45 protein-coding genes and 6 pseudogenes (2 of these 51 only partly in view) are annotated in these 57671 nt (G+C 59.2%); 34 read left to right on the top strand and 17 right to left on the bottom strand.

Going from position 1 to position 57671, the window contains the following annotated elements; genetic code table 11:
- The 7 genes and pseudogenes from OMP40_RS31745 to OMP40_RS31715 form a co-directional block, all read left to right on the top strand.
- A protein-coding gene (locus OMP40_RS31745) for a DUF6923 family protein (protein ID WP_277537242.1) crosses the window boundary here: on the top strand, positions 1–118 show its 3' end. The gene continues 740 nt to the left of window position 1, outside the view; the window shows 118 of its 858 coding nt (coding positions 741–858); the start codon falls outside the window, past its left edge; its stop codon occupies positions 116–118.
- Positions 119–141: 23 nt separating this feature from the next.
- A complete protein-coding gene (locus tag OMP40_RS31740) occupies positions 142–1548 on the top strand; it encodes an ABC transporter substrate-binding protein (protein ID WP_277537240.1) in 1407 nt (468 codons plus the stop codon).
- Positions 1549–1650: 102 nt separating this feature from the next.
- Positions 1651–2501: pseudogene (locus OMP40_RS31735) on the top strand (carbohydrate ABC transporter permease).
- Positions 2502–2655: 154 nt separating this feature from the next.
- Positions 2656–3435: a carbohydrate ABC transporter permease gene (locus tag OMP40_RS31730; RefSeq protein ID WP_277538156.1), complete on the top strand. Its 780-nt coding sequence runs from the start codon at positions 2656–2658 to the stop codon at positions 3433–3435.
- Positions 3436–3450: 15 nt separating this feature from the next.
- Entirely contained in the window at positions 3451–4314 is an 864-nt protein-coding gene (locus tag OMP40_RS31725; protein WP_277537238.1) for a metallophosphoesterase family protein, read from the top strand.
- Positions 4304–5512: a Gfo/Idh/MocA family oxidoreductase gene (locus OMP40_RS31720; protein ID WP_277537236.1), complete on the top strand. Its 1209-nt coding sequence runs from the start codon at positions 4304–4306 to the stop codon at positions 5510–5512. The genes OMP40_RS31725 and OMP40_RS31720 overlap by 11 nt, the downstream gene beginning before the upstream one ends.
- Positions 5509–6033, top strand: coding sequence for a GNAT family N-acetyltransferase (locus OMP40_RS31715; RefSeq protein WP_277537234.1), 525 nt, complete (start codon positions 5509–5511; stop codon positions 6031–6033). Before OMP40_RS31720 ends, OMP40_RS31715 begins: the two co-directional genes overlap by 4 nt.
- Positions 6034–6270: 237 nt before the next feature.
- On the opposite strand, the gene OMP40_RS31710 is transcribed toward OMP40_RS31715, so the two are convergent.
- The 10 genes and pseudogenes from OMP40_RS31710 to OMP40_RS31675 form a co-directional block, all read right to left on the bottom strand.
- Positions 6271–7701 carry an L-fucose/L-arabinose isomerase family protein gene (locus OMP40_RS31710; RefSeq protein ID WP_277537232.1) on the bottom strand — a complete coding sequence of 477 codons (1431 nt, stop codon included), beginning with the start codon at positions 7699–7701 and terminating at the stop codon, positions 6271–6273.
- Between the two features lie 19 nt (positions 7702–7720).
- Entirely contained in the window at positions 7721–8143 is a 423-nt protein-coding gene (locus OMP40_RS42580) for a PfkB family carbohydrate kinase (protein ID WP_420872099.1), read from the bottom strand.
- 196 nt (positions 8144–8339) lie between these two features.
- Positions 8340–8885: pseudogene (locus OMP40_RS42575) on the bottom strand (carbohydrate kinase family protein); the annotation flags it as partial.
- Between the two features lie 108 nt (positions 8886–8993).
- Positions 8994–9569 carry a sugar phosphate isomerase/epimerase family protein gene (locus OMP40_RS31700; RefSeq protein ID WP_277537229.1) on the bottom strand — a complete coding sequence of 192 codons (576 nt, stop codon included), beginning with the start codon at positions 9567–9569 and terminating at the stop codon, positions 8994–8996.
- The gene (locus OMP40_RS31695) at positions 9454–9897 is read right to left on the bottom strand and encodes an apurinic/apyrimidinic endonuclease family protein (RefSeq protein ID WP_277537228.1); all 444 of its coding nucleotides are present in this window, start codon (positions 9895–9897) and stop codon (positions 9454–9456) included. Before OMP40_RS31695 ends, OMP40_RS31700 begins: the two co-directional genes overlap by 116 nt.
- 160 nt (positions 9898–10057) lie before the next feature.
- A complete protein-coding gene (locus tag OMP40_RS31690; protein WP_277537227.1) occupies positions 10058–10924 on the bottom strand; it encodes a LacI family DNA-binding transcriptional regulator in 867 nt (288 codons plus the stop codon).
- Positions 10925–11009: 85 nt separating this feature from the next.
- Positions 11010–11105: pseudogene (locus OMP40_RS42570) on the bottom strand (hypothetical protein); the annotation flags it as partial.
- A gap of 54 nt (positions 11106–11159) precedes the next feature.
- Positions 11160–11933, bottom strand: coding sequence for an ATP-binding protein (locus OMP40_RS31685; protein WP_277537226.1), 774 nt, complete (start codon positions 11931–11933; stop codon positions 11160–11162).
- Between the two features lie 64 nt (positions 11934–11997).
- A complete protein-coding gene (gene sda / locus OMP40_RS31680) occupies positions 11998–12363 on the bottom strand; it encodes a sporulation histidine kinase inhibitor Sda (protein WP_277537225.1) in 366 nt (121 codons plus the stop codon).
- Between the two features lie 219 nt (positions 12364–12582).
- Entirely contained in the window at positions 12583–13647 is a 1065-nt protein-coding gene (locus OMP40_RS31675) for an LLM class flavin-dependent oxidoreductase (protein WP_277537223.1), read from the bottom strand.
- 146 nt (positions 13648–13793) lie between these two features.
- Between OMP40_RS31675 and OMP40_RS40750 the strand changes: the two are divergent.
- The 8 genes and pseudogenes from OMP40_RS40750 to OMP40_RS31630 all read left to right on the top strand — a co-directional run.
- Positions 13794–14909 (top strand): annotated as a pseudogene (locus OMP40_RS40750) (sensor histidine kinase); the annotation flags it as partial.
- 40 nt (positions 14910–14949) lie between these two features.
- Positions 14950–15498, top strand: coding sequence for a sensor histidine kinase (locus OMP40_RS40745; protein WP_338131295.1), 549 nt, complete (start codon positions 14950–14952; stop codon positions 15496–15498).
- Positions 15495–17168 carry a response regulator gene (locus OMP40_RS31655; RefSeq protein ID WP_277537221.1) on the top strand — a complete coding sequence of 558 codons (1674 nt, stop codon included), beginning with the start codon at positions 15495–15497 and terminating at the stop codon, positions 17166–17168. The genes OMP40_RS40745 and OMP40_RS31655 overlap by 4 nt, the downstream gene beginning before the upstream one ends.
- 178 nt (positions 17169–17346) lie before the next feature.
- Complete coding sequence (locus tag OMP40_RS31650) at positions 17347–18717, top strand: ABC transporter substrate-binding protein (RefSeq protein WP_277537219.1); 1371 nt, start codon at positions 17347–17349, stop codon at positions 18715–18717.
- 80 nt (positions 18718–18797) lie between these two features.
- On the top strand, positions 18798–19670 hold the full coding sequence (locus OMP40_RS31645) for a carbohydrate ABC transporter permease (protein WP_277537217.1): 873 nt from the start codon (positions 18798–18800) through the stop codon (positions 19668–19670).
- Positions 19671–19679: 9 nt separating this feature from the next.
- Positions 19680–20507: a carbohydrate ABC transporter permease gene (locus OMP40_RS31640; RefSeq protein ID WP_277537215.1), complete on the top strand. Its 828-nt coding sequence runs from the start codon at positions 19680–19682 to the stop codon at positions 20505–20507.
- On the top strand, positions 20507–21466 hold the full coding sequence (locus OMP40_RS31635) for a phosphoglycerate dehydrogenase (RefSeq protein WP_277537213.1): 960 nt from the start codon (positions 20507–20509) through the stop codon (positions 21464–21466). Before OMP40_RS31640 ends, OMP40_RS31635 begins: the two co-directional genes overlap by 1 nt.
- A 79-nt stretch (positions 21467–21545) precedes the next feature.
- A complete protein-coding gene (locus tag OMP40_RS31630; protein ID WP_277537211.1) occupies positions 21546–22439 on the top strand; it encodes a dihydrodipicolinate synthase family protein in 894 nt (297 codons plus the stop codon).
- Between the two features lie 96 nt (positions 22440–22535).
- Here OMP40_RS31630 and OMP40_RS31625 read toward each other — a convergent pair whose 3' ends face one another.
- Positions 22536–23765 (bottom strand): MFS transporter, encoded by a 1230-nt coding sequence (locus OMP40_RS31625; protein ID WP_277537209.1) that lies wholly within the window; start codon positions 23763–23765, stop codon positions 22536–22538.
- 292 nt (positions 23766–24057) lie between these two features.
- On the opposite strand from OMP40_RS31625, the gene OMP40_RS31620 reads away from it, so the two are divergent.
- Together OMP40_RS31620 and OMP40_RS31615 are read left to right on the top strand one after the other, a co-directional pair.
- Complete coding sequence (locus OMP40_RS31620) at positions 24058–25482, top strand: hypothetical protein (RefSeq protein ID WP_277537207.1); 1425 nt, start codon at positions 24058–24060, stop codon at positions 25480–25482.
- Positions 25424–25624, top strand: a complete 201-nt coding sequence (locus OMP40_RS31615) for a helix-turn-helix transcriptional regulator (protein ID WP_277537205.1) — start codon at positions 25424–25426, stop codon at positions 25622–25624. Before OMP40_RS31620 ends, OMP40_RS31615 begins: the two co-directional genes overlap by 59 nt.
- Here the strand turns inward: OMP40_RS31615 and OMP40_RS31610 are convergent.
- On the bottom strand, positions 25621–27018 hold the full coding sequence (locus tag OMP40_RS31610) for an MFS transporter (protein ID WP_277537203.1): 1398 nt from the start codon (positions 27016–27018) through the stop codon (positions 25621–25623). The genes OMP40_RS31615 and OMP40_RS31610 overlap by 4 nt on opposite strands.
- Positions 27019–27162: 144 nt before the next feature.
- On the opposite strand from OMP40_RS31610, the gene OMP40_RS31605 reads away from it, so the two are divergent.
- On the top strand, positions 27163–28137 hold the full coding sequence (locus OMP40_RS31605) for an AraC family transcriptional regulator (RefSeq protein ID WP_277537201.1): 975 nt from the start codon (positions 27163–27165) through the stop codon (positions 28135–28137).
- Between the two features lie 33 nt (positions 28138–28170).
- Here the strand turns inward: OMP40_RS31605 and OMP40_RS31600 are convergent, their stop codons facing one another.
- Positions 28171–28959 carry a substrate-binding domain-containing protein gene (locus OMP40_RS31600; protein WP_277538154.1) on the bottom strand — a complete coding sequence of 263 codons (789 nt, stop codon included), beginning with the start codon at positions 28957–28959 and terminating at the stop codon, positions 28171–28173.
- Between the two features lie 202 nt (positions 28960–29161).
- Positions 29162–29233 (bottom strand): annotated as a pseudogene (locus tag OMP40_RS31595) (hypothetical protein); the annotation flags it as partial.
- A gap of 262 nt (positions 29234–29495) precedes the next feature.
- Here OMP40_RS31595 and OMP40_RS31590 point away from each other — a divergent pair.
- From OMP40_RS31590 to OMP40_RS31540, 11 genes are all read left to right on the top strand, one after another.
- Positions 29496–32141, top strand: coding sequence for an alpha-L-rhamnosidase (locus OMP40_RS31590; protein WP_277537199.1), 2646 nt, complete (start codon positions 29496–29498; stop codon positions 32139–32141).
- A gap of 121 nt (positions 32142–32262) precedes the next feature.
- Complete coding sequence (locus OMP40_RS31585; protein WP_277537198.1) at positions 32263–34122, top strand: cache domain-containing sensor histidine kinase; 1860 nt, start codon at positions 32263–32265, stop codon at positions 34120–34122.
- Between the two features lie 84 nt (positions 34123–34206).
- Positions 34207–35553 (top strand): ABC transporter substrate-binding protein, encoded by a 1347-nt coding sequence (locus OMP40_RS31580; RefSeq protein ID WP_277537197.1) that lies wholly within the window; start codon positions 34207–34209, stop codon positions 35551–35553.
- A 123-nt stretch (positions 35554–35676) separates the two neighbouring features.
- Positions 35677–36546, top strand: a complete 870-nt coding sequence (locus OMP40_RS31575) for a carbohydrate ABC transporter permease (protein WP_277537195.1) — start codon at positions 35677–35679, stop codon at positions 36544–36546.
- A complete protein-coding gene (locus OMP40_RS31570) occupies positions 36546–37568 on the top strand; it encodes a carbohydrate ABC transporter permease (protein ID WP_277537192.1) in 1023 nt (340 codons plus the stop codon). The genes OMP40_RS31575 and OMP40_RS31570 overlap by 1 nt, the downstream gene beginning before the upstream one ends.
- Entirely contained in the window at positions 37468–39036 is a 1569-nt protein-coding gene (locus OMP40_RS31565; RefSeq protein ID WP_277538152.1) for a response regulator transcription factor, read from the top strand. Before OMP40_RS31570 ends, OMP40_RS31565 begins: the two co-directional genes overlap by 101 nt.
- A gap of 119 nt (positions 39037–39155) precedes the next feature.
- Positions 39156–40817 (top strand): glycoside hydrolase family protein, encoded by a 1662-nt coding sequence (locus tag OMP40_RS31560; RefSeq protein WP_277537190.1) that lies wholly within the window; start codon positions 39156–39158, stop codon positions 40815–40817.
- A gap of 16 nt (positions 40818–40833) precedes the next feature.
- Positions 40834–42807, top strand: a complete 1974-nt coding sequence (locus tag OMP40_RS31555; RefSeq protein WP_277537189.1) for a RuBisCO large subunit C-terminal-like domain-containing protein — start codon at positions 40834–40836, stop codon at positions 42805–42807.
- Between the two features lie 28 nt (positions 42808–42835).
- Entirely contained in the window at positions 42836–44326 is a 1491-nt protein-coding gene (locus OMP40_RS31550; RefSeq protein ID WP_277537187.1) for a four-carbon acid sugar kinase family protein, read from the top strand.
- Positions 44307–46736 carry a glycoside hydrolase family 2 TIM barrel-domain containing protein gene (locus tag OMP40_RS31545; RefSeq protein WP_277537185.1) on the top strand — a complete coding sequence of 810 codons (2430 nt, stop codon included), beginning with the start codon at positions 44307–44309 and terminating at the stop codon, positions 46734–46736. Before OMP40_RS31550 ends, OMP40_RS31545 begins: the two co-directional genes overlap by 20 nt.
- A gap of 46 nt (positions 46737–46782) precedes the next feature.
- Positions 46783–47523, top strand: a complete 741-nt coding sequence (locus OMP40_RS31540) for a beta-galactosidase small subunit (RefSeq protein WP_277537184.1) — start codon at positions 46783–46785, stop codon at positions 47521–47523.
- Positions 47524–47964: 441 nt separating this feature from the next.
- Here OMP40_RS31540 and OMP40_RS31535 read toward each other — a convergent pair whose 3' ends face one another.
- Complete coding sequence (locus OMP40_RS31535) at positions 47965–48834, bottom strand: AraC family transcriptional regulator (protein ID WP_277537182.1); 870 nt, start codon at positions 48832–48834, stop codon at positions 47965–47967.
- A gap of 144 nt (positions 48835–48978) precedes the next feature.
- Here OMP40_RS31535 and OMP40_RS31530 point away from each other — a divergent pair, with 144 nt between their 5' ends.
- The 3 genes and pseudogenes from OMP40_RS31530 (at position 48979) to OMP40_RS31520 (ending at position 51813) form a co-directional block, all read left to right on the top strand.
- The gene (locus OMP40_RS31530) at positions 48979–49809 is read left to right on the top strand and encodes an amidohydrolase family protein (protein WP_277537180.1); all 831 of its coding nucleotides are present in this window, start codon (positions 48979–48981) and stop codon (positions 49807–49809) included.
- A gap of 36 nt (positions 49810–49845) precedes the next feature.
- The gene (locus OMP40_RS31525; RefSeq protein WP_277537178.1) at positions 49846–50799 is read left to right on the top strand and encodes an aldo/keto reductase; all 954 of its coding nucleotides are present in this window, start codon (positions 49846–49848) and stop codon (positions 50797–50799) included.
- Positions 50796–51813 (top strand): annotated as a pseudogene (locus OMP40_RS31520) (zinc-binding alcohol dehydrogenase family protein). The gene OMP40_RS31525 and the pseudogene OMP40_RS31520 overlap by 4 nt, the downstream one beginning before the upstream one ends.
- Positions 51814–52152: 339 nt before the next feature.
- Here OMP40_RS31520 and OMP40_RS31515 read toward each other — a convergent pair.
- Positions 52153–53181: an IS4 family transposase gene (locus OMP40_RS31515; RefSeq protein ID WP_277537176.1), complete on the bottom strand. Its 1029-nt coding sequence runs from the start codon at positions 53179–53181 to the stop codon at positions 52153–52155.
- A gap of 476 nt (positions 53182–53657) precedes the next feature.
- Here OMP40_RS31515 and OMP40_RS31510 point away from each other — a divergent pair, with 476 nt between their 5' ends.
- Positions 53658–54116 carry a DUF2691 family protein gene (locus OMP40_RS31510; RefSeq protein ID WP_277537174.1) on the top strand — a complete coding sequence of 153 codons (459 nt, stop codon included), beginning with the start codon at positions 53658–53660 and terminating at the stop codon, positions 54114–54116.
- A 712-nt stretch (positions 54117–54828) separates the two neighbouring features.
- Here the strand turns inward: OMP40_RS31510 and OMP40_RS31505 are convergent.
- On the bottom strand, positions 54829–55626 hold the full coding sequence (locus OMP40_RS31505; RefSeq protein ID WP_277537172.1) for a helix-turn-helix domain-containing protein: 798 nt from the start codon (positions 55624–55626) through the stop codon (positions 54829–54831).
- A gap of 127 nt (positions 55627–55753) precedes the next feature.
- On the opposite strand from OMP40_RS31505, the gene OMP40_RS31500 reads away from it, so the two are divergent.
- A protein-coding gene (locus tag OMP40_RS31500; RefSeq protein ID WP_277537170.1) for an FAD-dependent oxidoreductase crosses the window boundary here: on the top strand, positions 55754–57671 show its 5' portion. Its footprint extends 332 nt past the window's final position; the window shows 1918 of its 2250 coding nt (coding positions 1–1918); it begins with the start codon at positions 55754–55756; its stop codon lies off the right edge, out of view.

The raw sequence follows: 57671 nt of genomic DNA, 5'->3' as shown, positions 1-57671 counted from the left end.
GGGCGGCATCGAAGCGCAAGGCATTGCCGTCCAGCCGACTTCGAGCGGAGCGATCCTGCATATTCTCGAGGTCGCGTCTAACCGGATCAGCGTGATTTTCAGACATTACGCGCCTTGACAGGAAGGGAGAAAATCGAACGTATGGCTACTCGCAAGAGTCAACTGCTTCTCGGGCTGGGGCTTGTCCTCGCGCTAACCGGGTGCGGCAGCGCAAGCAACAATCAAACCGGCAGTACGCAGGAGAACGGCGGCCAGAGCGGCAGCTCGGCACCGGCCTCTTCCGCACCGGCCTCCGTTTCCCAAGTCGCCTCTACGGCGGCGGATGCGTCCGCTCAAGATCCGGTAGAGCTCACGTTTTATTATCCGGTGAACGTCGGCGGACCGCTGACCAAAGTCGTCGACGGGATGGCCGCCTCGTTCATGAAGGGGCATCCGGAGATCAAGGTCAATGCGGTGTACACGGGCAACTACGGCGACAACACGGTGAAGATTCAGGCGGGCGTCATGTCCAAGCAACCGCCGGACGTCGCGGTCATGATGTCCACGGAGCTGTACAGCATGCTCGATCTGGATGCCATCGTTCCGCTCGACGACTTTATCGCAAAGGACGAGGCCGAGTTTAACAAAGACGATCTCTATCCGGCCTTCGTGGAAGACACCGCGGCGAACGGGCACACCTACAGCGTTCCGTTCCAGCGCAGTACGATTATTTTGTACTACAACAAGGATATGTTCAAGGCAGCCGGCCTTGATCCGGAGAAGCCGCCGACGAATTGGGGCGAGCTGGTCGACTATGCCAAGAAGTTGAACCGGGACGGCCATGCAGGTCTTGAGATTCCGGGGAACGACGACTCCTACTGGATGTTCCAGATGCTGGCGCGCCAGCATGCTTCCGATCCGAAGCAGAGCATCATGGGCGACGACGGCAAGAAGGCGATCTTCAACACGCCGGAGAACGTGGAGGCTCTGCAATTCTGGATCGATCTGTCCAAGAAGGACAAGGCGATGCCGGAAGGCATTATCGACTGGGCCGCGACGCCGACGGACTTTATCGAAGGCAAGACGGCCATGATGATGCATACGAGCGGCAACCTGACCAACGTGAAGAACAACGCGAAGTTCGATTTCGGCGTCGCCTTCTCGCCGGCCGACAAGCAGTACGGCTCTCCGACCGGAGGCGGCAATCTGTACATCTTCAAGGATACGAGCGCCGAGAAGCAAGCGGCCGCTTGGGAATTCGTCAAGTACATGACGGCGCCGGAGCAAGCGGCCTTGTTCAGCTCTTCCTCCGGATATATCGGCGTACGCAAGTCCGCCTATGACACGGACGTGATGAAGGCTTATACCGCGAGCTTCCCGCAGGCGCTGGTTGCGCGCGACCAACTGCCTTACGCGTTCCGCGAGCTGTCCACGCACAATCACGGCAAGGTTTCGTCGGCGCTGACCAATCAGATTCAGGCCGCGCTCTCCGGCAAGACGGATGCGGCATCCGCCTTAAAAACTGCGCAGGAAGAAGCCGACAAGCAGCTCGCCGCTTTCAACAAATAACGCGGCATGCCGGCGGGGGCGTTCAATCGCCTTTCCCGCCGGCTTTGCCATGAAGGAGAGTGCGGTATTATCCGCTTAAGTAAAAGGCTAAAGCTTAATGGTATGGGCTGGGGCTTTGTCCTGCCTTCACTGCTGCTGCTGGGTCTGTTCACGTATTATCCAATGTTAAAGTCGGTCTGGCTCAGCCTGTTCGAGAAAAATCTGGCGGTTCGCGATCAGGCGTTCGTCGGATGGGGCAATTACAAGTTGCTGCTCACCGATCCCGTATTCGGCCGGTCGCTTCGCAACAATCTTTGGTTTGCGCTGGGCACGGTCCCGGCTTCGATGACGCTGGCATTCGTCATGGCTTTGCTCGCGAATAAGGCGATTCGCGGGAAAGGCTTGATCCGGATGGCCTTCTTCTATCCGAATATGATCCCGATGATCGCCGCCGCGAGCATCTGGTTGTATCTTTACATGCCTCAATTCGGCTTGTTCTCCCGCTTCATCGCATGGATCGGTGGCGGCGAAGTCAATCTTCTGGGCAATCCGGACACGGTACTGCTTTCTCTTATCGTAATGACCGTCTGGAAGGAAGCGGGTTACTTCATGATCTTCTATCTGGCCGGCATGCAGCAAATTTCCAAGGAACTGTACGAATCCGCCGCCGTGGACGGGATCGGTGCCTGGGGAGAGCGCTTCGCATCACCGTTCCGCTGACGATGCCCACCACGCTGTTCGTCGCCGTCGTGGCGATCACGAACGCCTTCAAGTGGGTCGACCACTTGTGGATGATGACCAAGGGCGGTCCGAATCATGCGAGCAGCCTGCTGCTGTACTACATTTACGAGACCACCTTCAATTTCTTCGACGAAGGGCTGGCTTCGGCGATGACCGTCGTCATGATCGTGCTGCTGCTGGTCGTATCCTGGATTCAATTTGCCGGATGGGAACGCAAGATACACTATCAATAAAAGGCCGAGGGGGGCTAAACGAATGATGGGAAAAGAACCCGGGCCGACGTTGTCTATCAATCCGGGGTTGAGGAGGATAAGCAGGGAACGTGCGCATGGCCGTACGATCGCCGCTCTCTTCACCGCGCTAGGCAAAGCGTCAGGCTATACGCTGATGCTGGCGTTTGTCGGCGCGTGGCTGATTCCGCTGGTGTGGGTGATCGGCAACGCATTCTTGTCCAAGGCCATGTTCTCGGGCTCCGGCGGCTCCTGGACATTTACCTTAAGCAACTTCGAGCGCGTCTGGAAGGCGGCTCCGTTCGGCATCTATTACGGCAATACGCTGCTGGTAACGGCGGCGATCTTCGCGGTTCAGCTGGTTACGCTGACGCTGGCCGCTTATGCGTTTGCCCGCATTCCGTTCGTCGGTCGCCAAGCGGTGTTCATGCTCTTTCTCGTACAGATCATGGTACCGCCCGACGTGCTGATCTTTTCCAACTATCGGACGATTAACGCGCTCGGATTGCTGGACACGAAGCTGGGCATCATGCTTCCTTACTTCGCCACTTCCTTCGGCATATTTCTGTTGCGGCAAGCGTTCAAGCAATTCCCTTATGAGCTGGAAGAGGCCGCGCGGATGGAGGGTAGCTCTACGCCGGGCATTTTGCTTCGAATTTACGTTCCGCTGACCCGGCCGATCTATCTCTCGTTTGCTATCGTCTCCATCAGCTATCACTGGAACGACTTTTTGTGGCCGCTTATCGTGACCGATTCGCCGGACAATCGCATGCTGACCGTAGGCCTTGCCATGTTCGCGAAGTCTTCCGAGGCCGGCGTTCAGTGGACGGACGTCAGTACGGCCGTCTTAATCGTGGCGGCGCCGCTGCTCATCGGATTTTTGTTGTTTCAGCGACAGTTCATCGGCAGCTTTATCCATTCTGGCTTGAAGGGCTAAGGAGCGATATTCTAAATGAAAATACTGATTATGGGCGATTTGCATTATACCGCGGAATTGGTGAATTCGGACGAGGGGCTCGAAGCGGCCAGAGACGCCTTCTACGAGGGTTACCTTCAGCAATATCTGTCTGTTGAGGCGGACTATTATGTTTCGATAGGGGATTTGACGCATGCCGGGTTGCCTGCCGAATTCGAATTTATCTTGAGTCGCGTCCGCAGCGCGCTGCCGGAAGGCCGGTTTATGTTCGTCCTGGGCAACCATGACACGTACAATCTCTCCAAGTCCGATATCGAGATTCTGACCGGCCAGCCGCGGTACCAGGCGCTCGATCTCGAGGAAGCGACGCTGGTGCTGCTGGATACGGCCCGGATCGTCCAGGACAATTGGGGCGGCACGCTGGATGACGAGCAGTTGGACTGGCTCAGCGGGCTGACGTCCCGAGGCGGCTCCAAGCCCATGATCGTTTTTGCCCATCACCCTGTGTACGGCACGACCGCCCGGTCGACGGAGCCGATGTTCAGCGTGGAGCCTCCCATCGATCTCCTGTCTATTTTGGCCGCTCATCAAGGACCCGGATTTTACGTGAACGGCCATAACCATGTCAGGTCGACGGTCCAAAACGGCCATTGGCATTTTATTCAGACAGCGTCGGTGACGGACGTTCCGTCGGCGATATTGCTTGAACTGCACGGGGACAGCGTCACGATCGAGAATATCCCGCTGAGTACGGCATTCGATCGGGAACGGCTGGCGCGGTTCGTCCCGGCGATGCACGATTACGATCCTCGGCTTGATGCGGAGGGCGATGGAGAGGATGGCCGCCGCACGCTGCCTTTGACGGAGCGGGAGAAGGAGGCAGGGCGCCATGACCGTTAAGCGGGTCAAGCTGGCTATCGTCGGCGGGAACCGGGGCGCGAGCTTCATGAATGCGCTGCATGCCCTTGCGGACCGAATCGACCTGACGGCAGCCTGCGATTTGAACGAGCTCGTATTGAATCGCTGGAAGGAGATTTTCCCGGGCATTCGCACGTATCACGATTATTCTCGCATGCTGGAGGATCCTTCGATCGACGCGGTGTTCGTCATCAGTCCCATGCACTTGCACGCGCGCCATGCGATCGAGGCGTTAAACGCAGGCAAGCACGCGCTGAGCGAAGTCATCGCGGTGCAGTCCGACGAAGAGGCAAGGGAGCTGATCGAGACGGTGGAGCGAACCGGGCTCAAATACATGATGTCCGAAAATTATTGCTTCTCCCGGTCTAACCTGATGGTCGAGCAGATGGCCATGCAAGGTTCGTTCGGCGAGATCACGCATGTGGAGGGCGGATACATCCACGACCTGCGTCATCTGATTCATCATCCGGACGGCTCCCTGACCTGGCGCGGCCAGCTCCACAAAAACTACAACGGAGTCAACTATCCGACGCATTCCATCGGTCCGGTCGCAAGATGGATCGGGCTCAACCGACCGGGGGGAGACAAGCTTCGGTCAATCTCCGCCCAGGTGTCCGAGTCCAGGGCGCTCCGGGAATACTTTGCCGAGCATTACGGCAAAGATCACCCCGCCGCCGGCGAAGGCTACTGGAGCCAGGGAGATTCGGCCGTCGCGACGCTCAAGACGGAGAAGGGCGTCTTGATCACGCTTCGCGTGGACTGGACTTCGGTTCGGCCGCATAACAAGACCCATTACATGCTGCAGGGAACGAAGGGCGCTTATTTATCGGGCCGTCATCCGCAGGAAGAAGATCTCGTGTGGCTGAAGGACCGATCGCCGGCCAATCCGGACGACGGATCGGAGCGATGGGAAGCCTTAACCCGATACGCAGGCGAGTATGAACATCCCAAATGGCGGAAATGGGGGCATCTGGCTGCCGGCACCAAGCACGGAGGCGGCGACTTTCTCGTATTGGAGGAATTTATTTCCGCCATCCAGGAAGACCGCGCTCCGCACGTTGACGTCTACGACGCGGTCGCGTGGAGTTCGGTCTTCTACCTCTCCATGGCATCCGTCAAGGCAGGCGGGATGCCGATTCGCATCCCCGACTATCGAACGGAAAGCGTGCCCGCCGAATGAATCCAAAACCGTCGAAGCTCGTCATGACCTTGGATACGCTTGCCGATCTGCCGCCGCTCGCGCTGCCGGAGGGGTACAGCCTCAAGTCGTTTGAGTCGATGGACGTCACGGCGTGGGAGTCGATTATTCGGATTTCCTTCGCCAGGGAGATCGCCTTCGGCGACAAGATTGGTTTTGAAGCCCCTTTTCATCCCGACAAAATCCTTTTCATTCGACATCAAGGCCTGGCCGTTGCGACTGCGGTTGCGTGGGAGAAGGAGGGCTGCGGGGACGATTGCGGGTACCTTCACATGGTCGGCGCGCTGCCGGGCCATTCAGGGAAGAGGATCGGATATATGATTACGCTGGCCGCCCTTCACCGCATGAGGGAAGAAGGGAAGAAGAAGGCCATGCTGGAGACGGATGATTTCCGTCTGGCCGCCATTCGGATTTACACGAAGCTAGGATTCAGGCCGACGCTGCTGGAACCGGAGCACGAGCGGCGATGGAACGCGGTGCTCGCACGAATCAATGATCGGTAGAAGAAGAGGGATGCATAGAAGCGCGATAAACAGGCTTCCCAAAGTTTTCAAGGCAAAGGATCGGGAATCCTTGATCCACAGTCCGATACGCTGCGCGTCGAAGCGGCTCAAGCCATATGCAATTTGTTCGTCAAATAAAAAAAAAGAAGCCCGAGGTAAGTGCCCGAGCTCCCGGCCTGCGGATATCGTTCTTAACGGAACGTTATCCTCAGGCTTTCTTTCATTAAAACAGGAATCTTAAATCTCCGCCTCGTGCCGATACGTTTTCCAGCCCATATACTTGCCCAGCGCTTCCTCCAGGGAGTCCGCGACCGACGACATGCTGGACGAGACGTGATGCTCGAAGCCGTTCTCGCAAATGTAGCGAAGCAGCTTCTGGAACTTCGGCACCTGAACGACGCCGTATCCCCCGAACGTCAGCAGCGGGTCGCGGGTGAACAGCCCTTCGCCCGTATAGGCCGCGATGCCGCCGTTCAGATCGTCCGTCGTAATGCCGCAGTACGTGAACGGACTTGCTTTGATGCGACCCTGGATCGTGCCGAGCGTATTTTCCCTCCCCACGGTGCCGGACAGAATTTCGTGATAATCCATATGAATCTCTTCGAACACTTCCTTCGGCAGGTTGCTGCAGTGGAAGACGACGCCTTTGTCCGGGTCCGCCCCGTAGTTGTTGTTCCAATCGAGCAGCGCGCTCGGTCTTCCCGACGCCTGCTGGAGCGCGTACATGCCGACCAGCCCGGTGATGTCGACCTCGCAGGCGCTCGGGATGAGGCTGCTGCTGAGCATGCTCATGATCGTGCAGGGCACGATGCCGAAGTACTCCTCCATCGACGTCCAGCATTGCAGCGCCGTGCCCGCGAGGTCGTTTTCGTTCATCCATTCTTCGACGACGACGCCTAGGGATGCCATGCGGAAGAGATTTTCCTGCGGAAAACCTTTCACGTCGACATACGCCGCGATTTCCTCCAGCTTCCGTTTGACGGCCGGATCGCTTTCTTTGCGTTTGTTCGCGCGGCCGAATACTTCGGACAGATCCAGCGTCTCGATCGTGATGCCCGAGCGCTCAAGCAGCTTCTCGCTGTAGCGGACCGTATTGAACGAGGCCGGCCGGGCGCCGATCGAACCCAGACGCGCATGGCGGAGCGACTTGACGACGCGGCAAGTTCCGGCGAAGCTGCGCAGGTCGCGGCGGAAGCTGTCGCTCGACGGATCCACGGTATGCAAGGCGGTCAGCGTAAAGGGAATGCCGTATTGCTTGAGATTGTTGCAGACGGACATTTTCCCGCAGAAGCTGTCGCGACGGTCCTGGATGCCCATCTTGGTCATGTCGTCATTGAAGGCATGGACGAGCACGGGGACGTCCAGACCCGAGTAGCGAATCGTATTCGCGATCGCCTTCTCGTCGCCGAAGTTCGGCAGGGTGACGAGGATGCCGTCGATCTGGTCGCGATTGACTTTAAATAAATTCCCGCAGGCTTTGGCGTCGTCCAGCGTCATGACCGCGCCGTATTTCGTATCCGCGACATCCAAAATGACCGCATCGATGCCTTCCTCCTCCAGAACGCGCAGAATCTCCGTTCGTCCGGATTCGCACAGATGGCCGGGGAAGAAGCCCCGATTGCCCACGATTACGCCAAGCTTCGTCCGTTTAATTTGTTTCCGCGTCATCGCTTGTTCCTCCCTTGGTTCAATCCTCAGCATGTTCGTATCTTTGCGCCTCGACGTCATGGAGACGATCTGCCGGTCCGATCCAGACCCCGGCCGGTTCGTTCCAGCGCCAGCCGTCCATCGGTCTCCCGACGGGAAGCCGGTCCCAGCCCGAACGGATCCTTTCCTGCACGCGATCCCAGGGGACGATGCCGTCCGTCGCGCCCAGCCGCTCCACGCTGCAGGCGCCGACCGCAACCGCGCCCGTCATCGCAGCTTCGGGTCTCAGCTGCAAAAGGAGACCTTGGATGAAGCCTGCGATCGTACAGTCGCCGGCGCCTGTCGTTCCCGCTACGTCCGTCCGGAAGCAGGGCGCCCACAGCTCCCGACCGCTCCATGCGTCGCCGGCTACCGGCGCCAGCCGCTCGGCAAGGCCGTTCGGCAATTGCGCGGCGCTTCGCATATATAGGCCGCAAGCGCCAAGCTTGAGCGCGACGATGCCGCAGCCCATCGCCAGCAAGCTCCCGGCAAGCGTCCGGACCGTCTCCACGGATATCGATTCGCAGAGCTCGTCCCCCCGACAGCCCCGATTGCTCGTAGAGCTCGCGATTCACCATCATGAGCATCTCTTCGAGGCTTGGCAGGAACACGTCGACGATGGGGAGCGCTCTCGATAATATGCCGGTCCAATCGGCCCGGTAAGCCGCCGTTCCTTTGCCGGGCATCGCCATGTCCAGCGAGACCGTCATCCCTTTCTCCCGCGCCTTCTTCAAGATGCCGGTCAGCCGATCGCCGTCGTCGTCGTACATCCGCTTCATAAGCGGCGGATAGCCGAAGTGAAAGTGACGGGCGGCAGGGGCCTGGTCCCAGCCGATATCGCGCTCCGTAAACGTATCGTTGGTGCCCGGGCAATGCAGGAAGGTCCGATCGATGCCCGGCGGGTTGACGACGAACGTATAGGAGCTGGTTTCCCCGGAGACGCTGGCGATCCCCTCCGCAAGCGCAGGATGAACTTCGCGAAGGAGATCAAGCGTGAGGCTTCCGAAAATATCGTCGCTTACCTTTCCGATCAAACGGACGGGCGTTCCCAGCCGATGAAGCGCGATCCCCGTATTGGAGACGGCGCCGCCGGTGCAAAACGCCGCTTCGCCGACCTCGATCAGCGCGCCTGGCGCCAGGCGGCCGCTGTCGGAGTCTCCCGGCATAAACTTCGGGATCACGTCGATCGATATATGTCCGCATACCCACACCTCCGCCGTTGCCGGCGCCGGACCGTTGTTTTCCGCCATGTCTGATCTCCTTCGGTTACGACGTCATTGCTTGACGTACTGCCGCCAGTAGGCGACCGATTCCTGATGGTCGGGGATAATGCTGAACTCCGACGACCACGCCTCGCGATGGTAAATTTCAAAAATGAGTTCCGCTTCCGTGGCCCCGGACGCTTCGAGCGCTTCGATGACCTTGTCCGCATGGATGATGCCGATATCGTTGTAAGTCTTCGTGAACGGCCAATGCCGGCTGTGTCCGGCTTCGGTCTGCTGCAGATGGACGATGGGGGACAGGCTTCCCAGCTCGCGAATCCACCGATACGGATCCCTGTCGTTCGGATGCGGCGCATGGCCCGGGTCGAGACATAGCTTGAAGGGAAGACCCGCGCCGTCGTTCAGCCGGGCAAGCAGCTCCCGCGTCTCCTCGACGGTATTGGCGAACTCCCTGGGCACGGACATCGGTTCGAAGATCATGCAGGTCATGCCCAGATCCTTGCAGAACCAGCTAAGTTCCTGCCAATACTTGATGCCTTCCGCCGTTCGTTCTTCGCGGATCGCCGGGCTGTCGTAGTCCGAAAAAGTAAGAATGCCGGGATGGCCGCCCGTCATCTTGGCGCCCATCTTCGCGGAGATCGCCGCGAACTTTTTTGAACCAGGCGAGCCAGGCCTGCCGCTGCTTGGCATCGGGGTGCATGAAGTGATTCACCCGCGTGAAGGAGCTGAGGAAGCTGCTCGTGATCGACAAGCCGTATTTGTCCGCGTTTTCGATAATCTGTTCGGTCTGCTCCTGAACGATGTCGTCCGGCAAGTAGACGTTTAGCAGATCGGCGACGAACTGCACGTATTTGAGTCCCATTTCTTCGGCGACGATGCGGGTCCAAACGTGCGGCTCGGGGTATTTGTTGTTCGCGAAGCCCATATTGATGCCAAGCTTCAAATCAAGCGTCATGCAAGGTCGCTCCTCTCATTGAGTAAGTAGGTAAAGTCGAACATGAACGTTAACATTAACGATAATGTAAACAATAAAGCAGAGTGGAATCGCTGTCAATCAAAAAAAAGCGCCGCTTCCCGGGAAGGACCCCGGGGAGCCGACGCATTAAGATTGGCTATCAATCATGCTGGCGCAACGATCTTGTGCTTTCCCGGACGACGAGCCGCGTATCGACGACTTCGTGATAGCGTTTGCCGGAGCTTTGCTTGTGCATTTTTTTCAGCAAGATTTCAAACGCTTTTCGGGAGGTTTTTCCTTTGGCGTTGCTGACGCTCGTGAGCGGGAAGGGAACGAACAGCCTGGATTGAATGTTGTCGAAGCCGACGACGCTGATCTGATCCGGCACGCGGATATGATGCTTGTTCAGCACGTAGATGGACTCCCAGGCCATCATATCGTTAAAAGCGAAAAGCGCGGTATAGGCGAGCCTGGATTTGATGACTTCGCTTAGCTCGTTTTTGACGCCGCCGGTCAAATGGGAGACTTCGCGGATCAGCTCCGGCTTTACGGCGAAGCCCGATTCCGCCATCGCCCTTTTGTAGCCGGCCAGCCGCTCGCGCGAGCTCGATATCGAATGATGCGCATTCAGGAACAGGATGTCGCGATGTCCGAGCTCGAGCAGGTGCCTGGTCGCGAGGTAGCCGCCTTTCTCGTCGTCGCTTACGACATAATCCATCGTATCGTCTTCCAGATGGCGCCCCAACAGAACGAACGGGGTACCCGTGCGTTCCAGAAACGCCATATTGTTTTCGCTCCCCTGGGAAGGGCAGATGATGATGCCGTCCACGTTTTTGGACAACGCGGTCTGGATCGCCTTGCGTTCGACCTCCTGGTCCTCGTACGCGTTCAAAATAAAAGTGGTATAATCCTGCATTCTCGCGGCTCGTTCGATCTCCTTGACGGCGATGGAAAAATGCGGATTCGATACGTCCGCGACGATCACGGCGATCGTCTTCGTGGTGCCGGAACGAAGCGAGCTGGCCATGACGTTGCCGATATAACCGAGCTCCTCGGCTTTTTTGACGGATCAGCTTGATGGTGGCGGCGGAGATATCCCCTTTATTTTTAAGCGCGCGGGACACCGTATTGATCGTAAACCCGGTTTGTTCGGCTATGTCCTTTAAAGTTGTGGCTTTGACCGGAGGGCGTCCTTGTTCGTCGTTCATTTCATCATTCCTTATCGCGCTTGTCGGCATTCGGTATCAAGCCTAATGTACCATTCATTTTGCGGAACATAAATGGTTGGCCGGGAGTTGAAGATGAAAGGTCGTACCTTGGCCTAATTTACTTGTGACGTTAATCGATCCTCCGTGCTGATGGATCGTTGTAAATACTTGCGTTAACCCCATGCCCGTTCCGTCGTTTTTCGTTGAAAAAAAGGGCGTCCCCAGCATTTTCATTTGTTCTTCCGGAATTCCCACGCCCGAATCTTTAAATTTGAGATGAATAACTCCGTCTTTGTAAAAATGCTCAATCGTAAGTTCTCCTTTTCCTTCAATCGATTCCAGCGCATTTTTGATCAAATTGAAAAACGCTTTAAACAACAAATTTTTCTTGCCGCTAATTTGCTTATCCTGATCGAGGAAAACTTTGGTTACCTTAATGTTGTACAATTTTTCTTGGAACAAAAATATTAAAGAATCCAGCTCCGGACATAAATGGATGGAAACGCTTGGTTCATCGTCCAAATCCGGTTTTGCGACTTGCAATAAATTGTTGAGCGTTTTAATGGCATTGTCCAGCTCTTCGACGATAATATCGAAATAGGAGTGGCTGACCTGCTTCTGCAAAAGTTGAACGAACCCCTTCACCGTCGTCAAGGGGTTTCGAACCTCGTGCGCAATCCCGGCCGCCATTTGCCCGATGGCGGATAATTTCTCGGCAGCGGACAAGCGTTTTTCCGCGGCTTTTCGCGTCGTGCTGTCCAGCACCCTGAGTTGAATAAGCGTCTCATGGCCCATAACGTACGGCGCAGCCGCGATAACGACATCCATGAACTCGCCGTCGTTCCGAATCATTTTTTGTTCGAAAAGCTCAACGGGCGCGCTGTTTATGTTACTAATATTGGAAAACTGCTCGATAAAAACGCCATGATGGTCCGGATGCAAAAAAATGCCGAATATCGACGCCAATAATTTCATCCGGGTAGGACAAACCCAGGAAATTGAATCCGGTCTGATTCACGTAGATCACTTTCCAATGTTGAAGCACAAATATCGCTTCGAGTGAATACTTCACCAATTGATCGTAATCCAATTCTGCTTTCCCAAGCATTTTAGTCAAGATACTGCCCTCCCGTCTTTCGATCAAAATATTGCGGCGCAGCAACTCTTTTCTGATTTGCTTTACGAATTCAATGTCAAGACTTGATTCCAATGCGGTGGAATAAGCTGTGAGCAATTCTTGATCGGCAATGCTGTGCATGGTGGGCCTCCGCCATTTTCAAAATGATGATTGGGAATAAGAATAAGAAAAAGAAGGGAAATCCGCGCTATGTATGAATCTGTACTATTATTATCCTTTTCTTCTCTAACAACTGTCAAACTATTTGGTTCGACATGCGAATGAACGCATAACGAAGAAGACCGGGCATTTATCGCCCGATCTCCGTTTGTGTTCAAGCATCGTTTTAGCGCTAGCCGATCATTTTTGCGCCGCTTGGCGGGCCAGCTCCTTGTGAACGATCGGCGCCACCTTCGTGCCGAGCAGCTCGATGGTACGAAGCAGCTCGCGGTGGGGCAGGGTGCTCACGTCCGCATGCAGCAGGAAGCGCGTCAGCCCAAGATTCCGGTGAAGCAGCACGATCTTCTCGGCGACGTACTCGGGATCGCCGACGTAGAGGGCGCCGCGCTGGCTGCGGGCTGCGTCGAACGAGTCGCGGGTGTACGGCGGCCAGCCGCGTTCGCGCCCGATCGTGTTCATCTGGGCTGCCGTCGACGGGTAGAACAGATCAGCCGCCTTCTCGGTCGTATCCGAGATGAAGCCGTGCGAATGCGTCGCGATCTGCAGCTTGCTCACGTCGTGTCCGGCCTTGGCGGCCGCTTCCTTGTAGAGGGCGACGAGCGGCGCGAACCGCTCCGGCATGCCGCCGATGATGGCGAACACGACCGGCAGTCCGAGCGTGCCGGCGCGTACTGCGGACTCGGGGTTGCCGCCGGTGCCGATCCATACGGGCAGCGGCTCCTGGACGGCGCGCGGGTAGACGCCGAGATTTTTGATGGCGGGACGATGGCCGCCGCGCCAGTTAACTTTTTCCGATTCTCGAATTGCGAGCAGCAGCTCCAGCTTCTCGTCGAACAGGCTGTCGTAGTGATTCAAGTCGTACCCGAACAGCGGGAACGATTCGATAAACGAGCCGCGGCCCGCCATAATCTCAGCCCGGCCGTTCGACAGGCCGTCGAGCGTCGAGAACGCCTGATACACGCGAACCGGGTCGTCGGACGACAATACGGTCACGGCGCTCGAGAGCCGGATCCGCTTGGTCGTAGCCGCTGCCGCGGCCAGGATGACGGCAGGCGCCGAGCTCGCATAATCCGCGCGGTGATGCTCGCCGATCGCATAGACGTCAAGGCCGACTTGCTCGGCCAGATTAATCTCTTCGACCGCCTGCCGCAGCCGTTCGGCGTGCGTGACGCCGCCGTCTCTTGGAGCGGCCTCGAGAAAAGTGCTGATTCCTATTTCCATTTTAGAAGTCGTAAGATCGGACATGGTGGATCGCTCCCTTCCAGATAAGTTCATTATACTATAAATATTACTGTAACTCAACATTCGTAAGTAATGGGCGCGTATTGCTAGCGATCTCCCGATTTGTTTTAATTAAGTTCATCTTTAAACCACGCTGGAGGCCGGAAGCGATGAAAATTACGACGTTCGGAAAGGTCGTCGGTCTGATCTTATGTTTACTGATCCCGATCATTGTGCTGTACGGCTATTCCTATCGGGTCAGCATCGATACGGTCCGGGGGACGATCGAGGACCAGAACAGCAGCCGGCTGGGCTTTTTCGTCAATCAAATGGACATGATGGTCGATCAACTGGTGAAGCACGCCGTGACGACAAGCCGGGATTACAGCATCAGAGAGTACTTGGAAGGCCGGTCGAGGGACGACTTGCGCGTGCAGCTGCAGCGGCAATCGAGAATCGTCGACATGCTGAACATGCAGACAAGCACGAGCGCATGGAGCAACCAGATCATTTTTTATTTAAAGGACTCCAAGGAAACGATCTCCACCGATTATTCGGCCAAATACAACCAAGCGCTCATCGATGGGCGGAAGCTCGGCGAATGGTCGCACGAGAATATGCTGACCTTCGGCATCAAGGAAAATCTGTTCACGCGCCTCCAGGAGACCGATCACCCGAATGTGCTGGTCGAGGTCCAGTTCAATGATGTGAACTTGAAAAACATGCTGGTCTCGCTCAAGCAGCAGGCGGCGCGCGAGCCGTTTCTGTATTTTCCCGGCGAGGATCCGATCATGGGCTTCAACGCCGACTTCGCCGCCGTGAAGCAGACGGCCGCCGAGCTGGATAGGCAGACGCTTGCGGGCAGCGGGAGTTTCAACGTCAAGCTGAACGGCGGCAAATATATCGTACACTATGTCCGATCGGCATCGCTCGGCTGGTACTTGGTGGATATGGTGCCGCTTGAGACGTATTTTGCCCCGATCAACATGAGCCGCAATCTGGTATACGCTTCCATCGCGCTGCTCATGACGTTAAGCGTGCTGGCCGCGCTGCTGCTCTATCGCAACGTGCAGCGGCCGATCAGCCTGCTGCTGCGCGGCGTTCGGCATGTGAGGGACGGCGACTTCTCGTTCCGGCTGTCCAAGCGGCCAGGCAACGAGTTCGATTTTCTGTTCCACAGCTTCAACGAGATGGCCAAGCAGATCCAGGAGTTGATCGACAAGGTTTACAAGGAGACGCTTCGTTCCAAGGAGGCGACGCTCAAGCAGCTTCAGTCGCAGATCAACCCGCATTTTTTGTATAATTGCCTTTTTTTACATCAAGAACATGGCCAACCTGGGAGAAAAGCAGGCCGTCGTCGACATGGCGCTCAATCTCGGCGAATATTACCGCTACACGACCCGGCAGGAGCAGGAGACGACGACGCTTGGGGAGGAGCTCAAGCTGATTCGCAACTATTTGAACATCCAGTCGATGCGGCTTCAACGGTTCCGCTTCGAGATCGAGATCCCGGAGACGATGCTCGCCTTGCCTATTCCGAGGCTGCTGCTGCAGCCCTTGGTGGAAAACGCGGTCATTCACGGCGTGGAGAACAGCGTCCAGTTCGGGTTGATCGTCGTTCGCGGCGAGCAGGGAGGCGGCGTGAACCGAATCGCGGTAGACGACAACGGACCTGGCGTCGCAGGTGAGAAGCTGGCCGCGCTGCAAGGGAGGCTCGCGGTGCCGATGGACGAGCATACGGGCACAGGCTTGTGGAACATCCATCAACGTCTGATCTATATGTACGGGGGACGCTCGGGTCTGACGTTCGCGAAGTCCCCGCTCGGCGGATTCAGGGCGGAATTGGTATGGGAAGAGAAGGAGGGCTCGGCATGAGCGACCGGGAAGAGCTTCAATTGCTGCTGGTGGACGACGAGGCAAGCGTCGTTGACAGCCTGGCGGAGACGTTGCCGTGGCCGGACATCGGCATTGCGAACGTCTTTAAAGCGTATTCCGGTCAGGAAGCGTTGGAGATTTTAAATACGAATTCGGTGGATGTCATCATTTCCGATATCCGGATGCCGGGCATGGACGGCATGGAGCTGCTCGCGCAGGTGAAGCGAAGGTGGAAGAGAATCAAGTTTATCCTGCTGTCCGGCCATGCGGAGTTCGCTTATGCCCAGCAGGCGCTGGCGCACGAGACGTTCGACTATTTGCTTAAGCCAGCCAGCGACGAAGAAATACTAACCAAGGTGGAGCTGGCGGTGGAGGCGCTTCGTCGGGAGCGCGACGAGTACCGGATGCACGAGCGCGTGGCGAAGGCGTTTCAGGAGAGTCTGCCCAAGCTGCGGGGCGAGCTGCTCAGCGAGCTGCTGCAGGGCTTCAAATATTCTCCCGAGCGGCTCGAGAAGCGGATGGACTCGTTAAAGATCGATTTGCGGCCGGGCGCCCCGTACTCGTTGATGCTGGTGCGCGTGGAGGGGCAGCTTTTGGAAATGGATTTTTACAGCTTGTCCCTGATGGAATATGCGATCGTCAATATGGCCGAGGAATGGTTCGAGGACCGGTTCGCGCTCTGGTCGTGCAAAAGCGTACACGGATACCTCGCGTTCGTCGTCACCGCGACGCCCGAGGCAGCCTTGGAGCTGACGGCGGACGGGTTGGAGCAGGAGCTCCGGCACAAGGCCTCCCAGCTGCAGCTGAGCGTCGACCATTATTTGCGCGGGACGGTATCCGTATTGATCAGCAAGCGGGGCGAGTTTCCGCTTGACGTCAAGCGCCTGTACGACGACCTGCTTCTGGCGCTTCGCAGACAAATCGGCAGCCAGACGGGCCTGTTCGTGCAAGCGGCTGACGAGATCGAACAGCAGCCGGTCCGTTCGCTGCAGCGATTGTACGAACCGCCCCTGCTGCTGCATCTGCTGGAATCGGGCAATTGGGAGCTGACCGAGGAAAAGCTGACAGGCATCTGGAGCGAATTGAATCAGCGATGGGCCCACTCGCCGGAGCATCTGACGGAAGTTTTTTTCAGCGTGTACGCCTCGTACGCCTCGTTCGCCCACAAGAACGGCCGGGCGCTCGCCGACATGATCGGGCCTGCGCTGTCCGATGTCGCGGGGCTGCTGCCGAGCCGGTCGGCGGCGTCTCTGCAGGGCTGGATGCTCGATTCGTTCCGAATGATCCGCCAGAGCATGGAGAACGAGGAGCGGGACGATCGCGAGGTCGCCGTGGGCAAGATCAAGAGCTTCGTCCAGAAGCATCTGGTGGAGGACGTGTCGCTGCAGACGCTGGCCGATTTTATGTACATGCACCCGGTCCACGTATCGCGATTGTTCAAGCTGCAGACGGGCGAGAACCTGAGCGACTATGTGCTCCGTTTGAAGATGGAGCTGGCGGCTTCGCTGCTCGCGAACCCCGCGATGAAAAGCTATGAAGTCTCGCTGCGGCTCGGCTATCAGAACCCGAATTATTTTAACAAGGTGTTTAAGAAATACTACTCGTTGACGCCGCAGGAATACAGGCAGAAGCTTGCCTCGACGTTCGACGACCCAAGGACGCGTCCATGAGAGGCGCGTTTTTTGTTGGCGCGGCGACCGCACGTCGTTCCGGGCATCCTGTTAATTTTGTATCATCGGCGTTAAATAGTTGCCATTTTAACCGCTGCGCGATCGTTTTATGATGATGATGTAGCCGGCAAGGACAGCCGGTTACGCGCAGAACTCTACTCAACTTGGAGGTTCGTCAATGAAAAAGACTTGGTGGAATAAAGTAGCGGCCGTCACGCTGCTCTCCGCGCTTCTCGCCGGTTGCGGCAACAACGGCGGCGATAACGCCGGGAATAGCGGCGGCAATAGCGGCGCAAGCAATGCTGCGGGCTCGTCCGGCGCAGCGGCGCCTGCCGGCGAGAAGGGCAAGCTTACCTTCTGGATGAAAAAGCAGCTGTTCGAGGATCAAAACAATCTGATCGTCGAACGCGCCAAGCAATTCGGCAAAGAAAACAACGTCGACGTCAACGTCGAGGTCATCGCATACGAGGATTTCTATCCGAAATGGACCGCGGCGATCGAGTCGAAAAGCGTGCCGGACGTCTCCTTCTTCGGCTATCAGGAGGTCGGCCAATTTTACGGACAAGGCGTGCTTGAGGATGTAAGCGATCTCGTGGGCGAGCTCGAAAGCAAAAACGGCGAAATTCGCCCGAACGTCAAGAAGGCGGTCACCTTCGGCGGCAAGCAGTACGGCGTGCCGTTCTGGACGGAATCCCAGGTGCTCTACTACCGCAAGGACATGCTTCAAGCGGCCGGATATACGGCGCCGCCGGCCACCTGGGACGAATTCAGGGAAATGTCCAAGAAGTTGACCGATCCGGGAAAAGGCTTGTACGGCGCGGGCGTCGGCTACGGCAAAGGCAATTCCGACGCCGAGTTCCTGACTCGCGGCATCATCTGGTCCTTCGGCGGCTCCGTCGATACGCAGGACGGTAAAACCGTCATCGCCGATTCGCCCGAGACGGTTCAGGCGGCATCGTTCATCCGCGATCTGTTCCTCACCGACAAGAGCACGCCGCCGAGCGCGATCGGCTGGGACGACAGCGGCAACAACAAAGCGTACTTGAGCGGACAGGCCGCCATGATCTTCAACACCGGCAGCGTGCTGGCGACGATCAAGAAGGACAACCCGGACCTGTACGAAAAGACGGGCATCGCGCCTTATCCGGCCGGACCGAAGGGCACGTTTATTCCGGGCATCAGCAACAACCTCGGCATTTTCAAGGACTCGAAAAACAAGGATCTGGCCAAGAAATTCATCGCCTACATCCTCGCGCCGGACTGGTACAAGACATGGGTGGAAGCAGGCGCGCCGCTGACGGGCCCGATCTACACGGCGCTCACGAAGGAAGCGGTATGGCAGGAGGAGAAAAACAAGGCGTTCGTCGATTCGGTCGACGGCTTCAACTTCCTCGGCTATCCGGGCGAATACAATCCGAAGGCCGGCGAAGTGTTCAATATGCGGGTCGTCAACGATACGTTCCAGAAGCTGCTCCTTGAATCCAGCTATACGCCGGAGGCCGCTATCAAGGATCTGCAGGCGAAGGTGCAGGAGATTTACAACAAGTAAGCTATACAACTTAGCGTAAAGGGAGGGGATGACGGTCCGTCCGTTCATCCCTTCATTACGAATGTAAGGCGGGATTCCACTTGAAAATACGATTGGACAACAAGCTTGCGTACCTGCTGATGAGTCCCGTGCTCGTGTATCTGCTGGCGATTATGCTGCTGCCGTTCGGTTGGGCGCTGTACCTGAGCTTCACCGACAAGACGGTCGGCGTGCCCGCCCACTTTATCGGCTTCGGCAATTATATCGACCTGCTCAAGGATTCGATGTTCTGGAAGGCCGTCAAAAACACGATTATTTTCACCGCGGTCGCGGTCGTGCTGAAGTCGGTCTTCGGCATGGTCATGGCGCTCGTGCTGAACGAGAAGATCATTTTCCGCAACTTGTTTCGGGTGCTGCTGTTCCTGCCCTGGACGATCCCGACCATCGTCTCCGTATTCACCTGGCAGTGGATCTACTCCGACGTCGGCGGGGTGCTGAACTACCTGCTGCTGAAAATCAATGCGATCGGCCGCCCGATCGGCTGGCTGGCCAAGCCCGACCTCGCCATGATGTCCGTCATCGTCGTCAACGTCTGGCGCGGCATTCCGTTCATGGGCATCGCGATCCTGGCCGGCCTGCAGTCAGTCTCCAAGGAAATGTACGAGGCGGCCATGCTGGACGGGGCCGGCGCGGTCAAGCGCTTCTTTTATATGACGCTTCCATCGGTCAAGGAGGTCACGATCCTGGCGGCCGTCATGACGACGATCTGGACGCTGAACGACTTCGAGATTATATGGCTGCTCACGCGGGGCGGTCCGGACAACGGAACGCAGGTGCTGTCCACGCTCAGCTACACGATCGGATTTTTGAATATGAGTCTGGGCAAAGCGATCGCCATCGCCATCATGACGATGCCGCCGTTGATCATGCTGATCAACTATGTGACCAAGCGCTCGCTCGCCTCGGCGGATTAGGTGATTCTTATGGAAAACAGATCGGTAACCAAACAAGTCGTCGTCTATGTCACGCTGGCCTTCATGCTATTATGCGCTTTATTCCCGCTCTACTGGATGATCAACACCTCCTTCAAATCGCAAGGCGAGATCTACAATCTGACGCCAAACTTCTGGCCGAAGGACTTCACCTGGGCGGGTTACGACAAGTTGTTCGAAAAAGGCTTTCTGAAAAACGTCAAAAACAGCCTCGTCGTCTCCCTGGTCGTATCCGTGTTCTCGATCGCCGTCAGCATGCTGGCCGCCTATGCGATCTCGAAGCTGAAGTTCAGCGGACGCGGCGTCATCTCCAAAGGCATTCTGTACGCGTACCTGATGCCCCGCTCGGTGCTGTTCATTCCGCTGTACATGCTCGTATCCGCGCTTGGCGCGGGCAACTCGATCTGGGGTCTGATGCTGATCTATCCCACGATCACGATTCCTTATGCGACCTGGATGCTCATCTCGTACTTCAAGTCGATACCGGTCGAGATCGAGGAGGCGGCGATGATCGACGGATGCAGCCGTTCGCGGACGCTGCGAAGCATCGTGCTGCCGCTGGCGGCGCCGGGTCTTGCGGCTACGTTCATCTTCTCCTTCACGCTGTGCTGGAGCGAGTATTTGTACGCGCTTGTCGTCGTGACCAAGAGCGCGGACAAGACGATCACGCTCGGCTTGGCCGATATGATCGTCGGCGACGTTTTCGCCTGGGGCCCCCTCATGGGCGGCTCGATTATCGCCTCGATTCCGGTCGTCATCATGTACCTGTTCACATCCAAATATATGGTTAGCGGCATGACCGTAGGAGGCGTCAAGTAATGGCGGCTAAAAAAGTGCTCGTCACGGCGACGAACTATTCCGCGCTCTGCGCGGAGGCCAAGCAACTGCTCGAGGATGCGGGCTGCGAGATTGTCGAGAATCAGCTCGGACGTCCGCATACGTACGAAGAGCTGATCCCGCTCGTCGGCGACATCGACGCCGTCGTGGCGGGCGTGGATACGTGGGACGAAGCCGTATTCAAGCATGCGCCGAAGCTGAAGGCGATCGCGCGCTTCGGCGTCGGCGTGGACAATATCGATCTGGCGCAGGCCAAGGCGTACGGTATCCAGGTGACCAACGTGCCCGGCGGCAACGCCAACGCCGTCGCGGAGCTGACGGTCGGCCTGATCCTGTCGATGATGCGGAATATTCCCGCGCTCCAGGAATCCGCCAAGCGTGCTTATTGGGACCGCCGCGTTGGCGTCGAGCTGGCGGGCAGAACCGTCGGTCTGCTGGGCTTCGGCAACATCGCGCAGATGGTCGCGAGGAAGCTGCAGGGGTTCGACGTCAAGCTGATTGCCTACGATAAATTCCCGAGCGCGGCTAAAGCGGAGGCGCTTGGGGTGGAGCTGGTCGACTCGGACGAGGTGCTGAAGCAGAGCGACGTCGTCAGTATGCACCTCCCCAGTCTTAAGGAGACGCATCATATGATGAGCGACGCGCAGTTCGGCCTGATGAAGGAGAGCGCCTATTTCGTTAATACGGCGCGCGGCGCCCTTGTCGACGAGCAAGCGCTGTACCGGGCGTTGCAGGGCGGCCGCATCGCCGGCGCCGCCATCGACGTCTACGAGCGCGAGCCGGTCGCCGCGGACAACCCGCTGCTGAAGCTGGACAATCTGCTCGCGACGCCGCATACGGCCGCCGAGACGGAAGAGACTTATCGCCGCGTCGGGCTGGCGACGGCACAGGCGCTGCTGGACGTGTTCGAAGGCCGCAAGCCGGCGAACCTGCTCGGCTGAAGGGCGCAAAGCTCGCTTTACTCCCTTGAAGATATTATCGCTTTCCCGAATCTAATATGAAACGCGCTGGAGGTTCCCCATGAAACGTTTATATGGCGTTACGACCGCGATGGTCACCCCTTTCGACCAGGATGGACAAGTGAATCTGGAGAAAGTCGCGAAGCTGACGGAATTTCTGATCTCGAAAGACGTACATTGTCTCTTCCCGCTCGGAACGACCGGCGAGATGATCCGGCTGAGCGTGCCGGAGCGCAAGGCGATCGCGGAGACGGTCGTCAAGACGGCGGCGGGCCGCGTCACCGTGTTCATTCACGCGGGTACGGCGACGTTGGGCGATACGATCGCGCTCGCCCGGCATGCGCAAGAGATCGGCGCCGACGGCATCGGCGTCGTCACGCCGCTGTTCCTCGGCGCAAACGACAGAGAGATGGAAGAATACTACGTGGCGGTCTCCGCCAGCATTCCGGACGACTTTCCAATGTACCTATACAACATCCCGCAATGCGCATCGAACGATCTGAAGACCGATGTCGCGCAGCGCGTGGCGGACCGCTGCAAAAACGTCGTCGGCGTGAAATACAGCTACCCCGACATGCTGCGGACGAACGAATACCTGGCGATTAACGGCGGTAGCTTCTCCGTTATGCAGGGAGCGGACCGACTGCTGCTGCCTGCGCTCGCGATGGGCTGCGACGGCGTCATCTCCGGCGTGTCCTGCGTCTATCCAGAACCGTTCGTAGCGGTATACAACGCGTATCAGGAAAAGGATCTGGATAAAGCGCGTGCGCTGCAGCGGATCGCGATCCGGTACTGCGAAGTGCTGAAAAGCGGCAGCAACATGTCTTACTTCAAAGAGGCGCTGAAGCTGAGAGGCATAGACGTCGGGTTCATGCGCGCGCCGCAGCTGGATCTGCCTGCCGAGGAAGTACAGGAGCTGCAGCGGAAGCTGAGCGAGCTGCCGCAATTCGGTTAAGGCGGGAGATACTTGACGGGAAAATAAGTTTTCAAACGCATCTCGCAACGTCAAAAACCGGGCTCAACGGCCCGGTTTCTTTTGCATCCAATGACGTCAGGCGGCGCTCTGCGCGTCAGTTAGCGCTCCGGTACTGGACCGCCGCTTCCGCATGCTAATCAGCGCCAAGGCCAGACCGACGAAGGTGACGGCGGCCGATGCTAGCGGCAGATGCCGCAGTCCCGCTCCGGCGATGATCAGTCCGCCCAGCGCGGCGCCTGCCGCGTTGCCGATGTTGAACGCCGAATGGATAACCGTAGCGGCCATGCCCTCGGCGTCCCTGGCGGCTTCGAGCACGCGGACCTGCATGGCGGGGACGAGGCTGTAGCTCATGAAGCCCCACAGGAAGATGCCGATGACCGCCGGCGTGCGATAAGGGAGAGCGGCATCAAGCGCGAGCAACAGCGGAACCAGCAGCGCGAGGCAGAGGGCAAGGGAGCGTGCCGGATGCCGGTCGGCCAGCTTGCCGCCGAATATATTGCCAAGCGTGACGCCGATGCCGAACACGATCAGGATCAAGATGACGTTCTGTTCCCGGAAGCCGGACAGGTCAGTGAGGATCGGCGCGATATAGGTGAAGGTCGCGAACAAGCCGCCGAAGCCGAACAGGATGACGCCAAGCGCCAGCAGGACTTGAGGTTTGGCCATGGCCAGCAGCTCGCTTCGAACGCTGGCGCTCTTGCTCGTCCTGGCGTCCGGTACGAGGAACGCGATGCCCGCGAACGTCAGCAAACCGAGCGCCGCAATGACCGCGAAGGTCATCTCCCAGCCATAGTGCTGGCCGATGAAGGTGCCGAAGGGGACGCCGGCGATGTTCGCGACGGTCATCCCCGTCATGATCATCGCAATCGCACTGGCCCGCTTGTCGGGTGCCGCGAGGCTGGCCGCGATCAAGGCGGCGGCGCCGAGAAACGTGCCATGGGCGAGCGAGGAGACAATCCGCGCGACCATCAGGATCGTAAAGGTAGGCGAGACGATGGCAAGCACGTTGCCTGCGACGAAAACCAGCATGAGAACGCAAAGCAGCAATTTTCGGGGAAAGCGGGACGTAAAGGCGGCAATGACGGGGCCGCCGACTGCGACGCCGATCGCGTAGCCCGAGATCAGCATGCCCGCCCTGGAGACGGTGACCTCGTAGGTCCTCGCAATATCGGGCAGCAAGCCCATGATGACGAATTCCGCCATGCCGATCGCAAACGCGCCGATCGTCAGCGTGATCAGGGCGGCCATCGACGACATTCCGCCCGTCTTCGTGACGACGGAAGGGACTTGAACGTTTAAATTCATGATTCGGAGCACTCCTCTGGGGGCATGCGAAGCTGCATGATGGGGTTGGTTGGGATCGGCAAAACGATCCCGCCGACCGCCCCATTATAAGCCGTCCGAAAATCAATTGGAGTGAGGTAATGCGATGCAAAAAGGTTGGTAATAAGGAGGAATTGTGAGCTGGTGTCATATTTGCGTCAATTAATGTGCTTGATTTTCAACTTGCATAATTCGTTTTTCGATAACTTCTATCAAAATCAGCCTTGTTATGTTAGATTTAATGCATTTAATCGACATCGATGAGGTGTGCATTTTGTTTACGTTGATCATCGTCCATGCGGACCCCGAATGGCTGCAGCGGCTTGTCGAGGAGATGATGCCTTGGCGACAGCATCGCGTCGATAAGATCGTCACTGCGGTCGACGGTCCCGCTGCCTTGCGTGCGGCTATCGCATCCCGTCCGGAGCTTATACTGAGCGATTCCGAGCTGCACGGCGCCAGCGGAGCGGATTGGGTGAACGAATACGCAGCCACAGGAAACCCGTTTCAGGTCGCCTTCTTTTGCGCACGCGAGGATTTCGGGTTTGCAAGAGCCGCCATGCGGCTAAAAGCCGTAGACTGCCTGCCGATGCCGGTGACCCCGGCGCAATTGGAGCGCACGATAGCGGACATGATCGGGGAGCTGGAACGGCCGAGCGGACTTAATCTTCAAATGTGGCTCAATGCGCAGACGCTTCTGCAGCGGAGCTTTGCGGATAGCCTGCTGCAGGGCACCCGGTTCTATTCCGACCAGACATTTCGCGAGCATGCGAGATCACTTCGAATGGAATGGTTGGATGAAGGCTGTCGCGTACTCGCGATTCGGATGACCGAAGATCCGTCCGATGCCACAAGTGCTGGCGAGCGCCGACTGGCCGCGTATGCCGCGGACAATGTCATACAGGAGTTGGCCGGACGCCACGCGCGCAGCGTCATAGTGACATCGGGCACGGGGGAATGGATCTATATTGCGGCGTCCGAGGAACCGGAAGCGGATATCGGCATCGTCGCGGAAGAATGGATCGAAGCTGTGCGGCAGTATACCCATGCGCGGATCCGCATCGGCTTGAGCGGGCGCTCGGCACGTTGGAACGAGCTGCCGCGGCTGCTTTCTCAGGCCGTCGAAGCTTTGTCGTTCGCCGACACGCTGGACGGACACAGCGTATTGCGTTATGAACGGACCGCCGCGCACATGCCGGAAACGAGAGGGAGCGACGAAAGGAGATTGCTGCGAGAGCTGCTGGCCGGCAACAAGGCGGGCGTCCGCCAATGGCTGGAAGACTTGCCCCGCGACGCCTTCGGGCCGCAAGACGGTGTCGCGCTGGCGGAGAGCGCATGGAAGTGGTTGGCGGGCCTTCACCGCTTTCTCGAATCGTCCGGCGCCATGCACGGCGGGGGGGATCGACGATTCGCAGCTGGCCGGACAACTTCAAGACGCGGCACAAGCCAATCACGTACACGAACGGGTGACGGCCCATCTCCTTCATTTATGCGACTTGCTCAACCCTTCCACGGGCGAGATTTTGCAGCGGGCGATCGATTATATCGCATCGAATCTCGCCTCCCGCGTCAGGCTGGAGGATGCGGCGAAGCAATTGTTCGTCTCCCCGGTCTGGCTCGGCAGGTTGTTCAGTTCGCGGATGAACAGGACCTTTCTTCAGTATGTGACCGCCCTCAAGATGGAGGAGGCCAAGCTTAGGCTCAGGCACAGTCGTTCGCGCGTGCAGGATGTCGCCCGGGATCTCGGCTACGAGGACGTCGTATACTTTGCGAAGCTGTTCCGGCGTGCGACGGGGCAGAGCCCGAGCGAGTACAAAAACGGCCTGCGCATGAATGGTTAACCAACGGGTTTTTGGGCCAAAGCGCGCGCAGGCATCAGCAGAAGGAGCGACGCCGCCAGGGCGGATGCCTGAAAGACGGCGGATCCGAGCAAGCTATGCGAGACCGCATGCGCGAACGGCTGTCCGGAGCCTTGGCCGGCTTGAAACGATGCGTTAAAAACGGTGACTAGAATCGCGAGGCCCAGCGAGGCGCCGCTCTGATGCGCCACGTTGATCAGACCCGAAGCCGCCCCGGCATCGCGAGCGTCGACGTTCGAGAGTCCGAGCGCGGTGAGCGGTTGGAATATCAAGCCGGACCCGATCCCCATGATGGCCATCAGGAAAAACATTTGCGGGAAATACGCCGTTTGCGCGGCGATCGTCCGGCTCATCCACAGCGTCCCGACGACCGCCAGCAGCAGGCCGACGATCAACAATATCCGGTTGCCGTAACGGCGAACAAGGCTCTGCATCACGAACATCATGCCGAATTGCGCCATGGTAAACGGAAGAAAGGCCAATCCCGCTTCAAGAGAGCCGAAGCCAAGCGCATTTTGCAAATACTGCGGGATAAAGAAAAAGAGCGAAAAGTTGCCGCCGACCAGCAGAAACCGACCCAGATAAGCACCGGAGCGCTGACGGCTCGCGAACAACCGCAAGGGCACGATCGGCTGGCCCGCACGCTTTTCGACCAGCACGAAGGCGGTCAGCGACGCGACCCCGATGCCGAGCCAGATCCACGTCCCCGGCGAGCCCCAGCCTTGACCCGCGGCTTGGACAAAGCCGTAAACCAATCCGCTCATGCCGACGACGGACGTCAGCGCGCCCCCCAGATCGAACCGGCCGGTCTTCGTCTCCGATTCCGTCACGTAGCGCCGCACCAGGTACATTAAAACGATGCCGATGGGAACGTTGATAAACATCCCGACGCGCCACGATATAAAATCGGTGAAAAATCCGCCGAGCAACAGACCGATACCGCCGCCCGCGCCGGCTACCGCGCTGTACATCGCGATCGCCCTCGACCGCTCCTTTTCCTCCGTAAACGTGGCCGACAGCAAGGCCAGCGCAGCCGGCGTGGCCAGCGCGGCCGCAAAGCCTTGAAACGCCCGGGAAACAAGCAGTACGACGGCAGTCGGCGCCAGACCGGCGAGCAGGGACGTCAGCGTAAAAAGCCCGATGCCCGCGCCGAGCAACCTTCTGCGGCCCAGCAGGTCTCCGGCCCGGGCGCCAAGCAGCAGAAAGCCGCCGAAAGCCAAAATATAGCTGTTCTGAACCCACGTCAAATTGACGGTCGACATATGAAGCGAGCGGCCGATCTCCGGAATCGACGTCACCATGACGGAGGCGTCCAGTACGACGAGCAGCTGGCACGCGATAATGATCGTTAAAATGATGCCTTTCGATTGCAGCATGCAGTCAAGTTCCTTTCCCCGATAGAATGTGTGGCTCTGATCCGTATTATGAATCGAATCGGCGGCGGGAAGTAGACCTTTCCTGCTTGAAAATTGCCTAAAGCTGCAATATGATAGGTGAAAGCGCGAAGGAGGTTGAGCGATATGCGACAGTCGGGATCGGATGCTGGCGGAACGCACGACAAGCCGTTGTCCATTCATAAGAAGGCGTTGGACCAGCTTCTGGCCTTAACCGACCGATTTTCGTTGGCAGAAGGCCGTACGTCGACCGTCGTGCCGTACTTCTCCATCGTGAAGCGCACCCGGGAAACGGAGTGCATCCCGGGCGTTTTGACGCCTTCTTTTTGTCTGATCCTTCAAGGCGCGAAGACGCTGTATCTGGGACAGGAGGTGTACCGTTACGGAGCGGGCGATTATCTGGCGTCGCTGATCGACATCCCGGCCTCCGCGCAAGTCGTGGGGGCGACGGAGCGCTCGCCGTATATCGGGCTGCGCATCGACTTTACGACGCAGGAGATTGCTTCCGTGGTGATGGAGGCGGGGATCGAAGCGGAAGCCAGGGAGAAAGGCTTGAGCAAGGGCGCTTTTGTCGGGAAGTCGGATGCGGAGCTGCTGGACATCTTTTCGCGGCTGCTGAAGCTGCTCGACAAGCCGAACGAAGCTCGTTTTCTGTCCGAGCTGCTCAAGCGGGAAATGATTTTTCATTTGCTGTCGAGCGAAAACGGCCATCTGTTTTTTCAAAAGGTGCTGTTCGATCAACGGGCGGACGGCGTCGGCATGGCGATTCAGTGGATCAAGGAAAACTACGCGCGCTCGTTCACCGTCGAGGAGCTCGCCAAATCGTGCAACATGAGCGTCTCCGGACTGCATCACAAGTTCAAGGCGATCACGACGATCGGCCCGCTGCAATATCAGAAGCAGCTTCGCCTTCAAGAGGCGCGGCGCCTGATGCTGAGCGGGCCGGTGGGCGCGACGACGGCCGCGCTGGCCGTCGGCTACGAGAGTCCGTCGCAGTTCAATCGGGAATATCGCAGGCTGTTCGGCCTGCCGCCGCTTCAAGATATCAGGGCGATGCGCAAGTCGGCCGTCCCATGGGCCGGAGCCGCTGCGATAGATTGAAGCATCATGCGGGCACGTTCGAACTTAAGGCGGTTAGGCAGAAGGCGGCGCGGCGCTCGATCTGCGCGCGATCAAGGCGGTAGCGACGGAGATATTCATGCCGCCTTCGAACGGCGAATCGCCAAGCGAGGTCGCTAGCCGGACGGCGCTGCGGACCATCTTTTCTTTGTCTACGCGAACGGTCGTCAGCTCGGGCGATACGATGACCGCTTCGGCGATATCGTCGAAGCCGACGACGGATATATCTTCGGGAACCCGGATGCCCAGCTCCGCCAGCGACTTCATCACGCCGATCGCGATATAATCGCTCTCGCAGAATATGGCCGTCGGCAGCGGCTTCCCGTCGGTACGCAGTTTTGCGATTTTGTTCTGAAAAGAGGCTTGCGCCGCAGGCACCATCGGGTCGACGGAAAATTCATGTTCGGGCGAGACCGCGATCGACCATTCCCGCATCGCATCGTCGAAGCCCCTCCGGCGGGCGTCGAAGTTAGGGATGCGAACGTCAGACGCCGCATAGCCGATCGTCCGGTGGCCCGTCCGGCACAGCCGCGTCCCCGCCTGGTATCCCCCCAGTACGTTATTCGTAGATACGAACGGTACGGGCAGCGTCTCGAAGCAAGTATCCAGCACGATCAGCCTGGGCAGCCGCTCCGCGATGCGGATTAACGTTTCTTTGTCCAGATTGGTGCCAAGCAAAATAACGCCGCGTTCGGCATGCGCATTCGCAATGGCCCCGAGGTCTTCTTCGAAGCGCGCCATGTCGATGGCCGAGATGAGCAGCGAAAAGCCGCCGGCGCGCGACCCTTGCTCGAGAAAATGAATGAGCTCGCGAAAAAAAGGGCTGACGGTCGTACTGGGCGCTGACGATGCCGGCGTTCGCGATGACTAGAAACAGCAATGCGGGCGCGGCGTCGGCAGCCGACTGCGCGCTCGTTCCGGCTTCCTGCGCGGGAACGCTCTTTCGCGGCTTATAGCCGGCTTTTTGGGCGACGTTTAAAATGCGCGTTCGCGTCTCTTCCCCGATGCCCGGCTTGCCGCTAAACGCTAGAGAGACGGCGGCTTTGGAAACGCCCGCCAGCCTCGCGATATCCTCCATTCTCACGAACATGACTCCCCCGAAATGTAGTTTAGTTAAGTTTATTACGCGCTCGAGTAAGTGGCAAGTTGTTTGTATGGTAATTTGTTAAGTTTAGTTTTGTTTAGTCGATGGGCGGCGAAAATGTGTTTTTAATGCGTATTGACGCTCGAAATCGTTGGTGGTAGGATGAATTATAAGCAAGCGAACTAAAAAATCAACTTAAAAAAAATTGAAATTAACTTAACAATCTAAACTAAACTTAAGCGTTGGGGGAATGGGAATGAACTGGCAAGCGATCGACGGTAGAACGGAGTATATGCGCAATCCGCTCGGCCTGGACGAGAAGGCGCCCCGCTTTTTCTGGAAGCTGCGATCGGACGAAAGAAGCGCATCGCAATCGGCTTATCGCATCCTGGTCGCCTCGTCGCTGGAAGCGCTTGCTGACGATGCGGGGGATATGTGGGACAGCGGCGAGGTCGCTTCCGACCGGACGACGCACATCGTTTACGAAGGAAAGCCGCTCCAATCGGAAGGACAATATTTTTGGAAGGTCCGGTCATGGAATCGAGACGCCGTCGCCTCGGACTGGAGCGATGCCTACTTCTGGACGATGGGCCTGCTTCGTCGCGACGAATGGAAAGGATCCTGGATCGGCGCCAAGGCGCAGCCCAACGTAGAGCTCCAACCGTCGCCTTACGTTCGCAAGCCATTCCGGACGAGCGGCAAAGTTCGACGCGCGACGGTCTACGCCACCGCGCTCGGCCTGTACGAGCTCCATCTTAACGGCCGGCGGATCGGCGACTGGTTCGCCCCCGGCTTTACCGATTACGACAAGCGCGTGCAGACGCAAGCCTATGACGTGACCCCGTGGCTCCATGATGGCGACAATGTCGTCGGTGCCGTTCTCGGCGACGGCTGGTATGCGGGAACCGTCGGTTTTCTCGGCAATCACGTGTACGGCGAACGCCCTTTTTTCCTTCTTCAGATGAATATCGAATACGCGGACGGCAACCGCGAATCCGTCGAGACCGATGCCGGCTGGCGAACGGCCACAGGACCGATCGTCTACTCCGACATGATCAAGGGCGAGACCTACGACGCCCGGCTGGAGCTGACGGGCTGGGATCAACCAGGTTATGACGATTCGGGCTGGGATCGGCCCGACGTTCGCGCGGGTTATAACGGCCTGTTGACCGCGTCGATCGAGCCTCCGGTCCGCGTGACCCAGCAGTTGAAGCCGCTCTCGATTCGCCAGACGGAGCGAGGCACTTATATCTACGATATGGGGCAGAATATGGTCGGATGGACGGAGCTTCGCGTAAGCGGGGCGCGCGGGACCAAAGTGACCCTGAGCCATGCCGAGATGCTGAACCCGGACGGCTCGCTTTATTTGGACAATTTGCGCGTCGCCGTTCAGCAGGAGCATTACATTTTGAAGGGCGAAGGCGAAGAGCGGTACGAGCCGCACTTTACGTTCCACGGCTTTCGCTACGTGGAGCTGATCGGCTATCCGGGCGAGCCCGGACTGGATACGATCGTCGGCAAAGTCGTACATTCGGATACGCCCAAGTCGGGAAGCCTGCGGACGTCCGATGCGATGGTCAACCAGCTGATATCGAACATCTCCTGGGGGCAGCGGGGCAACTTCCTCTCGGTGCCGACAGACTGCCCGCAGCGGGACGAACGGCTCGGCTGGACCGGCGACGCCCAGATATTCGCGCGGACGGCCTCGTACAATATGGACGTTTCCCGGTTTTTTACGAAGTTCATGTGGGATATGATCGACTGCCAGCAGCCGTCCGGCGCGTTCACCGACGTGGCGCCGGACGCGGGTTGGATCAGGCACAAGATGTGGAATACGCGGCTGAACTGGTTCGCGCCGGACAATGCGGGCTGGGGCGACGCGGGCGTCGTCATTCCGTGGACGCTGTACTTGATGTACGGGGACACGCGCATATTGGAGACGCACTATGGCGCAATGGTCCGTTGGGTCGAATACTTGCGCGCCAACAGCAATGAGCTGATCCGTCCCGACTACGCGAACTACGGCGACTGGCTGTCGATCGACGCGGATACGCCGAACGAGGTGCTGGCGACCGCCTACTTCGCTTACAGCGCCAAGCTGCTGAGCCGGATCGCCGGCGCGCTCGGCAAACGCGGCGACGAGGAGACTTACGCGAGCCTGCATCGGAGCATCGGGGATGCATTCGTCCGGGCGTTCGTCTCGGAGGACGGCCGCATCCGCGGAGAAACGCAGACGGTTTATGTGCTCGCCCTGCAGTTCGACCTGCTGACGGAGCGGCTGCGGGAGCTGGCGATCGGACATCTCGCCGAAAATATCGCATCCCGCGGCGGCCGTTTGTCCACCGGATTCCTCGGCGTCGGCTACCTGCTGCCCGCGCTGACGGACAACGGGCGGCTGGACGTCGCGTACGGCCTGCTGACGCAGGAGGAGTTCCCATCCTGGATGTACTCGATCAAGCACGGCGCGACGACGATCTGGGAGCGCTGGGACGGCTGGACCGAGCACAAAGGCTTCCAGACGCCGTCGATGAACTCCTTTAATCATTACTCGCTCGGCTCGGTCGGCGAGTGGATGTATCGCTATATGGGCGGCATCGAAGCCGACCCTTCGGCCCCCGGCTTCAAACGCGCGATCATACGGCCCCGCCCGGGCGGCGGCATCACGGAAGTGGAGGCATCCTACGCTTCGTTGTGCGGCACATACGAATCGTCGTGGACGCTTAACGGCGAAGGCGTCTTCACGCTCCGGGTCGCGGTGCCGGCGAACGCGTCGGCAGTCGTCCATGTGCCCGGCAGCAGCATCGTCGCGGACGGCCGCCCGGCCGAGGCGGGCAAGACGAGCTTCGAGCTCGGATCGGGCGTTTACGCGTTCGAGAGCCGATTGGGCGATCAAGGCGATTAAGGCGATTAAGGCGATGCCAATCGTTCCCTGCGTTCGATTCGCTTGAAGGGCAGTCGCGGGGAATGGTATAAAGAGAAGACATGCGAGAGCAGTGGAGTTCGGGGGAGAGGGAGAAGATTTTATGGGAACGAACGCCGTTCGATGGATCATCGGGAGGGTTCGCGCCTGGTTCTCCCAGATCCGCACGACCCTGCTCTTTAGTTATTTTATCGTCATACTTTTGTGCATCGCGCTCGTCGGCACGGCTTCATTTTATATTTCCTACCAGACGATGGCCGATCGGATCGAGTCCGCGGGTTCCCAGATCGTGGGACAAATCGAGAACAACATGGATAACGACTTTCACAGCAAACGCAACTTGCTGCTTGCCCCCTATTACGATCAACAATACATCGACGGCATCAACGCTTACGCCGAGATGAGCGAACAGCGGAAGTTTATGTTTCGCCAGAATCTCGTTAACCTGTACCTCAAAAGCTTCAACGCGACGCCGATCCGCGGCTTCAGCCGATTTCAGATCTATTACAGCACCGGCGAGCTGATCGGCGCCTCCGACGACTTCAAGCCGCCGTCCGAAGCGAAAATCCGCAATGCGGACTGGTTCCTGCGCACGATCGCCGCCGACGGCGGCGTATACTTCATGGGCCACGGCGAAGGCGACGTCGGCGCGGCTGCGGACAATGCCTCGTATGCGTCATCCATTCTGATCCGGGACTTTTCCAATCCCGAGCGGTTTATCGTCGTCCGGGTCGAATACAACGACGAGCTGTTCCGGACGATCGGACAGAACGACGACCTGTCGGCCGGCAGCCGAATCGTCGTTTTCGATCAGAACGACAAAACTGTTTATACCTCCGGCAATTTGCCCGGTCCTGCGCCGGAAACCGAGCTCGTGGAGCGTGCGACCGGTTCGAAGGGCAAGTTCTGGTTCAAGAGCGACAACGGCGACATGCTCGCTTCCTATACCCGGTCGACCTATACGAACTGGAAGATCGTGCTCGTCATGCCGAGAAGCGAAATTTTCGGACCGCTCGACCGCATCAAGACGACCGTTCTCTATACCGCCCTGGTCGCGTTCGCGTTCACCTTCCTGTTGTCCGTCCTTTTCGGCAGAGTCATCACGAAGCCGATCCTCAATTTGTACAAGACGGTCAACCGGCTGAAGCGCGGAGACTTCTCCGAGCGGGTAGCGGTCGGACCGAACAACGAGATCGGGCGCATCGCCGCGAACTTCAACGCCATGCAGGACGAGCTGCAGACGCTGATCGAGACGAAGTACGTCAACCAGATCAAGCTGCAGGAGGTGGAGCTCAAGATGCTCTACTCGCAGATTAATCCCCATTTTCTGTACAATACGCTCGACAGCATTCGCGCCATGGCGGACTACTACAAGGTCGGCGAGATCGGCGAGGTCGCGCAGGCGCTCGCGGACATGTTCCGCTACAATACGAGGAATCGCGACGAGATCGTCACGCTTCAGGAGGAGCTGGAGCAGATCGACGCCTATATGAAAATTCAAGGCATCCGCTTCGACGATAAAATCGTCTACGAGCAGGACATCGAAGCGTCGCTTTACGGATTTCCCTTGCTCAAGATGACGCTGCAGCCGCTCGTCGAGAACGCCGTCTTCCACGGCATCGAGCGCAAGCGCGGGAAGGGAACGATCCGGATCGCCGCCAATCGCGAGCCCGACGGCGTTCATCTGGCCGTGTCGGACGACGGGGTCGGCATCTCCGAGGCGCGCCTCGAGGAACTCAGGGAGAAGCTGAACTGGCAGCTGCACCGCGAGCAGTGGCCCGATTCGGCCGCCGAAGGCGGCATCGGCGTGCGCAACGTCTATACGCGCTACGCGATCCGCTTCGGAGAGCGCATGTCTTTTCGAATCGACAGCCGGAAGGGCGTCGGCACCCGCATCACGCTCGTGCTGCCGGATGACAGCGCTTCCGCCCTTCCGACGTCAAGGTCGGAATATTCAACATAAACGGTCGATTTCATGAATGGGAGCCAGGAAAGCGCTTCCCTATAATCAAGTTGTAAGCGATTACGAGATGAAGGGGTTGCTCGAATGAAAAAAGCGAGAGCGTTGGCATCGGTCATGGTTCTGGCAGTAAGCGCGGCGGCGCTGGCCGCTTGCGGGGGCGAAAACGACAACAATAACGCGGGGGGCGCAGCCTCCGGGGCGGCAAGCGGCACGTCCGGCGCCAAGCCGGCCAAAGACCCGGTCACGCTGACTTTTGTGATCTCCAATACGGAAGACACGACGGCGTTCACGAAGATCTTCGACGCCTACCAGCAGAAGACGGGCAACAACGTCGAGCTGCAGGCGCTGCCGGGCGGCGACTACGACAATCTGATCAAGACGCGGTTTTCCACGCAAGACTTCCCGGATCTGTTCCTCATGCAGCCGGGGACGAAGCAGTACGTGAAGCTGCGCGCGGACGAGACGCTGCACGAATGGTCGAACGAGGCAGGCGTGTGGGACAACGTCATCGACTCCATCAAGCAGGCGCAGGTGCAGGACGACAAAATTTACGGCGTGCCTTACGGGTCCACGGGCATGATGGGCGTGTTCTACAACAAGGACGTCTTCGCGAAGGCCGGCGTCACCCCGCCGAAGAACTACGCGGACCTGGTCGAGATCGCGAAGAAGATCAAAGGGGCCGGCGTGACGCCGTTCTACGAGGGCGTCAAGGATGCATGGCCGCCTCAAATCTTCTACTTCACGGGCTGGGTGACGCAGGTCGATCCGGCGATCGGCGACGAAGGCGTGGCGAAGCTCAATTCGAACGAATTGAAGCTGGCCGACATCGCGGAGCTGAAGGATCTGTTCGCGAAGCAAAAGGAGCTTAAAGAGCTCGGCCTCTATCAGGACAACTTCATGGCAGGCACGTACGACGAGCTGCAAAACGAGTTCGGCGAAGGCAAGGTGGGGATGGCGTTCATGCTCGACGGCATCATCGCGCAGCTCGAGAAAAAGTTCGGCAAGGACTTCGTCTCAAAGAGCGTCGGCTACTTCCCGTTCCCTTCCGCGACCGATACCGGCACGGCGATGATCACGCCGCCGAACCAGCTGATGGTGCCTGACAAGGCGAAGCACGCGGCCGAAGCGATCGAGCTCGTGAAGTTCATGCTTCAGCCGGAAAACGTCGACCTGTTCTACGCGAACAAGCCGGGAATCCCGATCTTCAAGGGCGCGACCAGCGAGCTGTATCCGGTTCAGGAGGACGTCAAGAAATACATCGACGACGGCAAATCCAAGGTCAATATCCAGAACCGGCTGACGCCTTCCTTCGTCGACTTCTCCAAGACGCTGCAAAACTTCTTCCTCGACGGCAACATCGACAAGGCAATCAAGGAATTCAGCGACAACTACCAGAAAGACGGCAAAGCGAAGGTGCTCCCGGGCTTCTAAGTTTAAGTCGTCATAGCGGCAATAACGGCGCGCGGGGGACAGACGTCCCCCCGCCTCCGGCAAAACAGTAAAATGCCGGGGGCGAATGCCCCGGGCGGCCGCCGGGAGCCAAGGAGGAGACCCATGGAGAGAAGAAAATACCCGCTTTATTTTTCCTTTCCCGCCTTGTTCGTATTTCTGCTGTTCTTCATCGCGCCGACCCTGATCGGCGTCTACTACAGCTTCACCGACTGGAACGTCAACGCCGACTCGATTTCGTTTATCGGATTCGACAATTACAAGGCGCTGTTCGGGGAACCGAGACTCGGGAAAGCCTTGTCCAATACACTGATCTTCGCCGCCGCGGTCACGCTGCTTCAAAATGCGGTGGGCCTCGGGCTCGCGCTGCTCATGAACGAAGCGATCCGCATGCGCAACCTGTTCCGCACGATTTTTTTCATGCCTTACGTCATCGCCCCGATCGTCATCGGCTACGTATTCCGCGCGATCTACCATCCGGAGCACGGCATCGTCAACGAGGCGCTCGGCTGGATCGGGCTCGGCGCGCTGGGCCAGGACTGGCTGAACGATCCGAAGTGGGCGCTGTTCTCCATAATCGCGACGGACATCTGGCGCGTGGCCGGCTTCGCGATGGTCGTCTATCTGGCGGGCTTGCAGTTCATTCCGAAGGATCTGACCGAGAGCGCCTCGATCGACGGGGCGAGCTACTGGCGCCGGTTCCGGCATATCGTCTTTCCGCTGCTGGCCGCTTCGTTCACGGTTAACGTCCTCCTGTCCGTCATCGGCTCGATGAAAGTGTTCGAGATGGTCATGGTGCTCACGGACGGCGGACCCGGCTACACGACGGAAGTATTCTATACTTACATTCGCAGTACGTTCAGCATGGGGCAAATGGGCTATTCGACGGCGATCAACCTAGTGCTGTTCGTCCTCGTGACCGTCGTCGGCGTGCCGGTGCTGGCGGCCTTGAAGAAGCGGGAGGTGGAGATGTAATGGAGCATCCGGGCCGCAAAGCGTTCGTCAGCGCCATCGTTTTCCTCGGCGCGCTGGTCATTCTGGTGCCGTTCTATATGATCCTCGTCAACTCCTTCAAGGGAATCCGGGAATCCGCCCTGTTCGGAATGGGACTTCCGTCAACGTGGAACTTCGATAACTACAAGGAAGTTTTCGATAAAGGGAACATTATGAGAGGCTTCAAAAACAGCTTCCTCATCTCGGGACTCGTCGTCGTCTGCGTGACGCTGTTCGCTTCGATGGCGGCGTTCGTCATTCAGCGCCGGGACGACCGGTTCATGAGATCGACGTATCTCCTCTTCATCATGGGGCTGATCGTCCCGGTGTCGATCGTGCCGACGATCCGGCTGATGGGCGAGCTGCACATCCGCGGCACCTATTTCAGCCTCATTATGTATTACACGGCCGTGCTGCTGCCGTTCGCGGTGTTTCTGCTCGTCGGCTTCATGAAGCAGATCCCGCGGGAACTCGACGAAGCGGCGCTGCTGGAAGGCTGCGGGTATTTCCGCCTGTACTGGCGAATTATCCTTCCGCTGCTCGTCACCGTGCTCATCACCGTTACGATCGTCGTCATGGTATCGGTGTGGAACGATTTCTTCGGGCCGTTCTATCTCATGACGGACAGCACCAAGTGGACGATCGTCCTGCAGATTTTTAACTTCGTCTCGCTGTACAACACGAACTGGGGCATCGTATTCGCCTTCATGGTGATCGTCATCTCCCCCGATCCTGCTCGTGTACTTGCTGCTGCAGCGCTACATTATCGACGGTTTGACGGCGGGCTCGGTCAAGGGCTGACGAATACCGGCGGAAAAAACGACGGATGGACGTCGGCACGACGCATCGACGAAAGGGGATGGCGGCATGCGCAAGGTTCTCGTGGTCGACGACGAGAAATGGATACGGCGCGGACTCATTCAGCTTATCCCATGGGAACGCTTCGGTCTTACGCTGGCGGGCGAAGCGGCGGACGGCCAGGACGCCTACGAGCTTGCGCTTGAGGAGAAGCCCGCCTTGATGTTCCTCGACATGCGGATGCCGGGACTCGACGGCAAGCAGCTGCTCGGCAAGCTTCACGCCGAGCTGCCGGAGCTGCTGACGATCGTCGTCAGCGGCTACTCCGACTTCGAATATACGCAGGAGGCGATTCGCCACCGGGCGTTCGATTATTTGCTGAAGCCGGTGAAGAAGGAGGAGCTCGCCGCCGTGCTGGAGAAGGCGCTCGCCGAGCTTGAGCGGCGGGAGGCGCAGCGCGCGGCCGCTTCCGCTGCCGGCAACGACAAGGAAGGCGTCTGGCTGCGCGAAGCGCTGGCGCGGCGCGGAGGCGGCGAGACTGCGGCCGACGCGCCTGCGGCGCCGCCGGCCGGATGGGCGGAAGGCGAATGCGTCGTATTCGTCGCCCAGCCGGACGCCTATCGCGAGGAACGGCCGGATGCGGCCAGGGTGGCGGAGGCGACGCGCGGACGGCTGGAGCAGGCGCGGGCGTTCCATCTGGGCGGCGACTGGACGTTCGCGCTGACGCCTGGCGCGGAAGGACGCGCCGAGTTCGTCGGCGCGATCGGCGCGAGACGCGCGTTCGGCGCAGAGCTGGGCCGCGTGCTGACGGAGCTTCGCGGCTTCCTGAGCGAAGCGGCAGGCGCGACGTTCAGCCTGGGCGCCGGCGCAACGCGCAGCCTGCTTCCCCGGCAGCTGCAGGACGCTTGCCGAGCGGCGCGGGACGCGCTGGGCGGGCGGAAGCTGGGCGAATCGGGGACGGTGCGGCTCGGGGGCGAGAGCGAGGCGGCTTCAAGGGCGACGCCTTCCTATCCGCACGAGGCGGAGAAAGCCTTCCTTTTCGCGCTTCAAATGGGAAGCGGGAAGGGGGCAAGCGAGCTTTTCGGTCAGGTATTCGCTCGCATCGCGACGGCAGAGACGACGGTCGAGCAGATGCAGCGGAACGCCGTGCTGCTCGTCCACTCGATCGAAAAGCAGCTGCAATATTCCGGCACCAGTCTCGAGCGGGTCAGCGGCCGCACGCCGCTTGCCTACTCCGAGATGCTCCGGCAGCGCAACGATCCCGTCTCCGCAAGCGAGCTGTTCGTGCGGGAGATCATCCCCGCCATCCTGTCGATCGGAAGCCAGGCGGGGAGCAAGCAGGGCGAACGTCTCGTCGGAGAGATCGTCAAACTGGTCGAAGCCCACTTCGAACAGCCGCTCTCGCTTCAGCAAATCGCCGAGACGCGTTTCGTCAACCCGGATTACTTAAGCCGCCTGTTCAAGAAGACGACGGGCCATACGTTCGTCGATTACCTGACGGATTACCGGATTCATAAAGCGATCGAGCTAATGAAGGTTCCCGCTTACAAAAACTACGAAATCGCGAAAATGGTCGGCTACGAGGATTACCGGTACTTCAGCCAGATTTTCAAAAAGAAAACGGGCAAAACGATCGGGGAGTACCGGGGCCAGTCCGAATTCGCGAACAAATAACGGATCAAATAACGCGAACAAATAACGCGATCCAAAAAAGGAGCGAACCTGCTTATGACACGACGACTCATACCCGATACCCTGACGCTGGAGAGAGAGCCGGCCATGCGCTGAATGCGATGGCCGGCATGGCCGATCCGGAATACGGCGGCATTCCGTTTTTCGCGGCGAACCTGATGAACGATCCCGCCAACCTGACGCACGGCGACTGGGACTTCGGTTCCTCGCACGGACGCATGATCGACGGGATGATTCTGGCGCGGCATATGTCCGGAGAGACGTTCGGCGCGGAGACGGAGCAGCGCTACCGCGACAACTTCATGACCTTCTTCAAAGACGACGGACTCAGTTACCGTCAGGAAAACCCGAACTTCGGCTGGGAGCCGAACGCCAATCTGATCGACCAGCGCGCGGTCATCCTGTCGCTGACGACCTGGTACATGGCGACGGGAGACGCCAAGGTGAAGGAGGCGGCCGATCGCCACGTCGCCGCGCTGAAGCGGATCGCGATCAAGGAGCGCGAGGTCTGGTATTATCCGGCGTCCGAGTACAAAGAGGGCGGCTGGCCGTCCGCGAACGCGATCCTGCTGCGCCTGGCGCCCGATCCTGCGGCTTTTTGCGGCCGGCTCGTCATGCCGCTGCTGAAGTACCACGAGCTCACGGGGAACCGCGACGCGCTCGAGCTGTGCCAGTTTTTCGTCGCGCTCATCGTGGAGCGCAGCGGCGTGTTCAACAAGGACGGCAGCTTCAACGACGCGCTCGCCTACCGCAGCGGCCACTTCCATACCCGTCTCGGCACGCTCGACGCGATCGCGAGATTCGGCGCCTTCACCGGGGACGCCTCGCTGATCGCGTTCGTGGAGAAAAGCTATGCCTGGGCGCTCACCCAATGCACCGCCTTCGGCTGGACGCCGGGCGACATGAAGGAGCAGGCCTACGAGCACGAGACCTGCTCGCTCGTCGACCTGATCGCCACCGGCATCACGCTCGCGAAAAGCGGCTATACGAAGTATTGGGGCGTCGTCGAGCGCTTCATCCGCAACCACCTGACCGAGTCGCAGCTGCTCGACCTCGACTGGGTGAAGGAGACGGACGATCGCTCCGGCAATGTCGCCGGACGGATCAGCTACACGAACGTGGCGTCCAGCACGCGGGGCGCGTTCGCGGGGTATTCGGCGCCGAACGACTTCTGCTGCGACGTGAACCACGGGCGCGGGCATACGAACGACCTGCAAATCTGCTGCCTGGGCTCGGGAACGCGCGGTCTGTATATGGGCTGGAGCAACACGGTGACGGCCGACAAGGACGGCAAGGTGAGCGTCAACTTCCTGCTGAACCGCGGCTCGGCCTGGCTGGACGTCGAATCGCATTTGCCTCACGAAGGCAAGGTCGTGCTTCGCGTGAACAAGGATCTGCCGGCGCTGCAGGTTCGCATTCCGGAATGGGCGGGCTTCGCCAAGGTGCGCATCGTCCGGGAGCGGGACGGCGCAGTATCCGAAGGACGCGGCTCGGAGCCGAGCCGCTGGCTGAAGGAAGTGTTCCTGCAGCTGAACGAGGCGTTCGCCGGGGAGACGATCACGATCACGTTCCCGCTGTCCGGGCGCACGACGGTGGAGACGGCGATCGGCCAGACGTTCGTGACCGAATGGCGCGGCGACGACGTCGTCGGCATTACGCCGAGCGGCCAGCGACATCCGTTCTATTCGGGACGCAAGGTGTACGACGCGGCGCCGATGCGCGAGGGCGAGCTGCGCCGGCTCGAGAACGAATTCGTATGGTGAGGGAGGGGGACGGACGATGAGAACGGTCGTTGCCGTATATACGGGCCAAGGCTTGGCCGACCCGCTGAAGAAGGTATTCCAGGAGCTGCTGCCGGACGTCCGGCTGGTCAATATCATCGACGACAGCCTGATCGGCGACGTCGTGAAGGCAGGACACGTGCCGCCGGGCGTCGCCAGAAGGCTTGTGCAATATTATCACAACGGCGAAGAGCTGGGGGCGGACGTCATTCTGAACACCTGCTCGTCTGTCGGCGAGGTGGCGGACGACGCGCGCAAGCTGATCGGCGTGCCGATCGTCAAGATCGACCAGGCGATGGCGGCGAAGGCGGCGGCCGGCTATGACCGGATCGCGGTGCTGGCGACACTTCCGTCGACGCTCGAGCCGACGATGCGGCTGATCGAGAAGGAGGCTGCGGCGGCGGGGCGCGCCGTCACCCTGGTGAACGGCCTGGCCGCTGGCGCGTTCGAGGCGTTAAACGGCGGCAGTCCGGAGGATCACGACCGGCTCATTCTGGAAACGGCGCAGCGGGTGGCCGGCGATGCGGACGCGATCGTGCTCGCACAGGGCTCGATGGCCCGGATGGAGCAGAAGCTGGCCGAAGCGACGGGCAAGCCGGTGCTGTCCAGCCCGCGGCTTGGCGTCGAGCAGGTGCGCGAGACGCTGGAAGGGCTCGCGCGCGCCGGGGGAGGACGCGCGATGAGCGGCGGCGCGAACGGCAAGCAGGCGGCCGCCGGCACGGAGCGCGTCTTCGCGGAGTACTTCGTCGAGACGCCCTGGACGCTCGCCCGCGCGGCGGAGGTCATCGCGGGCGAGCAATCGACCGGCACCTTCACCGCCGTGCCGGGAGAGACCCTGGCGCTTAAGGACCGTCACGGCGCGCGGATCGAGCAGATCGTGCCGCTGGAGGACGCCGCGGCGCCGCTGCTTCCCGGCGCGAAGCCGCCTGCCGGCCACGACGGACGCTACCGGCGCGGCAGGATCACCGTCTCGTATCCGATCGTCAACTTCGGGCCGTCGATTCCGAACCTGATGAGCGCGATCGCGGGCAATCTGTTCGAGCTGCAGGAGCTGTCGGGCCTGCGTCTGCTCGATATCGAGCTGCCCGACGCCTTCGCCGCGCGTTACCCGGGGCCGAAGTTCGGCCTCGCCGGGACGCGCCGGCTGACGGGCGTGCACGGTCGGCCGATACTGGGCTCGATCGTCAAGCCGAGCGTAGGCTTGTCGGCCCAGGAGCTCGGCAGCCTCGTCTACGAGCTGGCCGTGGCGGGTCTCGATTTTATCAAGGACGACGAGTTGAACGCCAATCCGCCGTATCTGCCGCTCGAGCAGAAGGTCCGCGCGGTCATGGACGCGATCGAGCGCGCGGCGGACGCGACGGGCAAGAAGACGATGTACGCGTTCAACATCACCGGCGACATCGACGAGATGCGCCGTCATCACGACGTCGTCGTCGAAGCGGGCGGCAACTGCGTCATGGCGAGCGTCATGAGCGTCGGCTTCGCCGGACTCGCGCACCTGAACGGCTACAGCGAGGTGCCGATCCACGCGCACCGCAATCAATGGGGCATGCTCACCCGCAGTCCCGGGCTCGGCATGGAATTCACGGCCTTCCAGAAGCTGTGCCGGCTGGCCGGGGCGGACCATCTGCACGTGAACGGGCTGAACAGCAAGTTCTACGAGAGCAACGAATCCGTCGCGCGGTCGATCGGGGCGTGCGCGGCCCCGCTGTTCGGCGGCTACGAGACCGTGCCGGTCGTCTCTTCGGCGCAGTGGGCGGGCTCGGCTCCGCCGACGTACGCGGCCATTCGCAGCGTGGACGTGATGCACCTCGCGGGCGGCGGCATGCTCGCCCATCCGGACGGTCCCGCCGCCGGCTTCGCGAGCATGCGCCAAGGCTGGGAAGCGGCGGCGGCGGGTATCCCGCTCGAGACGTACGCGGCGACCCATCCCGAGCTGGCCCGCGCGATCGAGAAATACGGAAAGGGTTGATGCTGCATGGAAATGCGGGATCGAAGCGATGAGGCAGGGGGGCCGCGCCAAGCGGCCCCTGATCGGTTATTACGGAGACGACTTTACGGGATCGACGGACGTACTGGAGGCGCTGTTCCGGCAGGGGCTGCGGACGATGCTTTTCCTGGATCCGCCGGACGAAGAGACAGCGCCGGGCAAGGAGCGGAGCCGGCTGCTCGACGGGCTCGACGCCTTCGGCATCGCCGGCGTCGGCCGCTCTCTGTCGCCGGAAGAGATGGCGCGCGAGCTGCCGCCGATCTTCGAGCGCTTGAAGCAGGCCGGTCCGGCCGTCGTTCATTATAAAATCTGCTCCACGTTCGATTCGTCGCCCGAGACGGGAAGCATCGGCAAAGCCGCGGAGCTTGGACGGGCCGTCTTCGGCGGGCGCTTCGTTCCGGTGCTTGCCGGCGTGCCCTATCTCGGACGCTATACCGTATTCGGCCATCACTTCGCGGCGGCGCCGGGCGCGGGGGTCTTTCGGCTGGACCGCCATCCGACGATGTCGCGGCATCCCGCGACGCCGATGGACGAGTCCGACCTGCGCCTGCATCTGGCAAAGCAGACTTCTTTAAAAGCGGGATTAATGGATATCGTGGCGCTGGACGGCGCCGCGGCGGAGGCTGGCGAACGGCTTGAGCGACTGCTCGCGGACGAAGGTCCCGATCTGTTGCTGTTCGACGTGCTCGACGAGCGGCGGCTGGCCGTCGCGGGGCAATTGATCTGGCAGGAGGCGATGCAGCGGGAGAGCCCTTTGTTCGCGATCGGCTCGTCGGGCGTGGAGTATGCGCTCGGGGCGGCATGGCAGGCGGCGGATGTCAATCGGCAAATGGTCGAACAAGCGACTAGCGAGCTCGGTGACGGCAGTCCGGTCGAAGAAGGTGCGGGGCAAGCCGGCTTCGGCGCCGCGAAGCCGGTCGATCGGCTGCTCGTCGTGTCGGGCAGCTGTTCGCCCGCGACCGCCAAGCAGATCGCCGAAGCCGAAGAAGACGGTTTCGCGTCCATCCGCATTCCGGCGGTCGCGCTCGTTCATCCCGAGCAGGCGGAGGAAGCGAGGACGCGGCTGCTCGCGGAGGCGAAGGCGCTCCTTGACGAGGGGCGCAGCGTAATCTTGTATTCGGCCGCCGGACCGGACGATCCGGGCATCGGCGAGCTGCGGCAGGCGTTGACGGCGCAAGGTTTAAGGCCGGAGGACAGCAGCCGGCTGCTCGGCGCGGCGCTCGGCGGACTCGCCCGCGCGCTGACCGTCGAGACGGGACTAACGCGCATTCTCGTCGCGGGCGGCGATACGTCCGGCTACGTCGCGAGGGCGCTGGGCATTTATGCGCTCGAGTGCCGCCAGACGCTGGCGCCCGGCGTGCCGCTGTGCCGCGCTTATGCGGACGATGCGCGGCTCGACGGACTCGACCTGGTGCTGAAAGGCGGCCAGGTCGGGGGAACGCGGTTTTTTGAACTCGTAAGGAGAGGCGGCGTATGGGCCGATGAGCGAACCGATGTTTAGCCGAACGTACGAGCCCTCCAGGTCGGAAAATAACGGTTGTTCGGAGCAGCGGGCCGCCGCCGGCCCGCCCGACTGGGCGAACCTTGCGGTGCTGGAGCGCAACGCCCAGCCTTCGAGGGCCGACCTCATTCCTTACGGCGGGACGGACGACGCGCTGGCGGGCGAACGGGAGCGTTCTCCCTACTTCCGGCTGCTGAACGGATCCTGGCGGTTCCGCTATTGCGAATCGCCGTCCGCCGTGCCGGAAGGCAGCGAGCAGGCCGACTTCGCGGACGAGCGCTGGGACCTGCTTCCGGTCCCGTCGAATTGGCAGATGCACGGCTACGGCATCCCGCATTACTCAAGCTGTCCGTATCCGTTTCCGATCGATCCGCCGCAGGTGCCGGCGAACAATCCGGTCGGGTGTTACCGCGTCGCGTTCGTCGTTCCCGATGGATGGAAGGACAGAAACGTGCGCCTGCTGTTCGAAGGCGTCGACTCGGCATTTCACGTATGGGTGAACGGACGCTTGCTCGGTTACGGACAGGGCAGCCACAATACGTTCGAATTCGACGTGACGGACGCGCTCCGTCCCGGCCTCAATGTGCTGGCGGTCCGCGTCTATCAATGGTCGGACGGCAGCTACCTGGAGAGCCAGGATAAATGGCGGCTCAGCGGCATTTTTCGCGACGTTTATCTGCTGGCGCTGCCGGCCGTCACGGTGCTGGACGCCTTCGTCAAGACGAGCTGGCTGCCGGACGGAGAGACGGCGGAGCTGGACGTTTCCCTCCAAATCTCGAATTTGTCGCGCGCTCCGTCCGGCGGCGGCCGGATCGAAGCCTTCCTCGCGGACGCCGAGCGGAACGTGGCGCTTGCCGCGGAATGGCCGCTCGCGCCATCGCTGCTGCCGGGCGAAGTCCGCGAGCTTGTGCTTCGCAAGCCCGTCGCTTCCGCGAAGCCCTGGTCGGCCGAAGCGCCGAATCTGTACGTTTTATTGCTGAAAGTCATCGACGGGGACGGCCGCGTCGCGGAGGTCAAACGGATCGCGGTCGGCTTCCGGGACATCCGGATCGAGGCCGGCCGCATGCTCGTCAACGGACGGCCGATCGTCGTCAAAGGCGTCAACCGCAACGAATTCGACGCCCGCTTCGGTTGCGTGACGACGAAGGAAGCGATGCTCGAGGACATCCTGCTCATGAAGCGGCATCATATCAACGCGGTCCGGCTGTCCCACTATCCGAACGATCCGAGATGGCTTGACCTGTGCGACCGATATGGCCTGTACGTCATCGACGAGGCGGATCTGGAGACGCACGGCTTTCATTTTGTCGGCGACGAGGGCTATCTGGCCAAGCAGCCTGCGTGGAAAGAGGCATTCGTGCAGCGGGCGAGACGGCTCGTCGAGCGCGACAAAAACCATCCGTCCGTCATCGTCTGGTCGCTTGGCAACGAGTCCGGTTACGGTCCGAACCATGACGCGATGGCGGAATGGGTCAGACAGCGGGACGGGACGCGGCCGATTCACTACGAGCGCGCCTACGACGCGCCGGCCGTCGACATCGTCAGCAGCATGTACCCGGCCGTCGGGACGATTGTCGAGGAGGGGCAGAAGGACGATCCGAGGCCGTTCCTGATGTGCGAGTTCGGCCATGCGATGGGCAATTCGACCGGCAACCTGAAGGAATATTGGGACGCGATCTATGCGTATCCGCGCCTGCTCGGCGGTCTGATCTGGGAATGGGCCGACATGGCGATCGAAGTTCCGGAAACGTCGGCGGCCGCGAGGAAGGGGAGCGATCCGACAGCGGGCTTTTCGACTGCGGGCGCGCCGCAAGAGAACACCGGCAAAGTCTACTTGTACGGCGGGGATTTCGGCGACGAGCCGCACAGCGGACCGTTTTGCCTGGACGGGCTTCTTTTCCCGGACCGAACGCCCAAAGCGTCCTTGTTGGAATACAAGAAGGCGATCGAGCCTGTCAAAGTCATCTCCTGGAACGAAGGTACCGGAGCGCTCGTCCTGGAAAACCGATACGATTTCTCGACGCTGGCGCATTTGAAAGGCGAATGGACGCTGTATCGCGAGGGAGCGTCGTTGAAGAGCGGGCAGCTGCCCCTGCTCAGAACGCAGCCCGGACAGCGGGAGACGATTGGCCTCCCTTCGAAGGCAGAGCTGCCGGAGGAGCCCGGCGAGTATTGGCTGCGGATTCGTTTTTTGCTGCGCGAAGGAACGCCTTGGGCGGCAAGCGGCTTCGAGATCGCCTGGTCGGATTTGCCGCTGGGCAGCGTAAGCGCCGTCGCACCGGAATCGCCGCTCGCGCCGGAACCGCCGGAGCTTCAGTTCGCGATTGACGAAGGGACGGCCGCGCGCCTCGCCGTCGTTCGGTGCAAGGAAGACGCGTTTATCTTCGACCTGACCCAGGGGGAAGCTTAGGAGCTGGCAAAACGGCGGAAAAGAGCTGCTGCTGTCCGGACCGACGGTGAATCTGTGGCGCGCGCCGGTAGACAACGATGTCCACCTGGCAAAGGAGTGGCTGGCAGCCGGCTACGATCGCCTGACGCAAGATGTACGCCGCGCCGAGATCGAACGGCTGGACGGAAGCGGCGCGATCCGCTTCCGAACCGAGCTCGCGCTTGGCGCGCGGGGACAGGGGACGGCTTTCCTGGCAAGCCTGGACTATACGGTGGGCGGCTCCGGCGAACTGCTCGTCGAAGCCAAGCTCGAGGCGCTGCGGTCCGGCCTGCCGCCGCTTCCCCGCTTCGGTCTCGAATTGCGCCTGCCGCGCGAGCTCGATCGGCTGACCTGGTTCGGGCGCGGACCGCACGAATGCTATGCCGACCGGAAGGAGAGCGGCAAGCTCGGTATTTACGCCGGCTCGGTTGAAGAACAGTACGTCCCTTACATCAAACCGCAGGAGAACGGGAATAAGGCTGACGTTCGCTGGGTCCGCTGCGAGGACGCCGGCGGGTTCGGGATCCAGGCCGTTGCGGGCGGGGCACTCATGAACTTCGGCGCGCACCATTACGCGACTTCGGATCTCGCGAGCGCGAAGCACAGGCACGAACTGACGCCGCTGCAGGAGACGATCCTCAAGCTGGATGCCGCGCAGAGCGGACTCGGCAACCATAGCTGCGGCTATGCCCCGACGCTGGAGAAGTATTTGCTCCCCGCGTCGGAACGCAGATTTTTATCGGTCGTCTTGTCTGCCAAGCAGGCATAGAACGTGCGAGCCATGTCGGATGGACTTCCCGTCCGACATGGCTTATTTTACTTGGCTCTGCCACAGGTTTCCCTTGCCAGCCCTAAGGCGACGATAGGCGTAGGGTTAGCGGGTTGGCCCAAATGAGAGTTGCGGGCAGCGGATGGATGAAGGTCGGGCGGATTCAGGCGGAGGACACCGGACACCGGACACCGGACTCAGTAGGCGCTATTTCGTAAAAAAACGTTCCTCATGGCGAGATGACGGACTGGAGGGGCGTTATATATTCGGATCAAAGCTGAAAATGGCCGTCCATCCCGCAATAGCGGCCCCTGGGTCCGCAAGCGGGTCGCAAATTGCGAGAGGAACAAAAATAAGGGTTCCCGGGTCCGACCGCTGCGTGCCAGAGCGCGATCACCAGGCCGCAGACGCTTTTACTTGCGTTGCAGCGCCCGCCGCCCGTCAAGTCGGCGGACCTCGCCGGTAAGCCGCAGGCGTCCCGCCGGAGAAGCGCTTGAACAGCCGATGGAAGTGGGGCAGACTGTCGAAGCCGCATTCGGCCGCGATCTGCGCGACGCTGCGATCGGTCTCGCGCAGCATTTCCTTCGCTTTGACGATGCGCTTCGCGGCGATGAAGCCGGTGACGTTCATGCCGGTCATCTGCTTGAACACCCGGCTGAAGTGCGCGGGACTGACGGCTGCCCGCCTGCTCAGCTCGCGCAGTCCGATCTCTTTTGAATAATGCGCATCGATGTACAGCAGCGTCTCCCGCATCCAGAGCGGTCCGATCGCAGGCGGAGCGTCGGCATCGCCTGCTCCGGCGACCCCGAGCTCCCGATGAACGGATAGCACAACGCGTTGTACCAGCAAGGATACGGCATGTCGCGCCCCGATCTCCGAACCCCGCATTTCATAGTCAATCTCCGCCAAACAACGCTCCAAAGCCTCCTGCAAGGCAATGCTGCACTTCATCTCATGTCTCCTGCGCTGTCGGCTCCAATCGAAGCACTGCGCATAAGAGAACGGTTCGCCGTACGAAGGCGTCTGGACGAATGCCGCATCGAAAAACAAAGCGGTCGACGTAACCGGCTCTTCCGCATCGGGGAAGGCGCGGTGAATCGTATTGGCCGGAATCAGGTATAAGCTGCCCGCCTGCATGTCATAGAACGTCCGATCGATAAAAAACGTTCCCTTGCCGCCGTGTACGTACACGATCTCGCACCAGTCGTGCAGATGGTCTGGGAGCTCGCGCTGCCGGGACTTGGTGTCTCTGTATACGAACGAAAAGGGGAAGCTCGGCGAAGCGGGGAACGGTTTGAAAATAGGCTTCATACGATTGGCACCTGCGCTCGCGATTTCTTTTCAAAATATCAAAAAAAGGATATAAAATTGCAAGCGGAGGCCATTTTACAATTCATTTTGAATGCTAGAATGGATGGAGAACGGTTACATAACACGGCCGAAAGGGAGATACCGATGAGAATCGACGCGCATCAGCATTACTGGAAGATCGACCGGGGCGATTATGGCTGGCTGACGCCGGACATTCCGGTTTTGCATAAAGACTTTTTGCCGGATGACCTGAAGCCTCGCTTGGACGCTCACCGGCTGGACGGCTCCGTCGTCGTCCAAGCGGCGCCCACGCCGGAGGAGACGGACTACCTGCTGGCGCTCGCCGCACGAGACGAATCGATCAAAGGCGTCGTAGGCTATTTGGACTTGGCGGACGATCGTCATGCCGAGCATTACGAACGATTCGTCCGGCATCCGAAGTTCGTCGGATTCCGTCTTATGATCCAGGACATGCCCGACGCGGGCGTCATCCTCGCGCCTTCTTATATCGAAGCGCTGCGGAGCTATGCGCAACGAGGCGCCGCCGTCGATTTGCTCGTGAAGTCCGATCAGCTGGAGCCGCTGATCGAGCTCGTCGAGCAGGTGCCGGGGCTGCGCGGCGTGATCGATCATATCGCCAAACCGCGCATCGCCGAAGGCTTGATGACGCCTTGGGATCGCCAGATCGCGCAGTTGGCTTCGCATCCGAACCTGTACTGCAAGCTGTCGGGCATGGTCACCGAAGCCGATCACGCGGATTGGAAAGCCGAGCAATTTATCCCCTACGTCCGTCATGCGCTGGACTGCTTTGGACCGGACCGGGTCATGTTCGGCAGCGATTGGCCGGTCTGCTTGCTGGCGGCCGGGTACGACGAGGTGGTCGACGTTCTGGAGCGCGCCTTGCCTGACACGTGGGGAACGGCGGAGCGGGAGAAGCTGTACGGAAGGAATGCGCAGGCATTTTACCGTCTGTAAGGTCGGACGATTCAAAAGGGGGGAGGACTGCAATCAATGAAGTATCGTCAATTGGGGAAAACGGGTCTCGACGTCTCCGTATTAAGCTTCGGGGCATCTTCGCTCGGGTCCGTTTTCCGGCAGACCGACGAGGGAGAGAGCGTTCGGACGGTGCATGCGGCGATCGATGCCGGAATCAATTATATCGACGTTTCGCCTTATTACGGCTTGACCAAAGCGGAGACCGTGCTGGGCAAGGCGCTGAAAAATATTCCGCGCGACAAGTACGTACTGTCGACGAAGGCCGGCAGGTACGGCGTGGATGACTTCGATTTCTCGTTTGACCGGATCGTCGCGAGCGTCGATGAAAGTCTCGCTCGGTTGAACGTGAACGAGATCGACATTTTGTATTTGCACGATATCGAGTTCGTGCCGGCCGACATCATATTAAATGAAGCGATTCCGGCGCTGCAGCGGCTGAAGGAACGCGGCAAGATCCGGTTCGGCGGGATTTGCGGACTTCCTTTGGGATTGTTCGAGACCTTCATACCGCGCGTCGAAATGGATTGTATCATCTCGTACTGCCATTATGCCCTGAACGATACGAGTTTGTTAGGCTTGCTGCCGCTGCTCGAATCCCGTCGCACGGGACTCGTCAACGCTTCGCCGCTGTCCATGGGTCTGCTCGGTACGCGGGGCACGCCGGACTGGCATCCGGCTTCGCCGCAGACCAAGGCTGTATGTCTCGAAGCGGCGCGCTATTGCGAGTCGCAGGGCGCGGATATCGCCAAGCTGGCGATTCAGTTTTCCACATCGGACGAACGGATTCCGACGACGCTGGTGAGTACGGCCAATCCGACCAATATTCAGAAAAACGCGGCATGGACCGAGGAGCCGATCGACGAAGGACTGCTGGCCGAGGTGCTCGCGATTTTGCAGCCGGTGCACAATCGGACTTGGGTGAGCGGACGCGAGGAGTACAATGCGGGGATCGGAGGCGACGAAGCATGAGAGGCGTCGTCTGCGCGGAGGTCGAACGTTTTGTGTTTGTAGAAGATTTGCCGGAACCCGAGCTTTCGCCCGGCTGCGCCATCATCGCATTGAAACGAATCGGCATTTGCGGGACCGATCTGCACGCCTTCAAAGGCCGGCAGCCGTTTTTCGCTTATCCCCGCATCCTGGGGCATGAGCTTGCGGGCGTCGTCGAAGCGGTCGGACCGAACGAAGAGGGGGGTTGCGGTCGGCGATCGCGTCAGCGTCATTCCCTATATGCACTGCGGGACTTGTATCGCCTGCCGCGGCGGCAAGACGAACTGCTGCACGGATATGAAGGTGCTCGGCGTTCATATCGACGGCGGCATGCGGGAGCGAATGGCCGTGCCGGTCTCTCATCTGATCGCGGCGAACGATCTGACGCTCGATCAGACCGCGGCGCTGGAGCCGTTCGCGATCGGGGCGCATGCGGTGCGCCGGTCGGGGCTCGCGGCCGGGGAGACCGCGCTCGTCATCGGCGGCGGTCCGATCGGACTCGGCGTCATGGCGTTCGCCAAGTCGCGCGGCGCGCGGGTCGTCGCCATGGACGTCAACGAGGACCGGCTTGCGTTTTGCCGGGCGTGGGCGGGGGTTGATGCGACGGTGAACGCGCTTCGCGATCAGCTCGCTGCCGTGCCGGGAGCCAACGGCGGCGAGCTGCCGACCGTCGTATTCGACGCGACGGGCAATGCGCAGTCGATGGCAGCGGCCTTCGGCTACGCGGCGCATGGAGGCAGGCTGATTTACGTCGGACTGGTCAGCGCCGACATCGCATTCCACGATCCCGAGTTCCACAAGCGCGAGCTGACGCTGATGGCCAGCCGCAACGCGACAAGAGAGGACTTCGAACGCGTACTGGAAGTGATCCGCGCCGGGACGATAGACGTCAACCGCTATATTACGCACCGGTCTTCGCTCGACGACATGATCGGGCAATTCGAGGAATGGCTGAAGCCCGAATCGAAGGTGATCAAGGCGATGGTCGAGCTTTGATGGAGACGGAAAACTAAATAAGCAATGTTTGAGAATGGAGCTGTCCCAAAAGTCGCGAGACGACCGGGCGGCTCTTTTGCCGTTCCGCTGCTGAATAGTTAGAACTGGGCTCAGGTGAGCGGATATTAGCGTTTGCGGCCTGGGTACGAGAAAAGCGCCATTTTGCGCTATTTTGCACACAACATGTGTTGCTCGGGGGGGAAGGCGGGTGCAGTGAGTACGTGAATAGCGCAAATTTGTGCGAATTTTGGGTGCCGTGCATGATGCGGGGCAGCGGGCGATAGAATTCGTAAGAGAATAGCGCAATTTTATACGTCTGTTTATTTACCAGAATCTGGGTTATGGCAATGCTAAATGGTGAGCCAAATAAACCACCCATTCGGGAGGCAAGGCAGCCAAGCTGATTAGTCGGTCAAACGCCGCAAAAGACAACCGTGCGCTGGGGTGAACCTGGCTATTTCCCTGCACATACACGTACTGAAGCAGCACGTATACGATCAATGCGGTATATAATTGTCCGTAAACGGCATTCGGTGTCCTTCCAAATAGTTTGGGCACATTCAAATGCTGTTTAATCCATCGAAAAAATACTTCGATTTGCCACCGTTGTCGGTAGATTTCTGCAATTTTCTCCGCCGAGGGACGGTGCAAGTTGGTCACGAGAACAACCGGGTTGCCTTGGGGATCCTTTAGCTTCACGACCCGAAATCGATGGCGGGTCAAGCGCGCCTTTGTTCCGAGTTGGCAGGTCAAATCTTGCTCAATCGTATGTTTGTAGGGTCGTTTTCGATCGCGATAAACAGGCTCATGCAGGAACGTGTTGTATCTCACCCGGATGACAAAATACTGCCGTTGCTCCTGCTCCATGTAGGTATCAAATTGCTTATGCTTTCCGTATGCACGATCCGCAACCAGAATGAAATCTGGGTCTGTTACCCTACTGCATAAGGTCGAATCATGCTGTTTTCCCGTCGATTCCGTTACACGATGGATTTCGCCGGTCTCTGTCAACAAAGATACGTGCAGCTTAATGCCGCTCTTCTCTCCTTTGGCCGATGGCGCCCAAGGCAGTCGATTGTGACCGGCGGAAATGGTCGTGGAATCGACCGCCAGCGGCTCTTTCGGAAGCCGAAGACGCCGGCGCGTAGAGCGATTGCATTTACGAATCAACAGATGCAGCAATTGTTTAAAGACGTTGAACGGAACCTCTTTCGCTTTTTTTGGAGATCGTAGAGTGATCCGCTTGGCGCAGCCCACAGGCGACCATCCGCTTTTCTCCGTCCCGATAGCCATCCCATTGCCCAAGCGCCGCTTCAGCAAGAAAAATAAAGAGCTCGTAGACTGTAAATTTCCTTGCTGTATCGACATAATTGGCCTGCTGTAACAAAGGTTGAATCTCTTCGTTAGGAATGAAGGATTGAAGAATAGGGGCGAACATTGTACGATAGTTCATGAGACCGTCTCACCTTCCGTAAGGTTTGTAGGGGTACAAACACTTTACAGGAATGAGCGGTCTTTTTTGCTACCATTTTTTTGATAATCAACAGGCGTACAATTTTACGGTATTTTTGATTATCTAGTGACTGGAAGAAGCCGGAGATGCCTAACTTATTTTTAAACTTGGGAGGAATTGTTTATTATCTCCTAGAAATCAATTAATTATGGAAAATGAAGCATTACATGGGGAATTCGTTTTATCCTTAGGAGCTAGCAAAGAAATCCTGGTAAAATGTAGAGGTTACATCGTAGGAAAACATGAAAAACATTCAAGCTGAGGAATATAGAAATAAATATTTAAAATCGTTAGAAAAAATACTTTAGTTCCCAACGATTAGGAGTCGAAAATGTCGATCAGAGGATTAAGATTTCAAACCGGGCAGGATGACCATATCCAAACGGCGAGCATTTTTGCCTCCTTGGATGCTTATAAATATCGTTGGTACATCGATAATTTAGATACGTTAGATCAGGAGTTAGACAGCGAGTTCAACGTGAAATTCTCGGATGGAGAAAAGTTGGTAAAGGAACTTCGTTTTCATAACGTGCATGCCATATTCGGTGAATTTATCGCTTTCGACAAAAATTACGAATGTACTTCAGACGAACCTGAGGTTAAGGACTGGAATGAGTTCGTTAAGAGTCCGGCGAAGATGGTAGTGCTTATCGTTGACTGTTATTACATTGATATATATTTGAAGGATCTTGAAGTTTTAGAGCGCTTTTCTCGATTTATATCAAGTCAGGGGTTCACGCCGGAGATTATTGATGAGACGGATGCGAGGTACAAATTTAAGGTCTGGTAATTGTAGAAGGGGAGAGAGGCGGTTGAAGAGTCTCGCTACAAAGTTAATCATTATCGGCATCTTAAGGCGCTGACACCGAGCATCGTATGGAACGTAACGCAATCCACAAAATATTTGGGATCTTAATCTAATTGCTGGCACCCTTCCAAAAATTAAAGACGCGGAATTTGAAACGCAAGAATCCAAACATGTATAAACGATGTCAGTCGATAAACGAGAAAAGCGGTGAATTTATGATTTTATACTTTAGTTTGTTTATGATCTTGGTCGTGGTGGGACTCGGTACGATTCACACCTGTTTGAAAAAACAAATACAAAACGAGGAAAGGATCATTGAGCGGTTAGATATGATCCTCCTAGAGCTGAAGAACGAACGGAGCTTGCATTAGAAGATTCAAGTCTGATTTGAACCTGTTTCAAACGACCTCTTCGGAAGCCATAAGACGGCTGTAATAGAGGTGTCTTATCATTTGCAAGGTTTTATCGTACAATTCGTCTCGCAGGCAACGATTTATCAAGCGTTACGCGGTATAGCCGCACAACTCGTCTAGCGGCCCGCGTTTTATCGGGAGTTGCAAGGTAACAACGCACAACTGCGTCCCCAGCCCACGTTTTGCTCCGGGTTGTGCGGTACTGCCGCACAACTGAGCTCGCAACCAACGATTTGCCCGAAATTACGCGATTTTACCGCACAACGGCGTGCACCCGCCGTTCAGACGCGATGCAGTCGCCGATGGGCCGACGGCGTCATCCCGAGCTTGGCGGTGAAGACGCGGCTGAGGTAGAAGCCGTTCTCGTAGCCGCACTGCTGCGCGATCCAGTCGAGCGGCTGCGTGGTCTCCTCCAGCAGCCGGCATGCCCGTTCGAGCCGAAGACCGGTCACGAACTCGGTCGGCGTCGTTCGATATGCGGCGCGGAATCGCCGGGTCAACTGCACGGGGCTGATGCCGAGCGCATCCGAGAGCTCGCGCATGGCGAGCGGCTGATAGGCGCGTTCGAGCAGCCACTTGCGCGCTTCGACCATATCGGGCGCTGGCGCGTCGGACGAATAACGAGCCGCCGACTCGGCATGGCTTCGTTCGATCTCCATGAGTCGCCACAAGTCCTCCATCATGTGCTTCATCCGGCCCAGCGCGGGCTCCTGCCGAATCGCGCCTCCGATCTCCTTCATATACCGGTAGGTCGACAAGAGGCGCTCCGCGTCGCGGACCGTCCACCTTCCGCCAAGCGCCGCCGATTCATCCGGACCCGGCGCAACCTCCCAATCGAACTTGATGAAATGAAACGTCAGCGGCGACAACGCACGGCGATGGAAGGCGATGCCCGGCGGGCATACGACGAGGTCGCCGAAGCCGGCTTCGCCTGCATGCGCGCCGATCCGGTACGCGAACCGGCCGCGCTCGACCGCGAACATCGTCCATGCCGGATCCGTATCTTGCGCCAGCAGGAATTGCTCTTTTTTGACCCAGTACGTAAAGGCGAGCGGGTGCAGGGACCATTCGTTTTTCAAATATGCTACGCTCCCATCTGCGTGAAACAACGGATATGGATATCGTAATGGACTGCATGTTATTTGGCAAGTGAGACGATTAAGATGAAATGGAGGATAAACGTTCGATTCGAGGAGAGATCAGGGCATGCGGAACGAAACCGTAAAAACCGATATCACCGTGGTCGGAGGCGGACTGGCGGGCGTCAACGCGGCGATCGCGGCTGCGCGGCTGGGGCGGACCGTCGCGCTCGTCAACAACCGACCGGTGCTCGGCGGCAATTCGAGCAGCGAGGTGCGCGTCTGGGTGTGCGGAGCGACCGCGCACGGCACCCAGCGCTACGCGAGAGAGACCGGCATCATGGGCGAGCTGTTCGTGGAAAATCAATTTCGCAATAAGGAAGGCAATCCGTATTTCTGGGATATGGTCGTGCTGGAGGCGGTACGCGCGGAGCCGAACATCCAGCTGTTCCTGAATACGGACGTGCACGAGGTCGAAGCGGACGGAGAGGCGGACGATCGTACGATCCGCGCGGCGATCGGCTGGATGATGGGCTCGGAGCGGCGGATCCGTTTCGAGAGCGCGGTATATCTCGACTGTACGGGGGACGGGCTGGTCGGTTTTCTGGCCGGCGCACGGTACCGGCTGGGACGCGAAGCCAGAGCGGAATTCGGCGAAGAATGGGCGCCCGAGGTCGCCGACGAGATCACGCTCGGCAGCACGCTGCTTTTTTATACGAAAGACACCGGTCATCCGGTCAAGTATACGCCGCCGCGGATGGCGATCGACGTGACGAAAACGACGATACCCGAGCGTCGCATCATTCGGAGCGGGGACAACGGCTGCGCGTACTGGTGGATCGAATGGGGAGGCGAGCACGACACGGTCCACGACAACGAGCGGATTCGCGACGAGCTGTGGTCGGTCATCTACGGAATTTGGGATTATATTAAAAATTCCGGGAAGTTCGACGCGGAAAACATGACGTTGGAATGGGTCGGCGCGCTGCCCGGCAAACGCGAATATCGCCGCTTCGTCGGCGACTACGTGCTGAACCAGAACGATATTCTGGCGCAGCGGGAATTCGACGATCGCGTCGCGTTCGGCGGTTGGTCGATCGACCTGCACCCGCCGCAGGGCGTGTACGCGACCGAGTCGGGATCGAAGCATATGTTCGCGGACGGCGTCTATCACATTCCGTTCCGTTCGCTCTATTCGGCCAACGTGAACAACATGCTGATGGCCGGCCGCGACATCAGCGCGTCGCATGTCGCGTTCGGCACGACGCGCGTCATGGCGACCTGCGCCGTCATGGGCGAAGCCGCGGGCGCCGGCGCGGCGCTCTGCGCCGCCAAAGGCATCACGCCGCGCGAGCTTCACGGCAATCATCTGCGCGAGTTGCAGCAGACGCTGCTGCGCCAGGACGCCTCGATCATCGGGCTTCGCGGCGAAGACGAGGCCGATCTGGCGCGCCGCGCGAGCGTCTCGGCATCGAGCGAGCGAAGCCGCTTCGGCATCGAGCAGTCGGCGTATGCCATCCCGCTCGAGACCGACATCGGCATCACCGTGCCGGTCGATCCCAAGCTTGACGGTATCGAGCTGCTCGTGGACGCCGCTTCGCAGACGACGCTTGTCGTCGAGCTATGGGACACAGGCCGGCCGGAAAATTACGTGCCGCATGCCAAGCTTGCGGAAGCCTCGGTCGACTTGTCCGCCGGCGGCATGCAGTGGGCGAAGCTTGACTTAAGCTGGACGCCGCAGATGGCATGCAACGCTTTTCTCGTCGTCAAGGCGAACGAAGCGCTTTCGCTGCAGCTGTCGGACCGGCCGAGCTCGGGCGTGCTCGCTTATCGGAAGAGCGGTCTATCGAACCCATCGCGGCCCAACGAAGAACATCAGGCGGGGCAGCCGCTCGTCGCGTGGAGGAAGCATGAATTCGATCACGCGGCGCCATGCATCCGTCTGACGTCCGAGACGGCCGCTTTCGCCGCGGATAAGACCATCGACGGCTACCTCCGTCCTTACGGCGGGCCGCATCTGTGGTCGTCCGAGCGAATGACCGAAG

It is taken from the genome of Cohnella rhizosphaerae, assembly GCF_029525575.1.
GTDB lineage: Bacteria > Bacillota > Bacilli > Paenibacillales > Paenibacillaceae > Cohnella > Cohnella rhizosphaerae.
This window is presented reverse-complemented; position numbering and strand designations above follow the sequence as displayed.

Excerpts from the sequence above, each read along its gene's own strand:
- OMP40_RS31740 (WP_277537240.1), top strand. The coding sequence starts at position 142 with ATGGCTACTCGCAAGAGTCAACTGCTTCTCGGGCTGGGGCTTGTCCTC.
- OMP40_RS31730 (WP_277538156.1), top strand. The coding sequence starts at position 2,656 with ATGCTGGCGTTTGTCGGCGCGTGGCTGATTCCGCTGGTGTGGGTGATC.
- OMP40_RS31725 (WP_277537238.1), top strand. The coding sequence starts at position 3,451 with ATGAAAATACTGATTATGGGCGATTTGCATTATACCGCGGAATTGGTG.
- OMP40_RS31720 (WP_277537236.1), top strand. The coding sequence starts at position 4,304 with ATGACCGTTAAGCGGGTCAAGCTGGCTATCGTCGGCGGGAACCGGGGC.
- OMP40_RS31715 (WP_277537234.1), top strand. The coding sequence starts at position 5,509 with ATGAATCCAAAACCGTCGAAGCTCGTCATGACCTTGGATACGCTTGCC.
- OMP40_RS31710 (WP_277537232.1), bottom strand. The coding sequence starts at position 7,701 with ATGACGCGGAAACAAATTAAACGGACGAAGCTTGGCGTAATCGTGGGC.
- OMP40_RS42580 (WP_420872099.1), bottom strand. The coding sequence starts at position 8,143 with ATGCGAAGCGCCGCGCAATTGCCGAACGGCCTTGCCGAGCGGCTGGCG.
- OMP40_RS31700 (WP_277537229.1), bottom strand. The coding sequence starts at position 9,569 with ATGGGCGCCAAGATGACGGGCGGCCATCCCGGCATTCTTACTTTTTCG.
- OMP40_RS31695 (WP_277537228.1), bottom strand. The coding sequence starts at position 9,897 with ATGACGCTTGATTTGAAGCTTGGCATCAATATGGGCTTCGCGAACAAC.
- OMP40_RS31690 (WP_277537227.1), bottom strand. The coding sequence starts at position 10,924 with ATGGCCAGCTCGCTTCGTTCCGGCACCACGAAGACGATCGCCGTGATC.
- OMP40_RS31685 (WP_277537226.1), bottom strand. The coding sequence starts at position 11,933 with ATGGATGTCGTTATCGCGGCTGCGCCGTACGTTATGGGCCATGAGACG.
- sda (WP_277537225.1), bottom strand. The coding sequence starts at position 12,363 with ATGCACAGCATTGCCGATCAAGAATTGCTCACAGCTTATTCCACCGCA.
- OMP40_RS31675 (WP_277537223.1), bottom strand. The coding sequence starts at position 13,647 with ATGTCCGATCTTACGACTTCTAAAATGGAAATAGGAATCAGCACTTTT.
- OMP40_RS40745 (WP_338131295.1), top strand. The coding sequence starts at position 14,950 with ATGGCCAACCTGGGAGAAAAGCAGGCCGTCGTCGACATGGCGCTCAAT.
- OMP40_RS31655 (WP_277537221.1), top strand. The coding sequence starts at position 15,495 with ATGAGCGACCGGGAAGAGCTTCAATTGCTGCTGGTGGACGACGAGGCA.
- OMP40_RS31650 (WP_277537219.1), top strand. The coding sequence starts at position 17,347 with ATGAAAAAGACTTGGTGGAATAAAGTAGCGGCCGTCACGCTGCTCTCC.
- OMP40_RS31640 (WP_277537215.1), top strand. The coding sequence starts at position 19,680 with ATGGAAAACAGATCGGTAACCAAACAAGTCGTCGTCTATGTCACGCTG.
- OMP40_RS31635 (WP_277537213.1), top strand. The coding sequence starts at position 20,507 with ATGGCGGCTAAAAAAGTGCTCGTCACGGCGACGAACTATTCCGCGCTC.
- OMP40_RS31630 (WP_277537211.1), top strand. The coding sequence starts at position 21,546 with ATGAAACGTTTATATGGCGTTACGACCGCGATGGTCACCCCTTTCGAC.
- OMP40_RS31625 (WP_277537209.1), bottom strand. The coding sequence starts at position 23,765 with ATGAATTTAAACGTTCAAGTCCCTTCCGTCGTCACGAAGACGGGCGGA.
- OMP40_RS31615 (WP_277537205.1), top strand. The coding sequence starts at position 25,424 with ATGAACAGGACCTTTCTTCAGTATGTGACCGCCCTCAAGATGGAGGAG.
- OMP40_RS31610 (WP_277537203.1), bottom strand. The coding sequence starts at position 27,018 with ATGCTGCAATCGAAAGGCATCATTTTAACGATCATTATCGCGTGCCAG.
- OMP40_RS31605 (WP_277537201.1), top strand. The coding sequence starts at position 27,163 with ATGCGACAGTCGGGATCGGATGCTGGCGGAACGCACGACAAGCCGTTG.
- OMP40_RS31590 (WP_277537199.1), top strand. The coding sequence starts at position 29,496 with ATGAACTGGCAAGCGATCGACGGTAGAACGGAGTATATGCGCAATCCG.
- OMP40_RS31585 (WP_277537198.1), top strand. The coding sequence starts at position 32,263 with ATGGGAACGAACGCCGTTCGATGGATCATCGGGAGGGTTCGCGCCTGG.
- OMP40_RS31580 (WP_277537197.1), top strand. The coding sequence starts at position 34,207 with ATGAAAAAAGCGAGAGCGTTGGCATCGGTCATGGTTCTGGCAGTAAGC.
- OMP40_RS31575 (WP_277537195.1), top strand. The coding sequence starts at position 35,677 with ATGGAGAGAAGAAAATACCCGCTTTATTTTTCCTTTCCCGCCTTGTTC.
- OMP40_RS31570 (WP_277537192.1), top strand. The coding sequence starts at position 36,546 with ATGGAGCATCCGGGCCGCAAAGCGTTCGTCAGCGCCATCGTTTTCCTC.
- OMP40_RS31560 (WP_277537190.1), top strand. The coding sequence starts at position 39,156 with ATGGCCGGCATGGCCGATCCGGAATACGGCGGCATTCCGTTTTTCGCG.
- OMP40_RS31555 (WP_277537189.1), top strand. The coding sequence starts at position 40,834 with ATGAGAACGGTCGTTGCCGTATATACGGGCCAAGGCTTGGCCGACCCG.
- OMP40_RS31550 (WP_277537187.1), top strand. The coding sequence starts at position 42,836 with ATGAGGCAGGGGGGCCGCGCCAAGCGGCCCCTGATCGGTTATTACGGA.
- OMP40_RS31545 (WP_277537185.1), top strand. The coding sequence starts at position 44,307 with ATGAGCGAACCGATGTTTAGCCGAACGTACGAGCCCTCCAGGTCGGAA.
- OMP40_RS31535 (WP_277537182.1), bottom strand. The coding sequence starts at position 48,834 with ATGAAGCCTATTTTCAAACCGTTCCCCGCTTCGCCGAGCTTCCCCTTT.
- OMP40_RS31530 (WP_277537180.1), top strand. The coding sequence starts at position 48,979 with ATGAGAATCGACGCGCATCAGCATTACTGGAAGATCGACCGGGGCGAT.
- OMP40_RS31525 (WP_277537178.1), top strand. The coding sequence starts at position 49,846 with ATGAAGTATCGTCAATTGGGGAAAACGGGTCTCGACGTCTCCGTATTA.
- OMP40_RS31515 (WP_277537176.1), bottom strand. The coding sequence starts at position 53,181 with ATGTCGATACAGCAAGGAAATTTACAGTCTACGAGCTCTTTATTTTTC.
- OMP40_RS31510 (WP_277537174.1), top strand. The coding sequence starts at position 53,658 with ATGTCGATCAGAGGATTAAGATTTCAAACCGGGCAGGATGACCATATC.